The 44,259-nt window shown below is 63.0% G+C and carries 42 protein-coding genes and 5 tRNA genes; 33 read left to right on the plus strand and 14 right to left on the minus strand.

Going from position 1 to position 44,259, the window contains the following annotated elements; genetic code table 11:
- Positions 1 to 48 precede the first annotated feature (48 nt).
- Positions 49 to 561: a GNAT family N-acetyltransferase gene (locus QKE30_RS09120; RefSeq protein ID WP_347934642.1), complete on the minus strand. Its 513-nt coding sequence runs from the start codon at positions 559 to 561 to the stop codon at positions 49 to 51.
- Between the two features lie 122 nt (positions 562 to 683).
- Entirely contained in the window at positions 684 to 1,355 is a 672-nt protein-coding gene (locus QKE30_RS09125; protein ID WP_239316392.1) for a L,D-transpeptidase, read from the minus strand.
- 269 nt (positions 1,356 to 1,624) lie between these two features.
- Between QKE30_RS09125 and QKE30_RS09130 the strand changes: the two genes are divergently transcribed.
- Both QKE30_RS09130 and QKE30_RS09135 read left to right on the plus strand, forming a co-directional pair.
- A complete protein-coding gene (locus QKE30_RS09130; RefSeq protein WP_272944877.1) occupies positions 1,625 to 2,326 on the plus strand; it encodes a response regulator transcription factor in 702 nt (233 codons plus the stop codon).
- Between the two features lie 12 nt (positions 2,327 to 2,338).
- Entirely contained in the window at positions 2,339 to 3,928 is a 1,590-nt protein-coding gene (locus tag QKE30_RS09135; protein WP_347934643.1) for a HAMP domain-containing sensor histidine kinase, read from the plus strand.
- Positions 3,929 to 3,958: 30 nt separating this feature from the next.
- On the opposite strand, the gene QKE30_RS09140 is transcribed toward QKE30_RS09135, so the two are convergent.
- Together QKE30_RS09140 and QKE30_RS09145 are read right to left on the minus strand one after the other, a co-directional pair.
- Positions 3,959 to 5,164 carry an alpha/beta fold hydrolase gene (locus tag QKE30_RS09140; RefSeq protein WP_347934644.1) on the minus strand — a complete coding sequence of 402 codons (1,206 nt, stop codon included), beginning with the start codon at positions 5,162 to 5,164 and terminating at the stop codon, positions 3,959 to 3,961.
- A 63-nt stretch (positions 5,165 to 5,227) separates the two neighbouring features.
- The gene (locus QKE30_RS09145; protein WP_070488484.1) at positions 5,228 to 5,665 is read right to left on the minus strand and encodes an HIT family protein; all 438 of its coding nucleotides are present in this window, start codon (positions 5,663 to 5,665) and stop codon (positions 5,228 to 5,230) included.
- Positions 5,666 to 5,730: 65 nt separating this feature from the next.
- Between QKE30_RS09145 and purD the strand changes: the two genes are divergently transcribed.
- The 10 genes from purD to purL all read left to right on the plus strand — a co-directional run bounded on the left by purD (position 5,731) and on the right by purL (position 18,068).
- Positions 5,731 to 6,987, plus strand: coding sequence for a phosphoribosylamine--glycine ligase (gene purD, locus QKE30_RS09150; RefSeq protein WP_347934645.1), 1,257 nt, complete (start codon positions 5,731 to 5,733; stop codon positions 6,985 to 6,987).
- Between the two features lie 74 nt (positions 6,988 to 7,061).
- The gene (locus QKE30_RS09155) at positions 7,062 to 8,426 is read left to right on the plus strand and encodes a potassium transporter TrkG (RefSeq protein ID WP_051901673.1); all 1,365 of its coding nucleotides are present in this window, start codon (positions 7,062 to 7,064) and stop codon (positions 8,424 to 8,426) included.
- Positions 8,419 to 9,078, plus strand: a complete 660-nt coding sequence (locus QKE30_RS09160) for a TrkA family potassium uptake protein (protein WP_011273059.1) — start codon at positions 8,419 to 8,421, stop codon at positions 9,076 to 9,078. Before QKE30_RS09155 ends, QKE30_RS09160 begins: the two co-directional genes overlap by 8 nt.
- Before the next feature lie 29 nt (positions 9,079 to 9,107).
- On the plus strand, positions 9,108 to 10,538 hold the full coding sequence (purB, locus tag QKE30_RS09165) for an adenylosuccinate lyase (protein ID WP_347934646.1): 1,431 nt from the start codon (positions 9,108 to 9,110) through the stop codon (positions 10,536 to 10,538).
- A 77-nt stretch (positions 10,539 to 10,615) separates the two neighbouring features.
- Positions 10,616 to 11,509, plus strand: a complete 894-nt coding sequence (locus tag QKE30_RS09170) for a phosphoribosylaminoimidazolesuccinocarboxamide synthase (protein WP_239202192.1) — start codon at positions 10,616 to 10,618, stop codon at positions 11,507 to 11,509.
- A gap of 50 nt (positions 11,510 to 11,559) precedes the next feature.
- The gene (locus QKE30_RS09175; protein WP_347934647.1) at positions 11,560 to 13,797 is read left to right on the plus strand and encodes a S9 family peptidase; all 2,238 of its coding nucleotides are present in this window, start codon (positions 11,560 to 11,562) and stop codon (positions 13,795 to 13,797) included.
- 68 nt (positions 13,798 to 13,865) lie between these two features.
- Positions 13,866 to 14,600 carry a DUF2334 domain-containing protein gene (locus QKE30_RS09180; protein WP_347934648.1) on the plus strand — a complete coding sequence of 245 codons (735 nt, stop codon included), beginning with the start codon at positions 13,866 to 13,868 and terminating at the stop codon, positions 14,598 to 14,600.
- 80 nt (positions 14,601 to 14,680) lie between these two features.
- On the plus strand, positions 14,681 to 14,935 hold the full coding sequence (gene purS / locus QKE30_RS09185) for a phosphoribosylformylglycinamidine synthase subunit PurS (protein ID WP_034986132.1): 255 nt from the start codon (positions 14,681 to 14,683) through the stop codon (positions 14,933 to 14,935).
- Positions 14,936 to 15,607, plus strand: a complete 672-nt coding sequence (purQ, locus tag QKE30_RS09190) for a phosphoribosylformylglycinamidine synthase subunit PurQ (protein WP_347934649.1) — start codon at positions 14,936 to 14,938, stop codon at positions 15,605 to 15,607.
- A gap of 31 nt (positions 15,608 to 15,638) precedes the next feature.
- Entirely contained in the window at positions 15,639 to 18,068 is a 2,430-nt protein-coding gene (gene purL, locus QKE30_RS09195; protein WP_347934650.1) for a phosphoribosylformylglycinamidine synthase subunit PurL, read from the plus strand.
- Between the two features lie 97 nt (positions 18,069 to 18,165).
- Here purL and QKE30_RS09200 read toward each other — a convergent pair whose 3' ends face one another.
- On the minus strand, positions 18,166 to 19,134 hold the full coding sequence (locus QKE30_RS09200; RefSeq protein WP_237744734.1) for an acyl-CoA thioesterase: 969 nt from the start codon (positions 19,132 to 19,134) through the stop codon (positions 18,166 to 18,168).
- A 205-nt stretch (positions 19,135 to 19,339) separates the two neighbouring features.
- On the opposite strand from QKE30_RS09200, the gene QKE30_RS09205 reads away from it, so the two are divergent.
- The 3 genes from QKE30_RS09205 to purM all read left to right on the plus strand — a co-directional run bounded on the left by QKE30_RS09205 (position 19,340) and on the right by purM (position 22,412).
- Positions 19,340 to 19,720 (plus strand): sterol carrier family protein, encoded by a 381-nt coding sequence (locus tag QKE30_RS09205; RefSeq protein WP_347934651.1) that lies wholly within the window; start codon positions 19,340 to 19,342, stop codon positions 19,718 to 19,720.
- Positions 19,721 to 19,830: 110 nt separating this feature from the next.
- Positions 19,831 to 21,303 (plus strand): amidophosphoribosyltransferase, encoded by a 1,473-nt coding sequence (purF, locus tag QKE30_RS09210; protein ID WP_347934654.1) that lies wholly within the window; start codon positions 19,831 to 19,833, stop codon positions 21,301 to 21,303.
- A 17-nt stretch (positions 21,304 to 21,320) separates the two neighbouring features.
- On the plus strand, positions 21,321 to 22,412 hold the full coding sequence (gene purM, locus QKE30_RS09215) for a phosphoribosylformylglycinamidine cyclo-ligase (protein WP_239202204.1): 1,092 nt from the start codon (positions 21,321 to 21,323) through the stop codon (positions 22,410 to 22,412).
- A 110-nt stretch (positions 22,413 to 22,522) separates the two neighbouring features.
- Here purM and QKE30_RS09220 read toward each other — a convergent pair whose 3' ends face one another.
- Both QKE30_RS09220 and QKE30_RS09225 read right to left on the minus strand, forming a co-directional pair.
- A complete protein-coding gene (locus tag QKE30_RS09220) occupies positions 22,523 to 22,777 on the minus strand; it encodes a DUF3073 domain-containing protein (protein ID WP_239202206.1) in 255 nt (84 codons plus the stop codon).
- 225 nt (positions 22,778 to 23,002) lie between these two features.
- The gene (locus QKE30_RS09225; protein ID WP_347934655.1) at positions 23,003 to 24,253 is read right to left on the minus strand and encodes a folate-binding protein; all 1,251 of its coding nucleotides are present in this window, start codon (positions 24,251 to 24,253) and stop codon (positions 23,003 to 23,005) included.
- Between the two features lie 81 nt (positions 24,254 to 24,334).
- Between QKE30_RS09225 and QKE30_RS09230 the strand changes: the two genes are divergently transcribed.
- On the plus strand, positions 24,335 to 25,285 hold the full coding sequence (locus QKE30_RS09230) for an aminodeoxychorismate lyase (protein ID WP_297667632.1): 951 nt from the start codon (positions 24,335 to 24,337) through the stop codon (positions 25,283 to 25,285).
- A gap of 27 nt (positions 25,286 to 25,312) precedes the next feature.
- Here QKE30_RS09230 and QKE30_RS09235 read toward each other — a convergent pair whose 3' ends face one another.
- Positions 25,313 to 25,954 (minus strand): FABP family protein, encoded by a 642-nt coding sequence (locus tag QKE30_RS09235; RefSeq protein WP_239316412.1) that lies wholly within the window; start codon positions 25,952 to 25,954, stop codon positions 25,313 to 25,315.
- Between the two features lie 10 nt (positions 25,955 to 25,964).
- Entirely contained in the window at positions 25,965 to 26,783 is an 819-nt protein-coding gene (locus QKE30_RS09240) for a DUF2993 domain-containing protein (protein ID WP_347934652.1), read from the minus strand.
- 167 nt (positions 26,784 to 26,950) lie between these two features.
- Between QKE30_RS09240 and mshD the strand changes: the two genes are divergently transcribed.
- From mshD to QKE30_RS09270, 6 genes are all read left to right on the plus strand, one after another.
- Positions 26,951 to 27,988 (plus strand): mycothiol synthase, encoded by a 1,038-nt coding sequence (mshD, locus tag QKE30_RS09245; protein ID WP_297667635.1) that lies wholly within the window; start codon positions 26,951 to 26,953, stop codon positions 27,986 to 27,988.
- Between the two features lie 476 nt (positions 27,989 to 28,464).
- Complete coding sequence (pstS, locus tag QKE30_RS09250; RefSeq protein WP_035004942.1) at positions 28,465 to 29,550, plus strand: phosphate ABC transporter substrate-binding protein PstS; 1,086 nt, start codon at positions 28,465 to 28,467, stop codon at positions 29,548 to 29,550.
- 141 nt (positions 29,551 to 29,691) lie between these two features.
- A complete protein-coding gene (gene pstC / locus QKE30_RS09255; protein WP_035004604.1) occupies positions 29,692 to 30,753 on the plus strand; it encodes a phosphate ABC transporter permease subunit PstC in 1,062 nt (353 codons plus the stop codon).
- Between the two features lie 12 nt (positions 30,754 to 30,765).
- Positions 30,766 to 31,686 carry a phosphate ABC transporter permease PstA gene (gene pstA, locus QKE30_RS09260; RefSeq protein WP_035004602.1) on the plus strand — a complete coding sequence of 307 codons (921 nt, stop codon included), beginning with the start codon at positions 30,766 to 30,768 and terminating at the stop codon, positions 31,684 to 31,686.
- A 72-nt stretch (positions 31,687 to 31,758) separates the two neighbouring features.
- Entirely contained in the window at positions 31,759 to 32,535 is a 777-nt protein-coding gene (pstB, locus tag QKE30_RS09265) for a phosphate ABC transporter ATP-binding protein PstB (RefSeq protein ID WP_347934653.1), read from the plus strand.
- Positions 32,536 to 32,721: 186 nt separating this feature from the next.
- Complete coding sequence (locus QKE30_RS09270) at positions 32,722 to 33,273, plus strand: AAA family ATPase (RefSeq protein WP_035004598.1); 552 nt, start codon at positions 32,722 to 32,724, stop codon at positions 33,271 to 33,273.
- Positions 33,274 to 33,328: 55 nt separating this feature from the next.
- On the opposite strand, the gene phoU is transcribed toward QKE30_RS09270, so the two are convergent.
- Positions 33,329 to 34,069 carry a phosphate signaling complex protein PhoU gene (gene phoU / locus QKE30_RS09275; protein ID WP_239202220.1) on the minus strand — a complete coding sequence of 247 codons (741 nt, stop codon included), beginning with the start codon at positions 34,067 to 34,069 and terminating at the stop codon, positions 33,329 to 33,331.
- A gap of 85 nt (positions 34,070 to 34,154) precedes the next feature.
- Positions 34,155 to 35,279: a tRNA dihydrouridine synthase DusB gene (dusB, locus tag QKE30_RS09280; protein WP_035004594.1), complete on the minus strand. Its 1,125-nt coding sequence runs from the start codon at positions 35,277 to 35,279 to the stop codon at positions 34,155 to 34,157.
- A gap of 290 nt (positions 35,280 to 35,569) precedes the next feature.
- On the opposite strand from dusB, the gene QKE30_RS09285 reads away from it, so the two are divergent.
- The 4 genes from QKE30_RS09285 (at position 35,570) to QKE30_RS09300 (ending at position 37,578) form a co-directional block, all read left to right on the plus strand.
- Positions 35,570 to 37,075, plus strand: a complete 1,506-nt coding sequence (locus QKE30_RS09285) for an acetyl-CoA hydrolase/transferase family protein (protein WP_239202222.1) — start codon at positions 35,570 to 35,572, stop codon at positions 37,073 to 37,075.
- 94 nt (positions 37,076 to 37,169) lie between these two features.
- Positions 37,170 to 37,242: transfer RNA gene (locus tag QKE30_RS09290), tRNA-Lys, on the plus strand.
- 185 nt (positions 37,243 to 37,427) lie between these two features.
- Positions 37,428 to 37,500 (plus strand) — tRNA-Glu (locus QKE30_RS09295).
- 1 nt (position 37,501) lies between these two features.
- A tRNA-Asp gene (locus tag QKE30_RS09300) sits at positions 37,502 to 37,578 on the plus strand.
- Here QKE30_RS09300 and QKE30_RS09305 read toward each other — a convergent pair.
- Entirely contained in the window at positions 37,557 to 37,748 is a 192-nt protein-coding gene (locus QKE30_RS09305) for a hypothetical protein (RefSeq protein ID WP_210383933.1), read from the minus strand. The two genes, QKE30_RS09300 and QKE30_RS09305, sit on opposite strands and share 22 nt — an antisense overlap.
- 81 nt (positions 37,749 to 37,829) lie before the next feature.
- On the opposite strand from QKE30_RS09305, the gene QKE30_RS09310 reads away from it, so the two are divergent.
- The 3 genes from QKE30_RS09310 to QKE30_RS09320 all read left to right on the plus strand — a co-directional run bounded on the left by QKE30_RS09310 (position 37,830) and on the right by QKE30_RS09320 (position 38,413).
- Positions 37,830 to 37,903 (plus strand) — tRNA-Asp (locus QKE30_RS09310).
- A 36-nt stretch (positions 37,904 to 37,939) separates the two neighbouring features.
- Positions 37,940 to 38,012: transfer RNA gene (locus QKE30_RS09315), tRNA-Phe, on the plus strand.
- A gap of 116 nt (positions 38,013 to 38,128) precedes the next feature.
- A complete protein-coding gene (locus QKE30_RS09320; protein ID WP_049049879.1) occupies positions 38,129 to 38,413 on the plus strand; it encodes a GNAT family N-acetyltransferase in 285 nt (94 codons plus the stop codon).
- Between the two features lie 15 nt (positions 38,414 to 38,428).
- On the opposite strand, the gene epsC is transcribed toward QKE30_RS09320, so the two are convergent.
- Together epsC and cysK are read right to left on the minus strand one after the other, a co-directional pair.
- On the minus strand, positions 38,429 to 39,013 hold the full coding sequence (epsC, locus tag QKE30_RS09325) for a serine O-acetyltransferase EpsC (RefSeq protein WP_034986168.1): 585 nt from the start codon (positions 39,011 to 39,013) through the stop codon (positions 38,429 to 38,431).
- 186 nt (positions 39,014 to 39,199) lie between these two features.
- The gene (cysK, locus tag QKE30_RS09330) at positions 39,200 to 40,135 is read right to left on the minus strand and encodes a cysteine synthase A (RefSeq protein ID WP_239202224.1); all 936 of its coding nucleotides are present in this window, start codon (positions 40,133 to 40,135) and stop codon (positions 39,200 to 39,202) included.
- A gap of 202 nt (positions 40,136 to 40,337) precedes the next feature.
- Here cysK and QKE30_RS09335 point away from each other — a divergent pair, with 202 nt between their 5' ends.
- The 4 genes from QKE30_RS09335 to murA all read left to right on the plus strand — a co-directional run bounded on the left by QKE30_RS09335 (position 40,338) and on the right by murA (position 44,088).
- Entirely contained in the window at positions 40,338 to 41,126 is a 789-nt protein-coding gene (locus QKE30_RS09335; RefSeq protein ID WP_239202226.1) for an enoyl-CoA hydratase-related protein, read from the plus strand.
- Complete coding sequence (locus tag QKE30_RS09340; RefSeq protein WP_239202229.1) at positions 41,111 to 41,701, plus strand: DUF2505 family protein; 591 nt, start codon at positions 41,111 to 41,113, stop codon at positions 41,699 to 41,701. The genes QKE30_RS09335 and QKE30_RS09340 overlap by 16 nt, the downstream gene beginning before the upstream one ends.
- 181 nt (positions 41,702 to 41,882) lie before the next feature.
- The gene (ramA, locus tag QKE30_RS09345) at positions 41,883 to 42,740 is read left to right on the plus strand and encodes an acetate metabolism transcriptional regulator RamA (RefSeq protein WP_011273089.1); all 858 of its coding nucleotides are present in this window, start codon (positions 41,883 to 41,885) and stop codon (positions 42,738 to 42,740) included.
- A gap of 91 nt (positions 42,741 to 42,831) precedes the next feature.
- Positions 42,832 to 44,088 (plus strand): UDP-N-acetylglucosamine 1-carboxyvinyltransferase, encoded by a 1,257-nt coding sequence (murA, locus tag QKE30_RS09350; protein ID WP_239202246.1) that lies wholly within the window; start codon positions 42,832 to 42,834, stop codon positions 44,086 to 44,088.
- The last annotated feature ends 171 nt before the right edge of the window (positions 44,089 to 44,259 follow it).

Consider the following 44,259-nt stretch of genomic DNA (forward strand, 5'->3'; position numbering starts at 1 on the left):
TCGTCGCCGGCTCAAATTTTTCTCTTGCCTTGGGGCAGCAAGTGGGGGCTAGCTGTCGAACGTGTACAGCATCACGTGCGCGTGCTCGGCCTCGTCCACGCCCTTTTCGACGTATCCGATCTTCTCGTAGACGTGCTTCGCGCGGTCGTTGCCGAAGACGACGCACAGGCTTACGCCCGGCTTGCCGTCGGCCTTCGCCTGATCCAGCACTGCCTGCATCAGCTTCGTGCCCAGCCCCTTGCCCGTGTTGCCGGGCGCCATGGCGATCGCCACCTCAGGGTATTCTGCAGAAACGTAGCCGTAGCCGTGGTTTTCTTCCGTAGAGTCGAGCAGCCATGCTGCGCCGATGGACTCACCGTTTTCTTCGACGATGACGCCACCTTGTCCCTCAGTCCAGCCATCCACGTAGAAGACCGTGTCCTCGTCGAAGGTGTCCGAGTATTCCCTGTTCGGATCACCCCAGGTATCCGTCTCAGCGTTCATCTTGTGGATGAATGGGCGGTCGGCTTCGACCGCGCGACGGAAGGTGAACAGTTCAGGATTTTCTTTGTAAGAAGTCATAGGAGTAAGCGTAGCGAAAGCAACCCCCAGGGCGAAGCTGCTCCGGTGAGGCGCTTGCCCTGGGGGTTGGGGTGAACAGGCTGGTGAACCCTGGTGCTGTTGAACCCTAGCGCTGTTGAATCCTAGTAGATGTAGATCCGGTCGCCGACGTTCAGCGCGTTGAAGAAGTTCTTGGCGTGCGGGGAAGCCAGGTGGATGCAGCCGTGGGACATCACGTTCGGATCACCCTGGTGGAAGGCGTGGCCGTTGTTGGTGAAGTACACGGAGTAGGGCATCGGGGCGTTGCCGTAGGTGCGGGAAACCTCGTTCTTCACCTTGCGGGTGATCACGTGCCAGCCCTTCGGGGTCTCGTAGCCACGCTTGCCGCTGGAGATCTTCACCGGGCCATAGCTGGTCTTCCCACCGCGCTGCAGCCAAGCAGTCTGGTTGCGCAGGTTAACGCAACCGCGAGCCTGAGCCGGGCACTGAGTGTTGCGCGGAGCGGGACGGTGCTTCGGAGCCGGGCGCGGGGCGGGCTTGTTGGCGCGCTCGCGGGCGGCCAAGGCGCCTGGGGCGAAGAAGTTAGCGGCATCGTCGGCTGCACGGTTGATCTGGCCACGGACGGGCTCTGGCAGACCGCGGGTGCTGTTGTGGACGTTATCGCGGGCGCCCAGAACGAAGTTGTTGATGTCCTGCTGGGAGGAGCCCAGAGGAGCGGCAGATGCGGCGCCGGTGCCCAGGGAGGCAGCCATCATGGTTGCGACACCGGCAGCGGCGAGGCGGCGGCGGAGGGAGCGAGAGTTGGATTTCGTCATGGGGATAGCTTATCGGGTCGCATGAAGAATACGTGCACTGAATCACGAGTTAATTCCTAGATTCTCTCCAGAACCACTGCAGTTTTCGAGGGCAATGAAGTTGGCGCGGTAGCTGGCGCGTGGAGGCAGGAAGACAGTTCCGAGAGTTTTCCGCGTTGGTATGCCGTGGTGGCATGCCGTGGTGGGAAACCGCTACAGGGTTCACAGGAAACATCCAGCTATCATGCAGATAGACGCTAATTCTCTGCAGCACAATGAGGTGCATGACAATGCCTAACACCCAGCCGGTGAAGGTTCTCGTCGTCGACGACGAGGCCAATATTTCTGACCTCCTCAAGGTAAGCCTGAAATTTCAGGGGTTTGATGTGGAAACGGCCGACAACGGCCAAGACGCACTGGCGCTGGCGGAAACCTACCAACCGGATGCCTTCATTCTGGACGTCATGATGCCCGGCATGGATGGCTTCACCCTCCTCAACAAGCTCCGCGCCGCAGGCCACGATGCCCCGGCGCTCTTCCTCACCGCAAAGGACGGTGTGGAGGACCGAATCCACGGTCTGACCATCGGCGCCGATGACTATGTGACCAAGCCGTTCAGCTTGGAAGAGGTTATTACCCGTCTGCGCGTGATCCTGCGCCGTGTGTCCTCCGAGGAAGAGCAGGAGTCCAGCCTGATCACCTACGAGGACATCACTTTGGACGACGACATGCATGAGGTCACGAAGGCCGGCGAGATCGTCGACCTATCGCCCACGGAGTTCAAGCTGCTGCGCTACCTGCTGGTCAACGCGGAGGTTGTGCTGAGCAAGGCCAAGATCCTGGATCACGTGTGGAACTACGACTTCGGCGGCGACGGCAACGTCGTCGAGTCCTATGTTTCCTACCTGCGCCGCAAGATCGACAAGGAAGAGCCCCACCTCATCCAGACCGTCCGCGGTGTGGGCTACGTGTTGCGTAAGCCCCGCACCTAAAACCTGATTCCCATGTCCAACGCTGATAACACCGGCGCGCCCGAGTCTGCTGTGTCTGCTGTAGGCTCCGCCGTCCCCGTCCGCTCCGGTCATCCTGGGCATTTCCTGTCTCACTATCCGCTGCGCATCTCCCTGGTCGTGGTGATCGCGGTGCTGGTCGCAATGGGGCTAACGGTTTCCGGTGTTTCCGTGACGACCACCCTGCAGCGTTTCCTCATTCAAAGGGTTGATGAGCAGCTAGATCAGGCGACAAACGGTTGGGCTCACCGGTCCGGCCTCGCCGACGGCAATTCCGAGGATCAGAGTGCGCCGAGCGGGAGCGGGAGCGACAGCAGCGCTCTGGGGCTGGAAGGTTTCGGTGTACTGAACCTCCCGCAGCCGCCGAATCCCGTCACCGGTGTTACCCGCCCACCCAGCGACTTCTACATTCTGGTGGTCGACGACCAGGTCTCCTATGAGTACTTCAACTCCCCGTTGAAGGCCCGCCCCGAGATCCGCGGCCTGGGGCAGCCCACCATGCCCGTGACCGTCGGCTCGCGCGAGGACTCCGGCACGCACATCAGCTGGCGTGCTACCAGCTTCCGCAATGACGACGGCACCATCACGATCGTCGCTTTGCCTTTGGCCGAAGAAGAGCACATTATCTCCCGCCTCGTGCTGTTGCAGGCAGTGATCGGCCTGACGGTCGTCGCGTTCGTCATCCTGGCATCGATGTATCTGGTGCGCCGCGCTTTGCGTCCACTGAACGAGGTGGAACTGACGGCGTCAAAAATTTCGAACGGTGACCTCGGGCAGCGCGTGCCGAATTGGCGGCCCAACACAGAGGTCGGGCGGCTTTCGCAGGCGCTCAACAAGATGCTCGCGCAGATCCAAGCGGCGTTCGTGGCCATTGGCGCTTCGGAAAGGCAGGCACGTCGCTCCGAGGCATCGATGCGCCGCTTCATCGGGGATGCTTCGCACGAGCTGCGCACGCCGTTGACGTCGGTGCGCGGCTACGCGGAGCTGTACCAATCGGGTGCTACTGATGACGCCCCCATGGTCATCGACCGTATTTCTGAAGAGGCTGGCCGCATGAGTCTGCTGGTCGAAGACCTCCTCGCGCTGGTCCGCATGGACGAAGGCCGACCGCTGGCGAAGAACCGCGTGGACATGCTGGAACTGGTGCTGGAAACCGCGGAGTCGGCGCGCGCGGGATTCCCGAACCGCACGGTGCAGGTCGTCAACGAAACCGGGGATGTGCCGATCGTCATCGGCGACGTGAACCGCCTGCACCAGGTGCTGGGCAACCTAGTGACCAATGCGTTGCGGCACGCGGGCGAAGACGCTGAGGTGAAGCTGCGCCTGGATAAGCGCGACGGCAACGTGATCGTGGATGTGGAGGACAACGGCCAGGGCATCCCGGCTGAAGACGTGCCACACCTGTTTGAAAGGTTCTACCGCCCGGATGTTTCGCGCTCCCGAGCTTCCGGTGGCTCGGGGCTGGGGCTGTCGATCGTCAAGGGGCTGGTGGAGGTCCACGGCGGCACGGTCACCGTGGACAGTGAAGAAGGCAAGGGCACGCGCTTCCGGATCGAGTTGCCCGAAGCACCCGAGGCGGAATAGCGCCCCGCGGGGCATGTGAGGCCGCCCCGCCTACGCTTCTGTATCGCCTTCCTCCAAGCCGTCGAGGAGCGCCAGGTGGACGATGTCCTGCACGTCCGGGTTCGTCGGCAGCTCCTCGTGCTTGCACTTGGACACGCCCAAGTCCTGCAGGAAATAGTTCGTGATGATGGCCTCGCCCGTGTCGTTTGAATGGCCGTCCTCGAGCTGGAAGGTGGTGTGGTCACTGGGGATGGTGGGCTGTCGGTCACCCAAGAAAGCGTTTTCGTGAGGCACCACGGTGGCATCGTTGCGGGTGGCGTAGCAGGTGTAGCGAATGTGGTTGCGGGTTTCGGGGGAGGCCGCCAGGGTTTCCATCAGCGGCGAACCGATGACCTGCTGCATGCCCGCCGCGCCGAAGACCCGGCGAATGGTGGCGGCCGCCACGCGCTGGCTCATGTCCGTGGTAAACATGCCGCCCAGCATGCCCATGAGTGTGGTGCCCTGGTGCGGAGCGCCAAGCGTGATGAGGTGGTGGACGTAATCCTCGCCGCCGAGCTCGTTGATCCAATAGCGCGCCAGCAGCCCACCCTGGGAATGCCCCACGATGTCCACCGCCTCCGCGCCCGTGGCGGCCAGCACCTGCTCGATGTAGGCACCGATGTCCTGGGCGGAGGTTGGAATATCCTGCGTTCCGTGCACGCCATAGTCCGGGCTGAACACCACAAAGTCGTCTTCCCGCAGGCGCAGAACCAGGTTCTGCCACACATTCTTCGAGCTGATCGTCCCGTGGATCAGGATTACCGGGTACGGGCGGTCGATAGTGGGGCGGGCTTGCCAGAGGTCGTCCGCGTAACCGGGGGAGACTTGGCGGGCGCCCAGCGGCGGGTCGGGGATGGCACCGCGGAGCTGCGGTAGCTGCGGGCGGGTCATGCGCCCCGGAATGTCCCAAAGGAAGCGCCCGGTGTTGGAAAGACCGCTGGCCATGCCGCTGCCAAGGCGGCTTAGCCAGCTGCGGATATCAGGGTCGGGGCCGATGACGTCGCCCGCGTTGGCGGGGTCGTAGTCATCGTCCGAAGAGCCACTGCGATAGTTGCCGTAGCCGTCGTAGCTATCGAAGCTATCGGGGTCCTTGAAGCTCTCTGCCACGGCTGCACTCGCCGGGGGATCGACCTCGGCTAGTTCCTCTAGGTCGAGTTCTGGGTCGAGCTCTGGGGAGACCTCTGGGTCAACCACGTTGTCGTTGTTGTCGTTTTCCACTGGTTATCCACCGCAATGACAATGAAACGAAAGAAGGGGGCTGTGCTCTAAACTTTCAAGCCTTTAAGCGGAAGGGATCTTCGCCTCGTCTACGCCCTGAGCCTGCAGCGCTTGGCGGATCTTGGCCGCCGACTCATCCATCTTCTCTGGATCCGTCTCGTCCATCCGCATCACGTTCTGCAGGCTGTAGCCGGACATGTCGGAAGCCGGGAAAATGTGGATGTGGGCGTGTGGCACCTCGAATCCAGCGATCAGGTAGCCGGCGCGGGGGGCGTCAAAAGCCTCGACGATGGCCTTGCCCACCAGCTGCGCGACCTCGTTGCAGTGAGCCCACGTTGTCGCATCCATATCGGTCCAGCGGTCGACCTCCTCGATCGGTACGACCAGCGTGTGGCCGTATGCCGCGGGTTCGATGGTCAAAAACGCCGCCGCGGTTTCGTCGCGGTAGACGATGCGACCGGGAATCTCACCGTTCAGGATTTTCGTGAATACCGTAGCCATGCTGCCGATGTTAGCGCGTTAAACGTATCTGGTGGCGGGGGTTAGCTTCGCTAGACTGGGGAACCATGCGCATTCTTGTTATCGGCAGCGGTGCCCGCGAGCACGCACTGGCTTATTCTTTGTCCCTGGATCCCTCCGTCGAACAGGTCCACGTCAGCCCGGGTAACGCCGGCATGACGGCCGTGGCCACCCTGCACCCGGACGGCGATCCGGTGGCCCTGGCCCGCGAGATCGAGGCGGATCTGGTTGTTATCGGCCCCGAGATCCCGCTGGTCGCCGGGGCTGCCGACGAGCTGCGAGCGGCGGGCTTCGCCGTATTCGGCCCCTCGGCCGCCGCCGCACAGATCGAGGGCTCGAAGGCCTTTGCGAAGGACATCATGGCCAAGGCGCAGGTCCGTACCGCCGATGCCGTCGCTGTCCCTGTCGGGTCTAGCGATTCTTTTATTGACGCCACCCTCGACAAGTTCGGCCCAACTTACGTTGTCAAGGACGATGGACTGGCCGGCGGAAAGGGTGTGGTGGTCACGGCCGACCGTGCGGAGGCTCTGGAGCACATCCACGCCGTGCACGCAGGCGGCAACCCGGTGCTGCTGGAGAGCTTCCTGGATGGCCCGGAGGTTTCCCTGTTCTGCCTGGTGGATGGCGAGACCGTGGTGCCGCTGCTGCCCGCGCAGGACTTCAAGCGAGTGGGGGACAACGACGAAGGCCCAAACACCGGCGGCATGGGCGCCTACACCCCGCTGCCGTGGCTGCCGGCGGATGGCGTGCAGCGCATCGTGACCGAGGTTGTGGAGCCGGTGGCCAAGCAGATGGTCGCCGAGGGCGTGCCTTTCAACGGCCTGCTGTACGCAGGTCTGGCCTGGGGTAGCGAAGGTCCGGCTGTGGTGGAATTCAACTGCCGCTTCGGCGACCCGGAGACTCAGCCCGTGCTGCGTCAGCTGAAGACCCCGCTGGGTGGGGTGCTGAATGCTGTGGCGACCGGCACCCTGGACCAGCTTCCGCCGCTGGAGTGGGAGGACGGTTACGCGCTGACTGTCGTGCTAGCCGCCGAGAACTACCCGGCCAGCCCGGTTACCGGCAAGCCGATTGTCGGCGCGGAGCCGGGCAACGAATCCCGCGGCATTTTGGCCGCGGGCGTGGCGGAACAGAATGGTCAGCTGGTGAGCTCCGGCGGCCGCGTGCTGAACGTCATCGGCACCGGCGCCACCCTGGCAGAGGCACGCAAGCAGGCCTATGAGACCCTGCAGGGCATCCAGCTGGAAGGTTCGCACTACCGCTCCGACATCGCCCTTTCCGCAGTTGAAGGCCGCATTTCCATCTAGCGCCCGGGATGTTGTGAGAAAAACTCGCGCATAAGGGTTTCGCACTGGGGGCAATAGGTTTAATGTAACCACTTGTGATTGCACACCCAGGCGAAAATCGCCGGCGGGGCTGGCAAGGCTTCAGCCCCGCGCAGCTGGTCTCCGTCAGTTTCCTGCTGCTTATCCTCGCAGGCACGGCGCTGTTGCTGTTGCCCATATCCCGCAGCGGACCGGAGAGCCCGGAGTTCACCACCGCTCTTTTCACCGCCACTTCGGCCACTTGCTTGACCGGTCTCACCGTCGTGGATACCGCGACCTACTGGTCCCATTTCGGGCAGGTCGTCATCATGCTGCTCATCCAGGTCGGAGGTCTCGGCATCATGACACTCGCCACTGTGGTGAGTTATGTTTTGGCTGGACAGATGGGCGTCAAAGGCCGCCTGCGCGCCGCCGCGGAACAACGCGGAAGAAGCCTGGGCGAAATCCGCACCATCATCTTCGGCACCATCGGCTTTTCCCTGGCCACTGAGCTGGTGATAGCCATTGTGCTGACCTTCCGCTTTGCCTCTGGCTATGGATACGGCTTCTTGCCGGCAGTGTGGGAGGGTACGTTCCACGCGATCTCCGCGTTCAACAACGCTGGCTTCGGCCTGCGCTCCGACAACCTGATGCCCTACGTCAACGACGCGGGCATCATCCTGCCCATCGCCGTCGGCATCGTCATAGGCGGCCTGGGTTTCCCCGTGCTGCTGGAACTGCGGGCGCGGTGGCGTTCGAAGGTGAAGCGCCCGCCATCGCTGACTTTGATCTTCACGCTCACCGGCACCGCAATCCTGCTGGTGGTGGGTACGGTCGGCTTCGCGCTGATGGAGTGGACCAACGCCCTGCGCGACCTCACACCGCTATCGGCGCTGCAGGCGGCGTTCTTCCACTCTGTTTCCTCCCGCACGGCCGGCTTCAACTCAGTGGATCTGACGGAGCTGCGCCCGTCCTCGCTGATGCTGACGGACTTTCTGATGTTCATCGGCGGCGGCTCGGGCGGCACCGCGGGTGGCGTGAAGGTGACGACCGCTGCGGTGCTGGTGGCCGTGTTGATCGCGGAGGTGCGTGGCGACGAGCAGCTGCTGGTCGCCGGTCGGCGAATTCCGAGCCGCATCGTCCGCCAGGCGATGGCGGTATTCATGATGGCCTTCCTGGTGGTCGGAGTATCCATCATGGCGCTGCAACTTTTGCTGCCGCAGTACGATTCCCATCAAATCACCTTCGAGACCATCTCCGCTTTCGCCACCGTGGGCCTGACCACCGGCATCACCCCGGAGCTGCCGGACTTCGCCCGCATATGGCTGGTCGTGCTGATGTACCTCGGACGCATCGGTCCCATCACCGTGGTCGCGGCTCTGGCCGCCCGCACTAACCAACGCCTCTATTCCTACCCAGTAGAAAGGCCGTTCATTGGCTAAGTTCTTTTCCCGCCCTGCTAACCCTCCCGTCGTCATCATCGGCCTGGGCCGCTTCGGCATGGCCCTCGGCGAAGAACTCGTGCAGTCCGGCGTGGAGGTGCTGGGCATCGACGTAGACGAAGCTGTGGTGACGAAAGCCGCCCCGCTGTTGACGCACGCGGTCATCGCCGAAACCACCGATCAGGATGCGCTGCGCCAGCTCGGGGTGCAGGATGCCCACCGTGTTGTAATCGGCATCGGTTCAGACATGGGGGCGTCACTACTTACAGCTTCCGCCGTGATGGACCTAGGGGTGCCCAACGTCTGGGCGAAGGCAGACAACCAGCAACACGCGAAGATCCTTACGCAGATCGGCGTGCACCACGTCGTGCGCCCTGAAAGGGATACCGGGCGGCGCGTGGCGCACCTGATCGCAGGCCACGTGCAGGAGTACATCGAGTTCGACCGCGACTTTGCGATGGCCAAGCTGGCGCCGCCACTGCACATGCACGGTCGCAAGGTGGAGGAGACACCGCAGGGGATCGCCATCGTCGCGGTGCGTTCGGCCGATGGGCACTTTTCTACTCCGCCGGCGGGGTATGTGATTCGCTCCGGCGACCTGGTGATTGCCGCGGGGCGCATCAAGGACCTGGATAAGTTTGCGGATTCCTAAAAGCCAGCGGTACGCATAAACTCGGGGACGTGCCTGCTAAGAAAAATATTTCCAACGTCCTTGCCAACCGCTACGCCTCCCCGGAGATGACCGCCATTTGGTCCCCGGAGGACAAGATCATTATGGAGCGCAAGCTCTGGATCTCCGTCATGAAGGCTCAAGCCGACCTCGGGGTCGATGTCCCGGCCGAGGCTATCGAGGCCTACCAGAAGGTCATCGAGAACGTAGACCTTGCATCCATCGCCGAGCGCGAAAAGGTCACCCGCCACGACGTGAAGGCCCGCATCGAGGAGTTCAACGCGCTGGCCGGCCAGGAGCACATCCACAAGGGCATGACCTCCCGCGACCTGACGGAGAATGTGGAGCAGCTGCAGATCTTCAGCTCCCTGCAGCTGGCCCGCGACAAGGCTGTCGCCGTGCTCGCGCGCATTGGCCGCCGTGCGGCGGAGAACCAGTCGCTGGTGATGGCCGGGCGCTCTCACAACGTGGCCGCCCAGGCAACGACCTTGGGCAAGCGCTTCGCCTCCGCCGCCGATGAGCTACTGGTAGGGCTGGAGCGCATCGAGGACCTGCTGGGGCGCTACCCGCTGCGTGGCATTAAGGGGCCGATGGGAACCAGCCAGGACATGCTGGACCTGGTCGGCGGCGACGAGTCCAAGCTGGCGGCACTGGAAAGCACCATCGCCGAGAACCTTGGCTTCTCCCGCGTATTCGATTCCGTCGGCCAGGTTTACCCGCGCAGCCTGGACATGGACGCGCTGAGCGCCCTGGCGCAGATCGGCGCCGCCCTGTCCTCGCTGTCGATGACGATTCGCCTGATGGCGGGCAACGAGACCGTCACGGAGGGCTTCAAGGAAGGCCAGGTCGGTTCCTCCGCCATGCCGCACAAGATGAACGCCCGCTCCTGCGAGCGCGTGGGCGGCATGCAGGTCCTGCTGCGCGGCTACCTGACCATGGCCGCCGACCTGGCCGGTGCGCAATGGAACGAGGGCGACGTGTTCTGCTCTGTGGTTCGTCGCGTGGCTCTTCCGGACGCCTTCTTCACCTTCGACGGCATGTGTGAGACCTTCCTGACCGTCCTGGACGAGTTCGGAGTCTTCCCGGCAATGATCGACCGGGAGCTCGAGCGCTACCTGCCGTTCCTGGCCACCACGCGCATCCTGATGGCAGCCGTGCGCGCCGGGGTAGGCCGCGAGACGGCCCACGAGTTGATCAAGGAGCACGCCGTGGCGGTGGCGCTGAACATGCGCGAGAACGGTGGCGACCAGGATCTGGTGCAGCGCCTCGCCGGCGACGACCGCTTCCCGCTGGACGAACCGCAGCTGGAGGAGGCTCTGGCGGATCGCCACGCATTCATCGGCGCGGCCGAGTCCCAGGTGTCCCGCGTTCTGGCGCGCATCGAGGAAGTTAAGAACCGCCACCCGGAGGCCGCTGCCTACACGCCGGGCGAGATTCTGTAGCTGCGGAAACGCCGAAGATTCGCACAGTTCCGGCCACAAATAGTCAAATGCCTGGTACAGGGCTACACTGTCTACTCATGCGTCCAGAACTGTGCGAGTACGAGCACCATTCCGCAGGTAAAGTGCGGGAGATCTACGAAGTCGACGAGGACAACCTGCTGATGGTTGTCAGTGACCGGATCAGTGCTTACGACTACGTCCTTGATACTGAGATCCCAGACAAGGGTCGGGTGCTCACTGCCGTGAGCGCTTTTTTCTTTGACGAGATCGATTTCCCCAACCACCTGGCCGGTGCGTTGGATGACGAGCGGATCCCCGAGTACGTCCTCGGCCGCGCCATGCTGTGCAAGAAGCTGGATATGATCCCCTTCGAGTGCGTGGCCCGCGGTTACCTGACCGGCTCTGGCCTGAAGGAGTACCAGGAAACCGGCAGCGTGTGCGGTGTGGAGCTGCCCGAAGGGCTCGTGGAGGCCTCCCGCCTGCCGGAGCCGATTTTCACCCCGGCCACTAAGGCCGAGCTGGGTGACCACGACGAGAATGTGAGCTTCGACGTGGTCGTTGAGGCTTTGGGGGAGGAGCGCGCTACCGAGCTGCGCGAGGCGACCCTTTCGATCTACAAGAAGGCCGCCGCCATTGCCGAGGAGCGCGGCCTGATCCTCGCCGATACCAAGTTCGAGTTCGGCTTGGATGCCGACGGCACCCTGGTGCTGGCCGATGAGGTTCTGACACCGGACTCCTCCCGCTACTGGCCCGCCGAGGGCTACGAGGAGGGCAAGGTGCAGCCCAGCTTCGATAAGCAGTACGTGCGCAACTGGCTGACCGGTCCGAAGTCCGGCTGGGACAAGTCCGAGGGCACGCCCCCGCCGCCACTGCCGGGCTCCGTGGTGGAGGCCACCCGCTCGCGCTACATCGAGGCCTACGAGAAGCTATCCGGCAAGCGCTTCTCCGACTGGATCGGCCAGTGCGTCTAGGCGACTGCAGCCCCAACCAATTCGGCTCCCAGTAGTCCTGTCTGAGTAGCATGGCGCGTATGCCTAATAACGACGCGCCCCAGAAAGCTAATAACCCGATCGCGGCCCCGCCGATCGCCAAGCAGGTGCCGCACACCCGCACCTTCCACGGCCGCGAGTTCGTCGACAACTACGAGTGGTTGCGTGACAAGGAAAATGCGGAAGTCCGCCAGCACCTAGAGGCGGAAAACGCCTGGACCCTCCAGCAGACGGAGCACCTCAAGCCCCTGCAGGATCGCCTGTTCGAGGAAGTTAAGGCGAGGGTGCAGGAGACGGACATGTCCCTGCCCGTGCGTTCCGAGGGCTGGTGGTACTTCTCCCGCACTGAGGAAGGCAAGAGCTACGGCACCATGTGCCGCGTTCCCATCGCCGACGAAAACGACTGGACCCCGCCGACGATTGAGCCCGGCATCCCCGCGCCGGGCGAGGAGACTTTCCTGAACTGCAACGCCCTAGCCGAGGGCAAGGAGTTCTTTAGCCTGGGCGCGGCCAGCGTGACCCAGGACGGCACGCGCCTGGCTTACTCGGTGGACGAGACCGGCTCCGAGCGCTTCACCCTGCGCATCCGCGACCTCACCACGGGGGAGGACCTGGAAGACGAGATCGAGGATGTCTTCTACGGCGCCACCTGGGTAGGCAGGGATACCGTGTACTACCAGCGCGTGGATGAAGCGTGGCGACCGCACGAGATCTGGCGCCACACAGTCGGTGAGGGCGTCGATAAAGACGAGCTGGTGTACCGCGAAGACGACGAACGATTCTGGACGGGCGTGGCAACCACCCGCTCCGAGCGCTACCTGCTGGTCCACACGGGCTCGAAGGTGACCAGCGAGGTGTGGTACCTCGACCTGGAGGATCCGAATGCCGAGCTGACCTGCGTGATCCCGCGCGAAGCCGACGTGGAGTACGGAGTGGATCACGCAGTTGTGGGCGGCCAGGACATGTGGCTGGTGCTGCATAACAAGACCGGTGCGAACAGCGAGCTCGGCTACCACCCAACCGGCCAGATTGCCGCGTGGGACGACGTGCAGGCGCTTGTGCCGCACCGCGAGGACGCGCGCCTGGAGGGCGTGGATGTCTTCAGCGACCACATTGTCCTCGAAGCTCGGGAGAATGCGCTGGAGACCAGCTACATCATGAAGCTTGGTGACGCCGACACCTCGACCGTTGACTCTTCCTCCCGGGCCTTCGGCGAGTTCGAGCGGATCGAGTTCCCCGGGGAACTCTGCGGGGTTGGCGCCGTCGGCAACAGCGAATGGGAGAGCCCGGTGCTGCGCGTGGCCTACACTGCCTTCACGACTCCGCCGCGTATCTACGACATCGACCTGGCGACGGGGGAGAAAATCCTGCGCAAGGAACAGCAGGTGCTGGCCGACCCGGACGGCCGGGAGTTCGATCCCGCGCAGTACACCTCGCAGCGGCTGTGGGTTAAGGCCGAGGACGGCGCGCGCATCCCGGTATCCCTCATCCACCGCACGGACGTGGACATCACTCAGGCCAACCCGGTGCTGCTGTACGGCTATGGTTCCTACGAGAACTGCATCGACCCGGGATTCTCCCTGTTCCGGCTGTCCATGCTGGACCGCGGTGTGGTGTACGCCATCGCGCACGTTCGCGGCGGCGGCGAGATGGGCCGACTGTGGTACGACCACGGCAAGGGGCTGGAGAAGCGCAACACGTTTACGGACTTCGTGGCCGTCGCCGACCACCTGCTGCGCGAGGGTATGACCACCCGCGAGCAGATGGTGGCCGAGGGCGGCTCCGCCGGCGGCATGCTGATGGGTGCGGTGGCCAACCTGGCGGGCGATCGCTTCGCGGGCATCGAGGCCGTGGTTCCTTTCGTGGACCCGCTGACCAGCATGCTCATGCCGGAGCTGCCGCTGACCGTAACGGAGTGGGACGAGTGGGGCGACCCCTTCCACGACCCGCAGGTCTACGACTACATGGCGGGCTACGCTCCTTATGAGAACGTCTCAGCCGACCTGGCCTATCCGCCGATCCTGGCGGTGACCAGCCTGAACGACACCCGCGTGCTGTACGTGGAACCCGCGAAGTGGGTGGCCAAGCTGCGCGAGGTGGGGGCCGAGGATACGCTGCTGCGCATCGACATGGAGGCCGGCCACGGCGGCGTATCTGGCCGCTATGCCAAGTGGCGCCAGGCGGCCTTCGAGACCGCCTGGGAGCTGGACAGGATGGGCGCCACCGAGCTGCTGGTGAAGAACACGTCCGACGAGGGGGCGAGCCTTTAACAACTCGACGCTCAGATGTAGGGCGGGTGTTACCTCCCGTTCACCTGTGTTGTGCAGGCTAAGTACCTATGAGCCCCGCACAGACCGTCCCCAACGCCCAGCGTGCCCCCCGCGTTTTGTTGACCATCACGGGTCTGCGCCAGGACACGGTGACCGCGGCCGAGAAAATGCGGGATGCAGCGCGGGCGCTGGACCTGCACGCCGGTTTGGTGCTGACAGTGCAGGGGCCGAACTGGCGGCTGAAGGATGACCAGGCGGCGCTGGAACTGTTCCACGATTCCGCTGCCCGCGGCCACGAGCTGCTGCTCGGCGGGCTCGGGCCGCTGGGTGGGGCGCACGGCAAGGGGGAGTTCCACCGGCTCGGCCGCCACGAGGCAACCCTGCGGCTCTCCGCCGCCACCCGCCAGCTGGATGCTCTCGGGTTGAGCCCGAAGGCCTTCGCCCCGACCCGTTGGCTGGCGTCGGAGGACGCTTTGCAGGCCGCCGGCGAGGTGGGTTTCGCAGTCGCGGCGGATGCGTACACCATCCAAGACCTGGTCAATGAGGAGCGCCATCCGGTGCGAGTGCTCGCGTTCGGCGATGGCTTTGGGTCGGTGAAGTGGTGGCGTCGCAACGTCCTCAACAGTGCGCGCCGCAGCGCCGCAAAGGGCAAAGACATCCGCCTTTCCATTAGCGCGGCGAAGGCCGGAAAGGATGACGTGGCGGGCGATATGCTGCGCATTCTCGAGTTGCTGCGCGAGGCCGGCTACGAGTCCGCGAACTACTGCGATTACGTGGAACGCCAGCAGGCATCTGTGGCTTAAGGGGACGGTCACCCAGCAGTGTTACGATGGGGCGGTAACCTACCGGGAAATTACCGCAAAGCTGGGAGAATGTAGAAGCCATGGCTCGTGTTGTCGTCAACGTTATGCCCAAGAAGGAAATCCTCGATCCGCAGGGGCAGGCCGTAGTCCGCGCCCTGGGCCGCATCGGCATCAGTGGGGTAGAGGACGTGCGCCAGGGGAAGCGCTTTGAGCTGGAGGTCGGCGAGGGGGTCTCGCGCGAGGATCTGGAGAAGATCGCCTCCGACCTGCTGGCAAACACCGTGATCGAGGACTACGACGTGGTTATCGAAGGCGCAGATGTGGAGGCTAAGTAAGTGACCATCCGCATTGGAGTGATCACCTTCCCCGGCACCCTCGACGATGTCGATGCCGTGCGCGCAGTGCGCCTGGCGGGTGCGGAGCCGGTGGAGCTGTGGCACGCAGACGAGGACCTGAAGAACGTCGACGCTGTGGTTGTCCCCGGCGGCTTTTCCTACGGCGACTACCTGCGCGCCGGTGCCATCGCCGCTATCGCCCCGGCAATGAAGTCCGTGGTGGCCGCCGCGGAGCGCGGTACCCCGGTGCTGGGGATCTGCAACGGCTTCCAGATTTTGCAGGAAGCCGGCCTGCTGCCAGGTGCCCTCACCCGTAACGAGGGGCTGCACTTCGTGTGCCGCGACATCTACCTGGAGGTGGAAAACACTTCCACGGCATGGACCAACCAGTTCGCCGAGGGCAGCAAGATCCTGGTGCCGTCCAAGCACGGTGAGGGGCGCTTCCAGGCCAGCGACGAGACGCTGGAGCGCCTGGAGGGTGAAGGTCGCGTGGTGTTCCGCTACGTCGAGAACCACAATGGTTCCCGCAACTCGATCGCCGGAGTGTGCAGCGAAAACGGTCGCGTGGTTGGCCTGATGCCGCACCCGGAGCACGCCGTGGAAACCCTGACCGGGCCGTCCTTGGATGGCCTGGGGCTGTTCCAGTCCGTTCTGTCCACGCTCGTTTCCTAATCTTTCTTCTTACAAGGAGCACCCAATCCTCATGATTCACAACGACACGGTCGCCGATGCTAAGGCCAACCCGGACCTGGAGCAGCCGTATCACGAGCTGGGCCTAAAGGACGACGAGTACGCGCGCATCAAGGAACTGCTGGGCCGCCGTCCGACCGACGCGGAGCTGGCCATGTACTCCGTCATGTGGTCCGAGCACTGCTCGTACAAGTCCTCGAAGACGCACCTGCGCTACTTCGGTGAGACCACGACCGAAGAGATGAAGTCCAAGATGCTCGCCGGTATCGGTGAGAACGCTGGCGTGATTGACATCGGCGATGGCCACGCGGTGACCTTCAAGGTCGAATCCCACAACCACCCCTCCTACGTGGAGCCCTACCAGGGCGCAGCCACCGGCGTGGGCGGCATCGTCCGCGACATCATGGCAATGGGCGCGCGCCCGGTGGCCGTGATGGATCAGCTGCGCTTCGGCCCGGCCGACCTGCCGGATACCCAGCGCGTGCTGCCCGGCGTGGTCGCGGGTGTGGGCGGTTATGGCAACTCTCTGGGGTTGCCGAACATTGGCGGCGAGACTGTTTTTGACGCCACCTACGCGGGTAACCCGCTAGTAAATGCACTGTGCGTGGGCACTTTGAAGACCGAAGACCTCAAGCTGGCCTTCGCCTCTGGCAAGGGCAACCGAGTGATCCTTTTCGGCTCTCGCACGGGTCTGGACGGCATCGGTGGCGTGTCCGTGCTGGCCTCGGACACCTTTGAGGAAGGCGCAGAGCGCAAGCTGCCCGCCGTGCAGGTGGGCGACCCCTTCGCGGAGAAGGTACTGATTGAGTGCTGCCTGGACCTGTACCGCGCCAACGTGGTGGTGGGTATTCAGGACCTCGGCGGCGCCGGGCTTTCCTGTGCCACCGCAGAGCTGGCTTCCGCTGGCGACGGCGGCATGCACATCAACCTGGACAATGTGCACCTGCGCGCCGAGGGCATGACCGCCGCGGAGATCTTGTCCTCCGAGTCGCAGGAGCGCATGTGCGCCGTCGTGGAGCCGGAGAACGTGGATGCGTTCATGGAGATCTGCCGCAAGTGGGACGTGCTGGCCTCCGACATCGGCAGCGTGACCGACGGCGAGCACCTTGTCATCGAACACTGCGGTGAAATCGTGGTGGACGCTTCGGCGCACACCATGGCTGAGGAAGGTCCGGTCTACGAGCGCCCCTACGAGCGCCCGGCGGAGCAGGAAGAGCTGAACGAGGCCCGCGGCGTGGAGCTGCCGGAGACCTCCCAGGAGGTTCGCCAACAGATCCTGGACCTGGCGGCCTCCCCGGCGCTGTGCTCCCGCGAGTTCATTACCGAGCAGTATGACCGCTACGTGCGCGGCAACACTGTTGCGGCCAAGGACGCGGACGCGGGCGTGCTGCGCATCGACGAGGAGACCGGTCGCGGCATCGCCGTTTCTACCGACGCCTCCGGCCGTTACACCCGCCTGGATCCCCGCACTGGTGCCCAGCTGGCGTTGGCTGAGGCCTACCGCAACGTCTCCGTCACGGGCTCCACTCCGGTGGCAGTGTCCAACTGCCTGAACTTCGGTTCCCCGGAGGATCCGGGCGTGATGTGGCAGTTCCGCGAGGCCGTGCACGGCCTGGCCGATGGTTGCAAGGAGATGGGCATTCCGGTCACCGGCGGCAACGTCTCCTTCTACAACCAGACCGGCGACACCGCCATTCTGCCGACCCCGGTCATCGCGGTGCTGGGCACCATCGACGACTGCGCTCGCCGAATTCCGCAGCAGCTGCCGAAGCCGGCTGCCGAGGGGGAGAAGCAGGAGGAGTACCACCTGGTCCTGGTGGGCGCGGAAATCCGCGAGGAGCTCGGCGGCTCCATCTGGCAGCAGGTCGTCCACGACGAGCTGGCCGGCATGCCGCCGCAGGTGGACCTGTCCGTGGAGCAGCGCCTGGGCGCCTTCATCACCGCGCAGCGCGACAAGATCGTCGCCGCCCACGACCTCTCCGAGGGCGGCCTGTCGCAAGCTGTCGTAGAGCTGGCAATCCAGTCCGGCCGCGGAGTGGCCGTGAACCCGATGCTCAGCCAGCACGAGTCCGCCGCCGTGGAAGGTCGCACGCTGGCTCAGCAGGCGGCAGTGGGGCTGTTCTCCGAGACTGCCTCCCGCGTGCTGCTGGCAGTGCGCAGCGAGGACTACGGCGACCTGATGCGCGAACTGGCTGAGACCGGCCTGACCGGCGGCTGGATCGGCCTGACCGGCGTGAACGACGCGGCAGACCAGCCGGTCATTCGCTTTGGCTCCGGCGTGTACCCGGTGCTGCCCTTCGGCGGGGAGGTCGAGCTTGACCCGGCCAAGGAGCACGACGAGGACTTCGACGTCGTTATCGCCCTGGAGGCGGCCGAGAATGCGTGGACGTCCACGCTGCCCGCGCTGTTTAGCCACGCGGCAGGCAACAACTCCGTCATCTAAGGTGCCGAAGAGTAAGGCGCTGAAGAGCTAGAGCCCCTTTTGCTATGCGCCGTGCGGAGCATGCAGCGGGCGGGAGTAGCGCCCGGCTCCCCGGGCGTTACTCCACGAAGCGGAAGTCGCGGTTGCTGGGGCTCACCAGCGGCCGCGGCAGGAACTCCTTGCGCAGGTTACGCAGCGTGGCGGCGTGCTCCTCCAGGCGCTTATCCTCGCTGGTCACCGGCGTGTACTTGCGTGCCTGCAGCGGGTTGCCGTCCAGGTCGATGGCGATGTACGTCATGGATGCGTGGATGGCCACCGGCAGGTTGCCCTTGCCCTCGCGCGGGTCGCCCGCGCGCAGGTGCACCATCACCGTCATCGAACGCTCGTCGGTGCGCACCAGGCGTGCATCCACCTCCACGAGGTCACCGATGTGCACCGGGCGGTAGAAGCGAATGCCACCGGCGTACACCGCGGTGGTGCGCTCACCGGTCCACTGCATGGTGCAGGCGGTGGCCGCCTCGTCGATCCATTCCATGGCGGTACCACCGTGCACGTTGCCGCCCCAGTTCACGTCCGTCGGCTTCGCCAGGAACCGGTTCACCAGCTCCGGCGCGGTGGACTTTTCGGTGTAGGTCTGGCGCAGCATCTCCTCTTCGATGGCCTTGCGCAGCTGGATGCGGGAAAGCGCGGCATCTTCCACGCGCTTTTCCTCGTCGGTCGTCGGCACGTAGGAGGGGATCTGCTTGGACTTACCGTTTTCGTCCAGGGCGACGAAGATCACCAGGCAGTCGCAGGCGCGGGTGAACACGCCCTCGCGCGGGTCGGCGGACAGCACCTCGTTGACGATGTGCATGGAGCTGCGGCCGGTGTAGGCGATGCGGCTGCGGACCTCCACCATGTGGCCCGAGGGGATCGGGCGGGTGAAGTGGATGTGGCCCACGTAGGCGGTAACGCAATAAGACTGAGCCCAGCCGACGGCGCAGGCGTAGGCGGCCTTATCGATCCACTCCAGTACGCGCCCGCCGTGTACGCCCATCGCCCCTGCCATCAGCACGTCCGTCGGAGCGGCGAGAAAGCGCAGCGTCACCTTTGGGCTGCGCTCTTGGGGAGCCTCCGCCGTGTTATCAGATGCATTGTGCTCGCTCGGGGTGGTGTTTTCTGCGCTGTCCGCCACGGGTCACTGCCTTCCTTAAAACCCTGTACTTCTTTCGTGTTCAACTCCCCAATACTAACGCGCCCCACACTTCGGCGTTCGTTAGAGCACTACAATTTCCGCACTACAATTCCCAGGCATGAAGCATTTACATGGCCCGGAACTATCCGCCGCTGCTCGCAACGCCGTTGAAGCGGTGTTGCCTTGGGTGAATAACCCCGCGGAGCAGCCGCGTCCGCCACGTGCCGACGTAGCTGCGGCGGTTCGCCTGTCCGCGGCTGTCCTGGAGGAGCTGGCCCCCGGCCATTCCGTCGAGGTGCGCATTCCTCCCTTTGCCGCCGTCCAGTGCATCGCGGGCCTGGAGCATCGCCGTGGCACTCCGCCCAATGTGGTGCAGTGCTCACCGATTACGTGGTTGCGCTTGGTGGTGGGGGTTGAGGATCTTTCTGGTTCGGACGCCGACACTTCCGGCACCCGCGCCTCCGCCATCGCCAAGCACCTTCCGCTGTTGAGAATGTGAGCCCGCTTCGCCGGCGAAAGGGCATCCCTTTGGGTTAGTGCGGATGGGCTAGTAGAGTCGGCATAGTGGCAAACATTCAAGGCCAGAGAAAACAAGCAGAGGCAGAACCGTTGCTGAGCCCGTTCGACGACCGGGGCGAAACCGAGCCCCGGGAGGAATGTGGCGTATTCGGGGTATGGGCCCCGGGGGAGGACGTCTCTAAGCTCACGTATTACGGCCTGTACGCGCTGCAGCACCGTGGCCAGGAGGCCGCGGGTATCGCGGTGGGCGATGGCGACCAGATCGTCGTTTTCAAGGATCTGGGTCTGGTCAGCCAGGTGTTTGACGAGCAGTCGCTCGAGGCCCTCAAGGGCCACATCGGCATGGGACACAACCGCTACACCACTGCTGGTGGTAATAGCTGGGAGAACGCGCAGCCCATGTTCCGCATGGCTCCCGATGGAACCGACGTGGCTCTGGGCCACAACGGCAATCTGGTGAATCACCGCGAGCTCACCCAGGAGGCCGCCCGGTTGGGGCTGGTGGATCCGAAGGACAACCCCTCTGATTCGCTGGTCATGTGCGCCCTGCTGGCCGCCGACACCCGCGAGGGGCACAGCGTGGAGGAAGCAGCAATGGAGCTGTTCCCCAAGGTCAAGGGCGCCTTCTGCGTGCTGTTTACCGATGGTGACGCACTGTACGCCGTTCGAGACCCGCAGGGCGTGCGCCCTCTGTCCATCGGCCAGTTGGCCAGCGGCGGCTGGGTCGTTGCTTCCGAAACCGCGGCGCTGGACATCGTGGGCGCGCGTTTCGTCCGCGATGTCGAGCCGGGCGAGCTGGTGGCCATCGACGGCGACGGCGTGCGTTCCCGCCGCTTTGCGGAGACGAAGCACAAGGGCTGCGTGTTCGAGTACGTCTACCTGGCTCGCCCGGATTCCGTCATCCGCGGCCGGTCGGTGAACGGCACCCGCCTGGAGATCGGCCGCAAGCTGGCCGAGGAGGCTCCGGCGGAGGGCGACCTGGTGATTCCCGTGCCGGAGTCCGGTACGCCCGCGGCGGTGGGTTACGCCCAGGCCTCGCACATTCCCTTTGGCCAGGGGTTGATGAAGAACGCCTACGTGGGGCGCACCTTCATCCAGCCCTCGCAGACCATCCGCCAACTGGGTATCCGCCTGAAGCTAAACCCCCTGCGTGAGGTCATCGAGGGCAAGCGCCTGGTCGTGGTGGACGATTCCATTGTCCGCGGAAACACCCAGCGCGCGCTGATTAAGATGCTGCGTGAGGCCGGGGCGAAGGAAGTGCACGTTCGCATTGCTTCGCCGCCCGTAAAGTGGCCGTGTTTCTACGGCATCGACTTCGCCTCGCCCACCGAGCTGATTGCGAATAATGTGGATCCTTCGGATCCGGTGGAGGGAATTCGCCGGGAGATCGACGCGGACTCCCTAGCATTCGTTTCTACCGAGGCGATGATTGAGGCGTCACAACAAAGCAGCGATGAGCTGTGCGCGGCGTGCTTCGACGGCGTGTTCCCGCTGGGCATGCCGAGCGACAACCCGAACACGGCATTGGTAGAAACGATGCTGAAGCAGCAGGCGAAGAATTAGGAAAGCAAGGACAAGCCATGAGTGAGCACCCCGATAACACCCCGAAGCAGGCAGAGGGCGCATCGTACGCTGCTGCCGGTGTAGACATTGAGGCCGGCGATCGCGCAGTAGAGCTTTTCGCACCGCTGGCTAAGAAGGCCACCCGCCCCGAGGTGCGCGGCGACCTCGGTGGCTTCGCCGGCCTGTTCGCGCTGGGGGATTATGAAAAGCCGCTGTTGGCTGCGTCCTCCGACGGCGTGGGCACCAAGCTGGCCGTGGCCCAGGCTATGGACAAGCACGATACGATCGGCCGCGACCTGGTGGCCATGTGTGTGGATGACCTGGTGGTCTGCGGTGCCGAGCCGCTGTTCCTGCAGGATTACATCGCCATCGGCAAGGTCGTGCCAGAGCACGTTGCCAGCATCGTCTCCGGCATCGCCGCGGGCTGTGAGGAAGCCGGCTGTGCGCTGCTGGGCGGCGAGACCGCCGAGCACCCCGGCGTGATGGAGCCGCACGAGTACGATGTCTCCGCCACCTCCGTCGGCGTGGTTGAAGAGGCCAACCTGCTGGGGCCGGATCGCGTGCGCCCGGGTGACGTGGTGATCGCCATGGCCTCCTCTGGCCTGCACTCCAACGGTTACTCCCTGGCGCGCCACGTGTTGCTGGATACCAAGCAGCTGCCGCTGGACGGGCACGTCGAATCCCTCGGCCGCACGCTGGGGGAGGAGCTGCTGGAGCCCACCCGCATCTACGCCCTCGATTGTCTGAAGCTGGCCAGCGAGTGTGACGTTCACACCTTCGCCCACATCACCGGCGGTGGTCTGGCCGCCAACCTGGGGCGCGTGATCCCGGACGGCCTGGTCGCGGAGTTGGAGCGTTCCTCCTGGACCCCTGGCCCGATCTTCCGCCTGATCCAGGAGGAAGGCCAGGTCTCGCAGGAGGAGATGGAGAAGACCTTCAACATGGGCGTGGGCATGGTCGCCGTAGTGGCGGAAGATGATGCCGAGCGCGCACTGGCGATGCTGACCGCCCGCCACATCGATGCCTGGCGCCTGGGCGAGGTTCGCCCGGCACAGGACGGCCAGTCCGGCGCGATCCTGGATGGCGAGTACCGCAGCCCCGTGAACTAGATCTAAGTTGGCTGAACTGGGCCCCAACGGGGCTCAGGCCAAGAAAAACTCCCGCGCTGTGCTTTTCAAAAAGCACCAGCTGCGGGAGTTTTTAGTGAATAGGTTGGCTTTTACCGCGACCCGTTGGAGTATTTGTCCTCGTAGTCGTCGGCGTACTCGTCGCTGTAGTCGTCGTATTCTGCAGCGAAATCGCTGTAGTCATCCTCGTACTCGTCGTACTCGCTACCGCCGCGGGAACCGGAACCCCGGTTCTGCGACTGGCCAGAGAGTTCCCTCTGCAGCCTCTCCAGATCCATTTCCGGAGCATTGTACTTCAACTGACGAGCAACCTTGGCTTGCTTTGCCTTGGCACGGCCGCGACCCATGGCCTGACCCCCTTGCGGTGTCCTCGAGTGGCGCGGGAGTTCGGCCACCCTTTTCGTTTACAAGTTAAGTTTCTTCCTGCCCTACACCATAGCGGTTAGCAATCATTTTTTCCCAAAAGCCCCCTCCCACCGAAGGCGTAGGCGCGGGGGCTTCCACGCCGAATACCCCCTGTGACCTGCGCTGTTATTGCGCATCCAAGGGGGTCAAGCCAATGTGAGGGTTTTCTAATTTTTCCCGCGCAGCCGGTTGATCGCCGCTCGCCCCGGTCGGATCGAGTTGTCTCCCGCTGCATTCGCAAGGTCGCTGGGGTCGATCGATACGTCGATCCCATCGGCGAGTAGCGGGGGTACGTCGCCGTTTTCGGACGCCACCTTCTCCACCACATTCCGCTTCACCAAAGCCAGCGCGATCGGCCCGTAGTCGCAGTCGTGCACGCTGGATCCGACCCGGCCGATTCCGCGGCCACCCGCGGTGAGTTCGGCACCCACGCCGGGCAGTCGATTGGCGGATCCGTCCAGGTGTAGCATCACCAGCACTCGCGGGGATTTGCCCAGGTTATGCACTCGGGAAACCGTCTCCTGCCCCCGGTAGCAGCCCTTGTTCAGGTGTACGGCAGCCTCGGTGGGACCGGCGGAAACGTCGTCCAGCTGGGTGGCGCCGCTGATTCCCTTGCCGATGAAGGCGGGAACCTCGTGGGGGATGGCGCGCTCGTCGGTATCCACGCCCAGGATCGGCAGGCGTGCCTGCACGCGGAATGCGTCGTAGGCCATGCGCCCGGTGGGCTGGGCGACATGAGTCAGCTCATCCCAGGCGCGGGTTATCCTCTCGCGGGGAACCCACAGGTCGAGAGCCTGGAGCTCGCCGATAGTCCTGGTCCTCCACAGTTGCAGATCCACATCTTCCGGAACGTCGAAGTTCAGCTGAGTGGGCAGGGCGGCGGAGGATGTGGCGTCAACAGTAAAGAGCGAGGAATCCGCGGCGAGGTCCGTGCCGATCACCGTGAGCCGCGCCCACGGCAGGCGCTCGACGGAGACCTGCGACCAGAAGACCATCTTGCTCAGATAGTCCTCGAGCGCGTCGGCGTGGGTGGCTGGGGTGTCGAGGATCAGCGCGTCGTCGGTGGCGAGGATTCCGAAGAAGTGCTCGACGTGGCCTTTCACGTCGAGGATCAGGCCGAAGGTGGCCTGGCCGGGCTCGATGGCGTTGACCTTCTGGGAGATCAAGTTGTTGAGCCAATCGCGACGCTCCGCACCCGAGACGCGGATGGCCACGCGATCCCAAAAATCCACGAGGCCGGGCTTGCCGTCGTTTACGCGGGACTGCTCGGTGAGGGGGTTGCCGTAGTGCCAGGCAGTGGCGCTGCTCTGAGCTTCCGGTGCCTCTGAAACTTCGGCGGCCTCACTGCCAGACAGTGCGCTGGCGGCAGGTGCGTGGTCGACGATCGGGCTGTGAGTCAGATCAAACACACCACCCATCGTAGGACGGGGCGGGGCTGGCATGCCAATGGCGGCACTTTATGGGGCTTGTAAAACGTCCGAGAACAGTGCGGGAATAGAATGAGCAACATGAGCAATCAGGAAGCAAAGTTCGTGGTCGTTGACGTCCTGGGTGAGGACGGCGACGGCACAGGCGCTGGCACGGCAGCTGCCACCCAAGACCCGCAGGTTCGGGACGCGACCGTGCCGATGATCTACGCAGACGACCTAGCCGCCGTGCGCGGCGACGGGGTTTTCGAGACTTTCATGCTGCGCGGCGGCAACGTGCGCAACCGCGAGCGCCACGCCACCCGCTTCCTCAACAGCTCCGCGATGCTGGACCTGCCGGAGCCAGACCTGGAACGCTGGTTCCGCGCCACCGACATTGCCGTGGCCGACTTCGAGGAGAAGAACGGGCCGGGGCAGGAGGCCGCGCTGCGCTGGGTCTACTCGCGCGGACGGGAATCCACGGGGCAACCGACGGGCTGGGTCACGGTGGCGCCGGTCAGCGAGCACGTGCTGCACGACCGGGAGCACGGCGTGCGGGTGATGACGGCCGAGCGGGGCTTCCGCATCGACCTATCGGAACGTTCCCCGTGGGCGCTGATCGGCGCGAAGACGCTATCCTACGCAGCCAACATGGCCGCCCTGCGCAGCGCGAAGGCCCGCGGGGTGGACGACGTGATCTTCCTGTCTGACGAGGGGCTTGTGCTGGAGGGGCCGACCTCGACCGTGGTGGCCGTGGAGGTGAACCCGACGACGGGGGAGAAGAAGCTCGTCACCCCGCCGGCGCATGTGGGCATTTTGAAGGGCACCTCGCAGGCCGCGCTCTTTAAGCTGGCCGAGCAGCGCGGATGGGTCACCGAGGAACGGGTGTTGCGGCTAGAGGACCTCACAGCTGCCGCCGGCGTGTGGCTGGTCTCCTCCGTGCGTGTGCAGGCACGGGTGACAGAGTTGGACGGCATCCAGCTGCCCCGCCCGGAGGTTGCCGACGAGGTGGAAAAGATGGCCTGGGAGGCCGTTACCGGCTAGCCGACTGGCCCCCAACCGGTCAGCGACCTAGCCGACCACGCGGGACAGCTGCGCGGACTGCCAGGGAACCATCTCGCCGTCGATGAGGCGTTCGTCGACCCAGCCAAGGTCGTTGTTCGGCATCAGGCCGTAGAGGCGCTTGCCCGGCCCCAGGTTCGTCGGGCCGGTGGCTGTCGCCATCGTCGAGGCGCTTTCCAGTTGCCAGGCGCGCTCGTTCAGCGGGCTGCCGTACAGAATCTCCACCATGCCGTCAGAGTGGGTGAGGATCATCTCAATTTCATCGTCATCGTTGATGCGCAGGAAGCCGGACTCGCGGCGGCCGGGGGTCTCGGTTGGCTGCCCGTCCTCATCCATACGCCAGGTGCGGGAATCGTAGCTGATGCGATTCTCGCCATCGTGGGCGAAGACGACCTGCTGGCCGAAGGTGAACTCCTCCTCGCCGGGAGGCGCCGCCTGGCCCTGGCCACGCCATACGCCGATCAGCGGCAGCAGTGCCAGCAGACCGTCGTGCAGGTTGGGCCCCTTGCGTAGGTTGGCTGTGTCGTCGGGGATGGGCATGTCGCCGAATTCCGGGAGGTTCTTGTCGCTAGTGGACTTGGACTGCTCGGCGGCCAGGTTGACCGCTTCGTTAGCGTCTACCTTGAACTTCTTCTTTTCTTCTTCAGCCATGCCCTTAAGACTATAGGCTGGGGAGTTCTTCTTCACTCAAGGGTCGGGATCGCGGAGCCAGATCGGACAGGCTGATCTTCGTGTACACCTGCGAGGCTTCGACGAACACCGAGCCGCCGGAGACGAAGATCCGCTCCGGATCGCCCCGCATGGGTAGTTCCTTGCCCGGGATGCTCAAGCTAAAGGCGTCATTAACCCGCTTTTCGATGTCCGGATCGAGTGTGGCTTCGTCGGTGACGTTCTTGGCCTTGATGTCCAGCCCGTCGGGGACGGAGAGGATCTTGGTCGGGGTGATCACCATGGTGCCCGCGACGATGCGAAGCTTGACCTCGACCTTCGCGGGTTTGGCGAAGCCCTTTGGCTTGCCCTCGAAGATGGCCTCGGTCTCCCAGCCGCCGCGGGGCGAGATGTCGTCGAGGTTCTGGATCTGCAGGGCCTCGATGTCCATGCGGTTGCCCAGCAGCACGCCGTCCAGCTGCAGGCGGGTAAAGACCTTGCGCGCCGGGGCGTTTTCGATGGTGCCGTTGAAAACATCGTCCGCGGAGACAGTTATGTACTGCGCCGAGGTTTGTACGCTCATCAGGCCGAAGCCCGGCACATCCACGTCGTTGGCGACGACGGTGACCGCCTGGAGTTCGTGGCTAAGCGCGGCGCCGGTGTAGGGGAAGCCCGCCACCTGCACCTTTGGCGGGTTGGCTAGGTTCGAATCGGCATATAGCGCCTCGGAGATCTTGTGTTCGGCACGCGCGGCGATCACGTTATCGGCGATCAGCGCCACGAGCAGCACCAGCACGAGGGCGAGTGCGCCGCGGACTGCGATCTTCTTCACCTGGCCGACGCCCCCTTCTCGAGTCTCCTTGTCGCTCCCTACAGGTTACTAGGTGCCCTTGTTCCTTCTTTATGACGCCACGCCTCCGCCGCCGCAATCTCAGTGAAGCGTTAAGAAACCGTCGAAATCTACCCCAAAAATGCCGAAAGTGAGGGACAATTGGGGGCATGGCTATTACCTACGACACATTTGAAGACCTGTGGGAGCACTCTCAGGTGTTGGAGGGGGTTCACGAGGTGCTGGGCGAAGTCGCCGAGGCAGATGGGGTGCCTGCGATCAGTGAGGCTTTCCTGCGCGGCATTGACGAGAACCACGGCCACAAGCACGTGGTGGCGAGGAATAGCGATCGCGTGGTGGGTGTGCTGGCGATCGACCCGGACCGCGTGATCGAGTTGGCCGTTGCCCCGGAGGTTCGCCACAGTGGGGTGGGGATTGCCCTGTTTGAAGCTCTGCGCGACCAGCTGGGCGTGAGCGGTGCGATTGACGTCTGGGCGCACGGGGATTCCGCCGGCGCCCAGCGCTTTGTCGAGTCGCTGGATGCCCGCCGAACCCGTGAACTGTTGAAGATGTCACTGGACTGCGCGCCGGCGACGAAGGCGGCCAGGGCCATTGATGCGGGCGGCGCAGATGCCGAGAAGCGCTGCGAGGAGCAGGATATTGAGGTTCTGACGTACGCCGAGTCCGTGGCGCGCTTTGATGCAGATTCCGTGGATGCCGAGTGGGTGCGCGTCAATAATGAGGCCTTCGCATGGCACCCCGAGCAAGGCGGCTGGGACGTAGACCACCTGCGTTCTGCCCGGGACACTGATTGGTTCGATCCGGATGCGGTCCTGATGCTGTGGGTGCGGGATGAAAACTCCGCTGCCGAGCGGGTGGGCATTCCCTGTGCGGCCGATGGGGGCGAGGGGAACGACGATGTGTTCCGCCTGGTGGGCTTCCACTGGACGAAGATCCCGCTGGAAGAGAAGGAAAAGGATGCCGGCGAGCGAGCAGGGGAGGTGTACGTCGTGTGCCTCGCTGACGATGCTCGCGGTAGGGGACTGGGGCAGGCGATCACGCAGCTGGGTATGAAGTTGCTCCTGGATAATGGTTGCGGTCGCATTGAGTTGTATGTGGAGGGAGACAACGCGCCTGCGGTTTCTACGTATAAACGACTCGGCTTCGAGGTTGTGCACACCGATGTGGTTTACCGCGGCCGTCTCTGAGCAGTGAGCCTAGAGAGTCCCCTGGATAATGCCGTAAAAAGTGTCGTAAATAGTTTCGTGAATAGCTTTAGGCGTGAAGACAGCGAGGTAGTCCGCGGCTGAGAACCTTAAAGGTCCACTAGCGGAGTATGAGAAAACCTATAGTCGCTAGTTGTGCGCCGCCGAGAGTGAAGTGGGTTCTGTGTCGAGGCGGGTTAACTTTGGGTTAAATGAAGGCACGTTTCGCCACATGGGGGGTAGTGCTTAGGTGTGGTCTTGGGGGTGTATTTGCAATGCTTTCTGAACCGAGAAAGATAGCTGTGCTGCATAAATGCTGTTGTTCACCTGCTGTTCACTTACAGCACTCTTTAAATCCATAAGCGCCGATTAACTTTCTTGGTGACGCAAGAGTGGCTCCTACAACTGCGGGCTTCTCCTGTAAGACACTTTTCTGTACTTCTGACAATATTTCGGAGGAAAACCTCGTGAAGTTCACCATGAAGCGCGCCAGCGCTGCAGCTGCAACCCTGTTTGCTGGTTCCCTGATCCTGACCGGCTGCTCCAACGCTGACAACAACGAAGGCGGCAGCAGCGAAGGCTCTCGCGAGATGGAGGAGGCCACCGGCGAACTGCGCGGCGAAGGCGCTTCCTCTCAGGACAACGCAATCCAGAACATCTTCGGCCCGGCCTTCTCCAGCACCGGCGCTACCCTGGCTTACAACGCTTCTGGTTCCGGTGACGGCCAGAAGAAGTTCATCGCTGGCCAGGCTGACTTCGCTGGTTCCGACTCCCCGCTGAAGGACGACCAGATCGCAGACGCTAAGAAGCGCTGCGACGGCAACGACGCATGGCACCTGCCGATGGTTATCGGCCCGGTTGCAATTGCTTACCACCTGGAGGGCGTGGACGAGCTGAACCTGTCCACCAAGACCGTTGCCAAGATCTTCAAGGGCGAGATCAAGAAGTGGGACGACGAGGCTATCAAGGCTGAGAACGAGGGCGTTGATCTGCCGTCCGACCCGATCGAGGTTGTGTACCGCTCTGACGAGTCCGGTACCTCCGACAACTTCCAGAAGTTCCTGGCTGCCTCCAGCGGTGAGTGGGACTCCGAGGGCAAGAGCTTCCCGACCGAGGTCGGCACCGGTGCTCCGAAGTCCAAGGGTGTTGCTGACCAGGTTGCAGCTACCAACGGCGCAATCACCTACGTTGAGTCCGGCTTCGCTGAGGAGCTCGACGAGGTCAACATTGCCAAGATCGACTTCGGCTCCGGCCCGGTTGAGCTGAACAAGGACAACGTTAACAAGGCTCTGGCCGAGGCTGAGTTCTCCGGCGAGGGTAACGACCTGGTCGTCGACGCTGACAAGCTGTACGCCATGAACGGCGAGGACGAGTACCCGCTGGTTCTGACCACCTACGAGATCGTCTGCTCCGCTGGCTACGACGACAACACCTCGAAGCTGGTTAAGAACTTCCTGAACACCATCCTGGATAACCAGAACGATGATCTGGCTGACCAGGGTTACATCCCGGTGGACGGCGAGTTCAAGACCAAGCTGGAAGAAGCTGTCGACGCTCTGAAGTAGTATTCACAGCCGCCCAGGAAAAGAAGTAACCCCCGCTCGTTCTTCGATCGGGGGTTGCGGTCTGAATGCGGTAACTACAGTGACGCGAAACACTTTTCAATTTTATTCTGGTATTGAATAACGACCTTTTAAGGATCCCTCATGGCAAACGCCAATAAGGTTGAGGTCGCCACGTCCGCAAAGGCAGAGGGCGACGCCCCTCAGCCGCAGCAGGATCACCAGTTGGCGCAAGATAGCCAGCGCTCCGGCGGTGGCAGCGTTAAGCGCCCTGGCGATGTTGTTTTCGAAACGCTGGCAAAGACCTCCTCAATCCTGATCACCGTGATCATCGGTCTGATCGGCCTGTTCCTGATTCTGCAAGCAGTCCCCGCACTGAACCGCCTGCGCGATGGCATTTTCAGCTTCTTCACCTACGGTGAGCGCTGGAATACCGACTACACCAACAACGACGGCGGATGGATGCAGTTCGGTATCCCGAACCTGTTCTTCACCACCGTCCTGGTTTCGATCGTCGCCCTCCTGCTGGCCATGCCGGTTGCACTGGGCATTGCGATCTTCCTGTCCAACTACTGCCCGAAGCGTTTCATCAAGCCCCTGGGCTTCATGATCGACTTGCTGGCCGCGGTGCCCTCCATCGTGTTCGGTATTTGGGGCGCTTACGTCCTCGGCCCGGCGCTGGGTGGCTTCTTCGAGTGGCTGTCTGGCTGGGCCGGCGGATTCTTCCTGTTCAACCACCAGCAGGGTAGCTCCCCGCCATTCTCCACCTCTCGAAACATCTTCACCGGTGGCGTCGTCTTGGCAATCATGATTCTGCCGGTCATCGCCGCCACCACCCGTGAGGTCTTCGTGCAGACCCCGAAGGGTCACGTCGAGGCCGCATTGGCTCTGGGCGCAACCCGCTGGGAAGTTGTCCGCATGACCGTGCTGCCCTTCGGCCTGTCCGGCTACATCTCCGGTGCAATGCTGGGCCTGGGCCGTGCGTTGGGTGAGACCATGGCGCTGTACATGGTCATCGCTAGTGCGCCGGGCTTCCGTGGCTCCTTGATGGATGGCGGTACGACCTTCGCAACGGCCATCGCCGCAGCCGCGCCGGAGTTCAACGACGAGCTGAAGGCGGGTGCCTACATCTCCGCCGGCCTCGTTCTGTTCCTGTTGACCTTCCTGGTTAACGCTGCCGCCCGCGCCGTTGTGGCGAAGAAGTAGGAGAAGAGAACAATGACAGATGCAGCAACTGTAGATAGGAAGAAGTCCTCTTCGTCCTCCGAGCTGTTTACCCAGATTTCCGGTAAGCGCAAGGCGGTCGACAAGTTCGCCACCGTCATCATCTACTTCGCCATGGCGCTGGCTCTGGTCCCACTGTTGTGGGTCTTGATCAAGGTTCTCAGTGAAGGCCTGCCTGCGATCCTTAACCCCGACTGGTGGGTTTACGACATGGTCGGCCAGCCGCGTAACAAGGCCGGTGGTGGTGCAGTCCACGCCATCATCGGTACCTTGATGCAGGTTCTGGTTACCTCCGCCCTCTCTATCCCGATCGGTGTGTTCACCGCTATCTACCTGGTGGAGTACTCCCGCGGCGGATTCCTCGGCCGCATCACGACCTTCATGGTCGACATTCTGACCGGTGTGCCGTCCATCGTCGCCGCCCTGTTCGTCTACGCAATGTGGATCACCATGTTCGGCTTCGAACGTTCCGGCTTCGCAGTGTCGCTTGCGCTGGTTCTGCTGATGGTTCCGATCATCGTGCGTAACGCGGAAGAGATGCTGCGCGTGGTTCCGATGGATCTGCGTGAGGCCTCCTACGCACTGGGTGTGCCGAAGTGGAAGACCATCGTGAAGATCGTCCTCCCCACCGCGCTGTCCGGCATCGTCACCGGCATCATGCTGGCCGTCGCCCGCGTAATGGGCGAGTCCGCGCCGGTGCTGATCCTGGTTGGCTCCACCACCAAGATCAACTGGAACCCGTTCGAAGGTGGCCAGCAGTCCCTGCCGCTGTACATGGTCGACCTGTACGGCGCGGGCAGTAACGAGTTCGTGCTGGAGCGCCTGTGGGGCTCCGCACTGACCCTGGTGCTGCTCGTGGCAATCCTGATGATTGGCGCCCGCCTGATCTCGAAGCGCTATTCGGTGAAGGTCTAAGGCTCACCCCAAGCTTTTGACCCCCACCGGGACCTAAACCCAAACAAAGCCTTTTCCTAGGAGAACAACACAATGGCTAAGCGCCTAGACCTCAACGACGTCAACATCTACTACGGCGACTTTCATGCCGTACAGGACGTCAACCTGCACATCCCGCCGAAGGCAGTGACCGCCTTCATCGGCCCGTCCGGCTGTGGTAAGTCCACCGTGCTGCGCACTTTGAACCGTATGCACGAGGTTATCCCCGGCGCCTACGTCAAGGGCGAGATCCTGCTCGACGGCGAAGACATTTACGGCCCGAAGATCGACCCGGTGGCTGTCCGTAACACCATCGGCATGGTCTTCCAGAAGGCAAACCCGTTCCCGACGATGTCCATCGAAGAGAATGTGGTTGCTGGCCTGAAGCTGTCCGGCGAGAAGAACAAGAAGAAGCTCCGCGAGGTTGCAGAGCGCGCACTGCGCGGCTCCAACCTGTGGGACGAAGTTAAGGACCGTTTGGACAAGCCGGGTGGCGGCCTGTCCGGTGGTCAGCAGCAGCGCCTCTGCATCGCCCGCGCCATCGCGGTCGAGCCGGAAGTTCTGCTCATGGACGAGCCCTGCTCCGCACTGGACCCGATCTCGACCCTGGCCGTGGAGGACCTGATCCACGAGCTGAAGGAAGAGTTCACCATCGTCATCGTGACGCACAACATGCAGCAGGCAGCCCGTGTGTCCGACCAGACCGCCTTCTACTCCCTGGAAGCAACCGGCAAGCCCGGCCAGCTGGTCGAGGTTGGCCCGACCAAGCAGATCTTCGAAAACCCGACGAAGAAGGAGACCGAGGACTACATCTCCGGTCGCTTCGGATAAAACGCCTACCTGCCCGTCAAGCAGGTACAGGATCTTAGAAAAAGTGTCTTCGGCAGGCTCCCGCTGAGCTTGCCACCCACTAGCGGGGTTCCGGTTAGCGCCGGAACCCCGCTTTTGGCGTCAATAATAAAAATAAACGGCATACTGGAAGACAGTAACGGGCACCGCAAAGAAGAAAGGAGCCACATGTCTAGCCAAGAGACTCCGGCAACTATCCACGTCGTCGTGATGGGTGTCAGCGGCAGCGGCAAGACCACCCTGGCGCGCGCCTTTGCCGAGAAGACCGGCTGGCAGCTGCAGGAAGCCGACGATCTGCACCCCGAGGGGGCGCTGGAGATCCTGCAGGACGGCAAGCTCCCGCCGGAGGCCGGGCGCCGCAAGTGGCTAGGGATCGTACGCGACTGGATTGCGGACGAGGCCGCCCAGGGCAACAACACCGTCACCGCCTGCACCGCGCTGCGCATCGACCACCGCGAGATCCTGAACGATGTGGGCGAGAACGCGACCGTGTTCTACGTGCACCTGTACGGCACCGAGGATGTGCTCGCGGAGCGCATGAAGAGCCGCGTGGGAGAAGCCGACATGCCGCGTGAGTTGCTGACCGCGCAGCTGGAGGATCTGCAGCGCCTCACGCCGGGGGAGAAGGGCATCCAGCTGGACGTTAGCCGCACCCCGGAGCAGCTGCTCGACGATGCGCTGAACGCCGCCATGTTCGCGAAGAAGGCGTACTCGCGCTAGGCAACCGCGGCCTGCGGTCGGCTGCATCCCGCAGGCGCCTGTGCCCTGCAGGCGGCTAGTAATCCAGGTTCGTGTCGTAGCGGTAGCGCATCTCGTCGAACTGCTCGCGGAAGTGCTGCTGCAGCTCCTCGTTTTCCTGCTTGCGGTAGTACTCATCCGGCGTGAGGCCGGTGATGATGAAGACAATGCGGTTGGCAATCTCCACCGCGTGATCCGAGTAGCGCTCGAAGTAGCGCGAGAGCAGCGTGACGTCCACGGCCTCGCGCACTGTGTGCGGCCATTCGCGCTGGGTGGTGAGCTGGAAGATGTGGCGGTGGATGTCATCGACCGCGTCGTCGTCTTCAACGAGCTCGAGGGCGGTGTTTACGTCGAGCTCGCGCAGCAGGGTCTGGATCTTCGCCGCCGAATTGTCGCACTGCCGAGCCATCTCTTCGATATAGGGGCGGACGGACTCGGGTACAGCATTTTCTGGGTGACGCCGCCGCGCCACCTTTGCCACATGCACCGCAAGCGCGCCCATGCGGGTGAAATCCTCGACAATATGCTGGCCGGCAACGACAATGCGCAAGTCCCGCGCCACGGGTGCTTCCAGCGCTAGCAGCTGGAAGGCATCCTTGACTGCGGTCTCACGCAGATCCTCGAGTGTATCTACGCTGCTTAGGACCTTCTCGGCAAGGTCCAGGTCGGTTTCTAGCAGAGAACGGGTAGCGGAATTGAGCGCAGTGCGCACGAAATCCGCCATCAGTGAAATGTCGTGCTTAAATTCCCGGAGTTGGTTTCGGTACACCCTACGCATGTGAAAAAACTATAGTCTCTGGAGCTCGGTGGCGCTGAGGTTTGGCCCCCGCGTATAGCCCCGAAACCTATAGGCCCGAAAACTATTAACCACCACTGTTTTCGATGTCGGCGCCGTCCGGGACAGTCTCGTCCTCCGGGTCGTCCAGCCAGCCCTCCGGCAGGGCCACCTTTGCGGGGGATCCCTGGCGGCCGCGGGCGCCGTCGGCGTCCTCCGCCAGGGCGGGGGAGTCCCATACGTCGGCAAGTGCAGACTTCAGCTCGTCCAGGCTGCTCACCCGGGACAGGCTGCGGCGCAGTTCCCCGCCGGCGGGGAAACCGCGTAGGTACCACGTCATGTGCTTGCGCAGGTCACGGCAGGCCTTCTGCTCGCCGTCGTGGGCGGCCAATAGTTCCGCGTGGCGCAGGATGATGCGCGCTACCTCGCCCAGGGTGGGTTCGCTGGGGATCGGCAGGCCGCGCAGCTCGGCGGAGAGCTCCGCGAAGAGCCACGGGCGGCCCAGGCAACCCCGGCCTACGACCACGCCGTCGCAGCCGGTCTGCTCCATCATGGCGCGGGCATCCGTGGCCTTAAAGATGTCGCCGTTGCCCAGCACGGGGATGCCCGTGTGGGCCAGGTGCTCCTTCAGGCGCGCGATCTCGTTCCAATCCGCGTGACCGGAGTAGCGCTGTGCTGCGGTACGGCCGTGCAAAGCCACAGCGGCCGCACCCTCTTCCACGGCGATGCGGCCGGCATCCAGGTGGGTGTGGTGCTGGTCGTCGATTCCCACGCGCATTTTCACGGTCACTGGAATGTCCGTGCCTTCCGTGGCCTTAACCGCGGCAGCCACGATGTTTCCAAAGAGCCTGCGCTTGTAGGGCAGGGCGGAGCCGCCGCCACGTCGGGTGACCTTGGGTACGGGGCAGCCGAAGTTCATGTCGATGTGATCGGCGAGGTTCTCGTCGACGATCATCTTGGCCGCCTTGTAGGTGTACTCCGGGTCGGTGGTGTACAGCTGCAGGCTGCGGGGATCCTCGTCTGGTGCGAAGGTCGTCATGTGCAGGGTTTTCGGATTGCGCTCGACCAGAGCGCGAGCCGTCACCATTTCGCAGACGTACAGCCCGGCGACGGAGCCCATGCGTTCGCGCTCCTGTTCGCGGCACAGGCTGCGGAAGGCCACGTTGGTTACGCCTGCCATCGGGGCGAGTACGACGGGGGAGTCGAGCTGCATCTTGCCGATCTGCAGCCCTTTGAACTGCTGGTTGGACTGTGGCGCTGCGTCGGGCGAACCAGCCGGGGTGGTTGAGTCCTGCGGGGTGGTGGAGGTGGGGGTTGCGGTCGATGTAGTCACGGCCACCATTGTCACACTGGGGAGGGACGAATACCAAAGGGCGTCAATAACCAAAGAGCGCCAATAAATGTTCAACAATTCGCATGAGGGGCGAGGGCGAGCCACGTCACGCTTATGTAGGCTGAGGAAAGGAGCGGAGAAACCGCTAAACAGCTATGGAGGAGGAACCGATGTCTGAGCGCATCGCCAACGAGTTCTACAGGTCCAAGGTCATGTCCGCCGACGAGGCGGCGCAGTTCATCAACCACGGCGACAAGATCGGCATGTCCGGCTTCACGGGAGCGGGCTACCCCAAGGCGCTGCCGACGGCCATTGCCGAGAAGGCTAAGGAACTGCACGGTCGCGGGGAAGACTTCCAGATCGACCTTTTCACCGGCGCCTCCACCGCACCTGACTGCGACGGCGTGCTGGCCGAGGCCGATGCTGTGCGCTACCGCACCCCCTACGCCTCCGACCCGGTGATGCGCAAGAAAATCAACGCTGGCGAAATTAAGTACCAGGACATCCACCTCTCCCACCTCGGCCAGCAGGTCGAGGAAGGCTTCTTTGGACAGCTGGACGTAGCCGTTGTAGAGGCCGTGCGTATCGACGAGGCGGGCAACATCATCCCGTCCTCGGCAGTGGGCAACAACGTGGAGTACCTCAACTCCGCCCGCAAGATCATTATCGAGGTCAACGAGTGGCAGTCCCTTGACCTGGAGGGCATGCACGACATCTACAAGATCCAGGACCTGCCGAACCGCACCCCGATCCCGATCAACCGCCCCGGCGACCGCATCGGCACGCCGTACATCCCGGTAGACCAGAACAAGGTCGTGGCCGTGGTGAAGACCAACGCCGAGGATCGCAACGCACCGTTCAAGCCGACCGACGAGATCTCCGAGAAGATCGCCGGGCACTTCCTGGACCTCCTCGAGGGAGAGGTTGAGGCCGGTCGCCTGACCTACGACGGCTACATCATGCAGTCCGGCGTGGGCAACGTGCCGAATGCCGTGATGGCGGGTCTGCTGGACTCCAAGTTCGAGAACATCCAGGCCTACACTGAGGTGATCCAGGACGGCATGCTGGACCTTATCGACAACGGCAAGATGACCGTCGCTTCCGCAACCTCCTTCGCGCTGTCCCCGGAGTACGCCAAGAAGATGAATGAAGAGGCGAAGCGCTACCGCGAGCACATCGTCCTGCGCCCGCAGCAGATCTCCAACCACCCGGAGGTCATCCGCCGCACGGGCCTCATCGCCTCCAACGGCATGATCGGCTGTGACATCTACGGCAACGTGAACTCCACGAACGTGTCTGGTTCGCGCATCATGAACGGCATCGGTGGCTCCGGCGACTTCACGCGCAATGCCTTCCTGTCCACCTTCATCTCCCCGTCCACGGCCAAGGATGGCGCCATTTCCGCCATCGTGCCCTTCGCCTCCCACGTCGACCACACGGAGCACGACGTGATGGTCATCATCACGGAGTACGGCTACGCGGATCTGCGCGGCCTGGCACCGCGCGATCGCGTGCCGAAGATCATCTCCGTTGCGCACCCGGACTACCGTCCACTGCTGGAGGAGTACTACGAGCGCGCCTGCGCCGAGGGCAACCACCTGCAGACCCCGCACGACCTGAAGACCGCCTTCAGCTTCCACCTCAACCTGGCGGAGAAGGGATCCATGAAGGGCTAGCGCTGGTGCTAGTCTCCGGCTCCGGCACAGCGCCGGCGCTGTGCTAGGGGGCAATTTTCTGCTTCAAAGAAACGTTAGATAGAATGCTCCCGTTGGGCCTTTAGCTCAGTTGGTAGAGCTACGGACTTTTAATCCGCAGGTCGCGGGTTCGAGCCCCGCAGGGCCCACGTTCGCGATTACCCCGTCGGGGCGCTTCCATGGAGATCATGGTCGCGCCGCGGCGGGGTTTTGCGTTGCCTGCGGCTGTCTATTTCTCCACTTCACCGGGCGATTTGTTCTGGCGCTCGCACCTGGTTTAAACTGTTCAAGCTGCTAAGGAAAGCTAGAGTTTCTTGCTGGCTTACTTTGTAGAGCTCCCATCGTCTAGAGGCCTAGGACCCCGCCCTTTCACGGCGGTAACACGGGTTCGAATCCCGTTGGGAGTACGGCCCTGTGGCGCAGTTGGTTAGCGCGCCGCCCTGTCACGGCGGAGGTCGCGGGTTCAAGTCCCGTCAGGGTCGCCATAAAAGACCTCATGGAGAGCCTTTCCGGTGCTTTTCGCGCCGGGGAGGTTCTTTTTCTTTTTGTCTTTCTTTGTGACGCCCCTAGCTTGCGTGTTGGACACTTCAACAGTGACGTGAAAGCCTGCCAGAAATGACGTTTGAACAGCTGATTTGCTTAAGAACTTTGACACTGTGTAGAGTCTATTCTCGTGCAACGGACGGCTTAGACAAGTTGTTGTCTGGTCGTTTTATTTAGTTGCGCAGGCAAGATTGGCCCTGTGGCGCAGTTGGTTAGCGCGCCGCCCTGTCACGGCGGAGGTCGCGGGTTCAAGTCCCGTCAGGGTCGCTTCGATGTTCGAATCGGAAGCGGTCGGGCAACGAAGGCCAGATAGCTCAGTTGGTAGAGCGTTCGCCTGAAAAGTGAAAGGTCGCCGGTTCGATCCCGGCTCTGGCCACATTCCACCCCGGTAGCGGAAAGCTACCGGGGTTTTGCCGTACGTACACTGGGGGCTAGAAGCTAGCACAGCTACTAGAGGATAAGAAGAGCAATAGGGAAGGGAGCCCCAGCAGTATGTCAGGCACCAAGAGCATCGTTCACGATCAAGAGCAGAGCCGCTTCGTCATCTACGTGGACGACCAGGAGGCAGGCTTCGCCGAGTACTCCCAGGAGGGCAACGTCCGCGACTTCAACCACACCGTGGTGGATCCAGCGTTCCGTGGCCAGGGGCTATCCAAGCCGCTGATTAGCGAGGCTCTGCTGGAGACCAAGGAGGCGGGGCTAAAGATTAAGGCCAGCTGCTCCGCTGTCGCGGCCTTCGTGGAGAAGAATCCGGACTTTAAGGAGCTGCTGGCCTAAGCTCTGGCTGCGCGCCTAGATGTTGTTCTGCATGTCGTCGACCCACTTCACGGCGTCGACGAGCGGGGTGTTCTGGTTGGGCTTGCGGGGGCGAATCTTCGCCGGGATGCCCGTCAGGATGGAGTTCGGGGGAGCGTCCTTGGTCACCACCGCGTTGGCGCCGATCGCGGAGCCCTCGCCGATGGTGATGGGGCCCAGCACCTTCGCGCCTGCGCCGATCATCACGCCGTTGCCGATGGTGGGGTGGCGCTTGCGCTGTACTAGTTCGGAGCCGCCGAGCGTCACACCGTGGTAGAGCATGACGTCATCGCCGATCTCCGCGGTCTCACCGATAACTACACCCATGCCATGGTCGATAAAGAATCGACGGCCAATGGTGGCGCCCGGGTGGATCTCAATGCCGGTGAACCCGCGGGTCGCTTGGCTAATGATGCGTGCGATGCCCCGGTGCCCGCGCTTCCACAGTGCGTGGGATACGCGGTGCGCCCAGATGGCGTGCAGGCCGGAGTACACAATGGCGTTTTCTACGTCTCCGCGCGCCGCTGGGTCGTGTTCGCGGGCATTGGCCAGGTCTTCGCGGATGCGTCCAAGAATGCTCAACGGTGTGGTCTTTCGGTTGGTTGGGTATCGGCTTTAAAGCTTTCGCAGCCACTATAACGAGAAGGCGCTGCCCCCTATTCCACCGCTGGGTGGAAAGGCGGTAGCGCCTACTTGCCTGCAGCCAGTAGCTACTGGACAGCCGCGGCCACTAGATTCACTAAATTGCGGCCGACTGCCAGAGCGGAATTAGTCGCGCAGGTCGTCGAACAGCAGGGTGGAGACGTAGCGCTCGCCGAAGTCGGGGACGATGACGACGATGGTCTTGCCCTCGTTCTCGTCCTTCTGAGCTTCCTGCACGGCTGCCCACACGGCTGCACCGGAGGAGATGCCGGAGAGGATGCCCTCAGAGACAGCCAGCTCGCGGGCGGTCTTGGTTGCGTTCTCCAGCGGAGCGTCAATTACGCGGTCCAGGATGTCCTTGTTCAGGTTCTCCGGGAAGAAGTTGGTGCCCAGGCCCTGGATCTTGTGCGGGCCGAAGCGGCCCTCGGTCAGCAGCGGGGAGTCCGCCGGCTCCACGCCGACGATCTCGATCTTGTCGTTCTTCTCCTTAAGGTACTTAGCCGCACCGGAGATGGTGCCGCCGGTGCCCACGCCGGCAACGAAGATGTCTACTTCACCGTCGGTGTCTTCCCAGATCTCCGGGCCGGTGGTGTTGTAGTGGATCTCCGGGTTTGCCGGGTTGGCGAACTGGCGGGCCAGGATGGCGTTGTCGGTGTTCTCGACGATCTCGTTGGCCTTGTCGACTGCGCCCTGCATGCCGGCGGAGCCCGGGGTAAGGACCAGCTCTGCGCCCAGAGCACGCAGCATGATGCGACGCTCGTTGGACATGGTCTCCGGCATGGTCAGGACTACCTTGTAGCCCTTAGCGGCGCCGACCATGGCCAGCGCGATACCGGTGTTTCCGGAGGTTGCCTCGACGATGGTGCCGCCCGGCTTCAGGGTGCCGTCCTTCTCGGCTGCCTCGATGATGGCCTTACCGATGCGGTCCTTCACGGAGTTGGCCGGGTTAAAGGCCTCCAGCTTCAGCAGGACGTTGGCCTTCAGGCCTTCGCCGTATGCGCCCAGCTTAACTAGCGGAGTTCCGCCGATGAGGTCGGTGATGTTGTTGTAAATCTTCGCCATTGGGGCGATCCTTTCGTTCTAGACTGATCGGTCTATACCGGGTAGTCTACACTGCTCGTTCGCTGGGCACCACTGTGATTCCTCGTTGCTTGCTTGACCACTGTGTTTAAGGGTGCCTAATGATTCTTATTGACGCCCCTACGCGCCCAAGCTTCGCCAGATTCTCAGGCACGGCAGCAGGGGATTTGGTTCAATGGCAAACATGACTACCGAAAACCAGAACTACGAAAACATCCAGGTGGCTGTCAACGGCGCCGTTGCGACCATCACCCTGAACCGCCCGAAGGCCCTCAACGCGCTGAACAGTGGCGTGCTCTCTGAAATTGTTCCGGCAGCGGAGTCGCTGGACGCGGATCCGCAGATCGGCGCCATCGTCATCACTGGCAGCGAAAAGGCATTCGCCGCCGGCGCGGACATCAAGGAAATGAAGGATGAGACCTACCCCGAGGTGGCAGAGAAGCGCCTGTTCGGCGACTGGGAGAAGCTGGCACAGCTGAAGACCCCGCTGATCACCGCCGTATCCGGCTTCGCCCTGGGCGGCGGCTGCGAGCTGGCGATGCTCGGCGACATTCTGCTGGCCAGCGAGAGCGCAAAGTTCGGCCAGCCGGAGATTACCCTGGGCATCATCCCGGGCATGGGTGGCACCCAGCGCCTGACCCGCGCAGTCGGCAAGTACAAGGCCATGGATCTGATCCTCACCGGTCGCATGATGGATGCCGAAGAAGCTGAGCGCAGCGGCCTGGTTTCCCGCGTGCTCCCGGCAGAGGGCTTCGCCGACGAGGTGCAGAAGGTAGCCGCCAAGGTGGCAAGCATGTCCCACGTCGCAACGGCTGCCGCCACCGAGATGGTGGACGAGGCCTACCGCTCCACCCTGGAAGAGGGCGTGGAGGCGGAGCGCCAGCAGTTCTGGCGACTCTTCGACACCGCGGATCAGAAGGAAGGCATGACGGCCTTCGTGGAGAAGCGCAAGCCGGAGTGGCAGCACCGCTAAACGCGCTGCCGGGCACCATTCCTGGCACAATTGCGGATATGTCGCATTCGAAGCAAGTCAACCGCACCATTGACCTGTCCATACATGACGTCTACGAGGTCGTCACCAGTGAGGCGTTCCTACTGACGGACGAAGGAATGGTGGAGCAAACGGAATCCCAGATCATCGAGGCCGAGCGGGAGGTTCTGCCCGATGGTCGGGTATGGGCGCGGGTTGGCGTGAGGGCGTCACAAAAAGAACTAGAAGATCTCTCCAAGGACGGCGAGGCGCCCATCGCATATCAAGAGACCTATGTTTCGCACCCGGATGAGACCGGTGCGTTCGAGGTGAAGGCCGAGATGGATCTGCCGCTGAAGATGGGGACGATGGATACCCACTTCGTCTACGCGCCTATCGCTGAAGGTAGCGGGGAGGTCGCCGCAGAGGGTGCGGCGGAGACTGCAGTGGAGGCGATTCTGACCGCAGACGTGTCGGTACCGCTGATCGCCGGAAGGCTGGAAAAGCATCTTTTGAAGGCTGCCGACAAGACGGTGGACAACAGTTTGGCGCGTATCAAAAACCTAGGTAGCGCTTAGCTTTTTCTGAGAAAACCCAGTCGATTAGCCCCGATAAGGTTGTGTGCGCTCCCGTCTCTTTTTGTAAAAGAAACATGGGGGCAGTTTTGGGGGTAGCAAGGGGGTGAACTATACTCCCTCTCACACGACGTCTTAGCCCTTCGGGGTGGGCGCCACAGGTCAAGTTTGAGGAGTGAACCAGGTGGACCAGCAGCGGCAACGCGATGACGACGACGTCATCATTTCTGCGCTGAATTCTCTAAAGAACGCGACCGGCATTCCGGTGACCATGTACGCCACGAGCTCGGCGGACGGAAAGCTGCGGATCTCCAAGTGGGTGGGCCTGCGCACCCCAGCACTGCACAACCTCGAGATCGCTCCGGGTGCGGGAGTTGGTGGCCGCGTGGTGACCACCCGCCGCCCAGTGGGAGTTTCTGATTACACCCGGGCAAAGGCCATCAGCCACGACTTCGATCGCCACATCCGCGATGAGGGCCTGCACTCCGTCGTCGCAGTTCCCGTGATTGTGAAGCGGGAAGTCAGGGGCGTTCTCTACGCTGGTGTTCACTCGCGGGCCCGCATGGGCGACAAGGTGCTTGAAGAAGTAACCATGACTGCTCGCTGCCTGGAACAAGATATTGCGGTTAATGAGGCGCTGCGCACTAATGACGCTGGGCGGGGTGCGGCCGCGGGGGCGTCCGCAAATAAGCAGGTGCGTTCGATGTCCGGTGCGGAATGGGAGCAGGTGCGCGCTACGCACAGCAAGCTGCGCATGCTCGCCAACCGTGTAGATGACGATGACCTGCGTCGCGACCTCGAAGTGCTGTGCGACCAGATGGTTTCCCCAGTGCGCGTGAAGCAGACCACCAAGCTTTCAGCGCGCGAGCTCGACGTACTGGCCTGCGTGGCGCTGGGCCACACGAACGTGGAGGCTGCAGCCGAGATGGGTATCGGTGCGGAGACTGTGAAGAGCTACCTACGCTCCGTGATGCGCAAGCTCGGTGCGCACACTCGTTACGAAGCGGTAAACGCCGCGCGACGCATCGGCGCATTGCCCTGATATCAATTTTGCGAGGCCCTTGAGTAGCTTCAGGCAGCTCTAAACAATCGCTCCGCTTTGCACGGGGCGATTTTTTTATAGGCTGGGTGGCGTGAAAGACAGCTTCGTAGTGACAGGTGGAACCAGACTGCAGGGCGCCATCAAGGTATCCGGCGCCAAGAACAGCGTGCTTAAGCTAATGTCGGCGGCGCTTTTAGCACCCGGAACCACCACGTTGACCAATTGCCCCGAAATCGCCGACGTGCCCTACATGGCAGAAGTTCTGCGTGGCCTGGGTTGTGAGGTGGAGCTCGATGGCGACGTCGTGCGCATCACGACCCCGGAGAGTATCGAGTACAACGCAGACTTTGAGGCCGTGCGTCAGTTCCGTGCCTCCGTTGCTGTGCTGGGGCCGCTAACCTCGCGATGCCACAAGGCGCGGGTTGCTCTTCCCGGTGGTGACGCCATCGGTTCCCGTCCCCTCGATATGCACCAATCCGGCCTAGAGCTGCTGGGTGCAACCACCAAGATCGAACACGGTTGTCTGGTCGCTGAAGCGGAGGAGCTCCATGGCGCACAGATCAAGCTGGACTTCCCCTCGGTGGGCGCAACAGAGAACATTCTGACTGCTGCGGTGCTGGCTGAGGGCACAACCACGCTGGACAATGCGGCGCGCGAGCCGGAGATCGTGGATCTGTGCGACATGCTGGTGGCGATGGGCGCGAAGATCAGCGGCGCTGGTTCCAACACCATCACCGTCGAGGGCGTGGAGCGACTCAACCCGGTGGACCACGAGGTTGTCGGCGACCGCATCGTCGCAGGTACCTGGGCATACGCTGCAGCTATGACGCGGGGAGACATCACGGTTGGCGGTATCGATCCGCAGCACCTGCACCTGGTTCTGGAGAAGCTAAAGCTCGCCGGGGCACAGGTGGAGACGTACCCGACCGGCTTTAGGGTGGTGCAGCACGAGCGCCCCAAGGCGGTGGACTACCAGACGCTTCCTTTCCCCGGATTCCCAACTGACCTGCAACCCATGGCGATTGCGCTGTGCACGGTGAGCGAGGGGATGAGCGTGATCACGGAAAACATCTTCGAGTCCCGCTTCCGGTTTGTCGATGAGATGATGCGCCTGGGTGCGGACGCCAGCATCGACGGCCACCACGTAGTTATCCGGGGTAGGGAACAGCTTTCCTCTGCGCCGGTGTGGAGCTCCGATATTCGTGCGGGCGCGGGCCTGGTGCTGGCCGGACTGGTGGCAGATGGGAAGACCGAAGTGCACGACGTCTACCACATCGACCGTGGCTACCCGGAGTTCCCGGAACAGCTGTGCTCACTGGGTGCAGAAGTGGAGCGGGTGCAGCGATAAAGGCTGAGCCGATTCAGCGCTTAAGGCTCAGTCCGTGCAGCGTTGAAAGCTGTATGCGGGTGCATGTGTCCTTTAGTCTGATTCCGCGCCCTGTAAAAAAGGCTCCTGGCCTGCGGGTTTGTGTTTGTTGTGGGGTGTGTGTACATTAATCCAAGTCAGCGCGACACAGCA

This window comes from Corynebacterium sp. c24Ua_83, assembly GCF_039907245.1.
Lineage (GTDB): Bacteria > Actinomycetota > Actinomycetes > Mycobacteriales > Mycobacteriaceae > Corynebacterium.

What these genes read in the sequence shown, in the direction of transcription:
- pstS (WP_035004942.1), top strand. Translation starts at nt 28,465, where the DNA reads ATGAAGCGCGCCAGCGCTGCAGCTGCAACCCTGTTTGCTGGTTCCCTG.
- QKE30_RS09205 (WP_347934651.1), top strand. Translation starts at nt 19,340, where the DNA reads ATGAAGCATTTACATGGCCCGGAACTATCCGCCGCTGCTCGCAACGCC.
- QKE30_RS09230 (WP_297667632.1), top strand. Translation starts at nt 24,335, where the DNA reads ATGAGCAACATGAGCAATCAGGAAGCAAAGTTCGTGGTCGTTGACGTC.
- QKE30_RS09135 (WP_347934643.1), top strand. Translation starts at nt 2,339, where the DNA reads ATGTCCAACGCTGATAACACCGGCGCGCCCGAGTCTGCTGTGTCTGCT.
- QKE30_RS09220 (WP_239202206.1), bottom strand. Translation starts at nt 22,777, where the DNA reads ATGGGTCGCGGCCGTGCCAAGGCAAAGCAAGCCAAGGTTGCTCGTCAG.
- QKE30_RS09235 (WP_239316412.1), bottom strand. Translation starts at nt 25,954, where the DNA reads ATGGCTGAAGAAGAAAAGAAGAAGTTCAAGGTAGACGCTAACGAAGCG.
- purL (WP_347934650.1), top strand. Translation starts at nt 15,639, where the DNA reads ATGATTCACAACGACACGGTCGCCGATGCTAAGGCCAACCCGGACCTG.
- pstA (WP_035004602.1), top strand. Translation starts at nt 30,766, where the DNA reads ATGACAGATGCAGCAACTGTAGATAGGAAGAAGTCCTCTTCGTCCTCC.
- QKE30_RS09180 (WP_347934648.1), top strand. Translation starts at nt 13,866, where the DNA reads ATGAGCCCCGCACAGACCGTCCCCAACGCCCAGCGTGCCCCCCGCGTT.
- pstB (WP_347934653.1), top strand. Translation starts at nt 31,759, where the DNA reads ATGGCTAAGCGCCTAGACCTCAACGACGTCAACATCTACTACGGCGAC.
- QKE30_RS09125 (WP_239316392.1), bottom strand. Translation starts at nt 1,355, where the DNA reads ATGACGAAATCCAACTCTCGCTCCCTCCGCCGCCGCCTCGCCGCTGCC.
- phoU (WP_239202220.1), bottom strand. Translation starts at nt 34,069, where the DNA reads ATGCGTAGGGTGTACCGAAACCAACTCCGGGAATTTAAGCACGACATT.
- QKE30_RS09285 (WP_239202222.1), top strand. Translation starts at nt 35,570, where the DNA reads ATGTCTGAGCGCATCGCCAACGAGTTCTACAGGTCCAAGGTCATGTCC.
- pstC (WP_035004604.1), top strand. Translation starts at nt 29,692, where the DNA reads ATGGCAAACGCCAATAAGGTTGAGGTCGCCACGTCCGCAAAGGCAGAG.
- mshD (WP_297667635.1), top strand. Translation starts at nt 26,951, where the DNA reads ATGGCTATTACCTACGACACATTTGAAGACCTGTGGGAGCACTCTCAG.
- QKE30_RS09170 (WP_239202192.1), top strand. Translation starts at nt 10,616, where the DNA reads ATGCGTCCAGAACTGTGCGAGTACGAGCACCATTCCGCAGGTAAAGTG.
- purM (WP_239202204.1), top strand. Translation starts at nt 21,321, where the DNA reads ATGAGTGAGCACCCCGATAACACCCCGAAGCAGGCAGAGGGCGCATCG.
- QKE30_RS09320 (WP_049049879.1), top strand. Translation starts at nt 38,129, where the DNA reads ATGTCAGGCACCAAGAGCATCGTTCACGATCAAGAGCAGAGCCGCTTC.
- purS (WP_034986132.1), top strand. Translation starts at nt 14,681, where the DNA reads ATGGCTCGTGTTGTCGTCAACGTTATGCCCAAGAAGGAAATCCTCGAT.
- purD (WP_347934645.1), top strand. Translation starts at nt 5,731, where the DNA reads ATGCGCATTCTTGTTATCGGCAGCGGTGCCCGCGAGCACGCACTGGCT.
- QKE30_RS09120 (WP_347934642.1), bottom strand. Translation starts at nt 561, where the DNA reads ATGACTTCTTACAAAGAAAATCCTGAACTGTTCACCTTCCGTCGCGCG.
- QKE30_RS09335 (WP_239202226.1), top strand. Translation starts at nt 40,338, where the DNA reads ATGACTACCGAAAACCAGAACTACGAAAACATCCAGGTGGCTGTCAAC.
- QKE30_RS09270 (WP_035004598.1), top strand. Translation starts at nt 32,722, where the DNA reads ATGTCTAGCCAAGAGACTCCGGCAACTATCCACGTCGTCGTGATGGGT.
- QKE30_RS09225 (WP_347934655.1), bottom strand. Translation starts at nt 24,253, where the DNA reads ATGGGTGGTGTGTTTGATCTGACTCACAGCCCGATCGTCGACCACGCA.
- QKE30_RS09130 (WP_272944877.1), top strand. Translation starts at nt 1,625, where the DNA reads ATGCCTAACACCCAGCCGGTGAAGGTTCTCGTCGTCGACGACGAGGCC.
- QKE30_RS09145 (WP_070488484.1), bottom strand. Translation starts at nt 5,665, where the DNA reads ATGGCTACGGTATTCACGAAAATCCTGAACGGTGAGATTCCCGGTCGC.
- QKE30_RS09175 (WP_347934647.1), top strand. Translation starts at nt 11,560, where the DNA reads ATGGCGCGTATGCCTAATAACGACGCGCCCCAGAAAGCTAATAACCCG.
- dusB (WP_035004594.1), bottom strand. Translation starts at nt 35,279, where the DNA reads ATGCAGCTCGACTCCCCCGTCGTACTCGCCCCGATGGCAGGCGTAACC.
- cysK (WP_239202224.1), bottom strand. Translation starts at nt 40,135, where the DNA reads ATGGCGAAGATTTACAACAACATCACCGACCTCATCGGCGGAACTCCG.